The sequence below is a fragment of the Roseivivax sp. CAU 1753 genome (assembly GCF_054482575.1).
The window spans coordinates 1-46,681 of the sequence record NZ_JBTLRF010000015.1 but is presented as its reverse complement, the minus strand read 5'-3'; the positions used below and the strand labels follow the sequence as shown (position 1 = coordinate 46,681).

The 46,681-nt window shown below is 58.6% G+C and carries 46 protein-coding genes; 28 read left to right on the top strand and 18 right to left on the bottom strand.

Annotation, left to right across the window (positions count from 1 at the left end; all coding sequences use genetic code 11):
* From ACXYMN_RS18865 to ACXYMN_RS18850, 4 genes are all read left to right on the top strand, one after another.
* A partial coding sequence (locus ACXYMN_RS18865) for a 4Fe-4S dicluster domain-containing protein (protein WP_459015535.1) occupies positions 1–142 on the top strand: 142 nt, incomplete at its 5' end.
* Positions 143–168: 26 nt separating this feature from the next.
* Positions 169–357, top strand: a complete 189-nt coding sequence (locus ACXYMN_RS18860; RefSeq protein ID WP_459015529.1) for a hypothetical protein — start codon at positions 169–171, stop codon at positions 355–357.
* Between the two features lie 213 nt (positions 358–570).
* Positions 571–1,755, top strand: coding sequence for an acetyl-CoA C-acyltransferase family protein (locus tag ACXYMN_RS18855; protein WP_459015527.1), 1,185 nt, complete (start codon positions 571–573; stop codon positions 1,753–1,755).
* A gap of 85 nt (positions 1,756–1,840) precedes the next feature.
* Positions 1,841–3,607 carry a PHA/PHB synthase family protein gene (locus ACXYMN_RS18850; protein WP_459015525.1) on the top strand — a complete coding sequence of 589 codons (1,767 nt, stop codon included), beginning with the start codon at positions 1,841–1,843 and terminating at the stop codon, positions 3,605–3,607.
* Between the two features lie 162 nt (positions 3,608–3,769).
* Here the strand turns inward: ACXYMN_RS18850 and idi are convergent, their stop codons facing one another.
* Positions 3,770–4,309, bottom strand: a complete 540-nt coding sequence (gene idi, locus ACXYMN_RS18845; protein WP_459015523.1) for an isopentenyl-diphosphate Delta-isomerase — start codon at positions 4,307–4,309, stop codon at positions 3,770–3,772.
* A 290-nt stretch (positions 4,310–4,599) separates the two neighbouring features.
* Between idi and ACXYMN_RS18840 the strand changes: the two genes are divergently transcribed.
* The 12 genes from ACXYMN_RS18840 (at position 4,600) to ACXYMN_RS18785 (ending at position 19,227) form a co-directional block, all read left to right on the top strand.
* Positions 4,600–5,001 carry a c-type cytochrome gene (locus ACXYMN_RS18840; RefSeq protein ID WP_459015521.1) on the top strand — a complete coding sequence of 134 codons (402 nt, stop codon included), beginning with the start codon at positions 4,600–4,602 and terminating at the stop codon, positions 4,999–5,001.
* Positions 5,002–5,117: 116 nt separating this feature from the next.
* The gene (locus tag ACXYMN_RS18835) at positions 5,118–5,951 is read left to right on the top strand and encodes a flagellar motor protein MotB (RefSeq protein ID WP_459015520.1); all 834 of its coding nucleotides are present in this window, start codon (positions 5,118–5,120) and stop codon (positions 5,949–5,951) included.
* 148 nt (positions 5,952–6,099) lie between these two features.
* A complete protein-coding gene (locus tag ACXYMN_RS18830; protein ID WP_459015518.1) occupies positions 6,100–7,401 on the top strand; it encodes a flagellar hook protein FlgE in 1,302 nt (433 codons plus the stop codon).
* A 35-nt stretch (positions 7,402–7,436) separates the two neighbouring features.
* Positions 7,437–8,846: a FlgK family flagellar hook-associated protein gene (locus tag ACXYMN_RS18825; RefSeq protein ID WP_459015516.1), complete on the top strand. Its 1,410-nt coding sequence runs from the start codon at positions 7,437–7,439 to the stop codon at positions 8,844–8,846.
* A gap of 9 nt (positions 8,847–8,855) precedes the next feature.
* The gene (locus ACXYMN_RS18820) at positions 8,856–9,860 is read left to right on the top strand and encodes a flagellin (protein ID WP_459015514.1); all 1,005 of its coding nucleotides are present in this window, start codon (positions 8,856–8,858) and stop codon (positions 9,858–9,860) included.
* The gene (locus ACXYMN_RS18815) at positions 9,857–10,972 is read left to right on the top strand and encodes a flagellar basal body P-ring protein FlgI (RefSeq protein ID WP_459015513.1); all 1,116 of its coding nucleotides are present in this window, start codon (positions 9,857–9,859) and stop codon (positions 10,970–10,972) included. Before ACXYMN_RS18820 ends, ACXYMN_RS18815 begins: the two co-directional genes overlap by 4 nt.
* Positions 10,973–11,015: 43 nt before the next feature.
* On the top strand, positions 11,016–11,885 hold the full coding sequence (gene motA, locus ACXYMN_RS18810) for a flagellar motor stator protein MotA (protein ID WP_459015511.1): 870 nt from the start codon (positions 11,016–11,018) through the stop codon (positions 11,883–11,885).
* Entirely contained in the window at positions 11,882–14,026 is a 2,145-nt protein-coding gene (locus tag ACXYMN_RS18805) for a hypothetical protein (protein WP_459015510.1), read from the top strand. The genes motA and ACXYMN_RS18805 overlap by 4 nt, the downstream gene beginning before the upstream one ends.
* A gap of 905 nt (positions 14,027–14,931) precedes the next feature.
* Entirely contained in the window at positions 14,932–16,950 is a 2,019-nt protein-coding gene (flhA, locus tag ACXYMN_RS18800; protein ID WP_459015533.1) for a flagellar biosynthesis protein FlhA, read from the top strand.
* A complete protein-coding gene (locus tag ACXYMN_RS18795; RefSeq protein ID WP_459015508.1) occupies positions 16,947–17,723 on the top strand; it encodes a flagellar biosynthetic protein FliR in 777 nt (258 codons plus the stop codon). The genes flhA and ACXYMN_RS18795 overlap by 4 nt, the downstream gene beginning before the upstream one ends.
* Complete coding sequence (locus ACXYMN_RS18790; protein ID WP_459015507.1) at positions 17,723–18,808, top strand: EscU/YscU/HrcU family type III secretion system export apparatus switch protein; 1,086 nt, start codon at positions 17,723–17,725, stop codon at positions 18,806–18,808. Before ACXYMN_RS18795 ends, ACXYMN_RS18790 begins: the two co-directional genes overlap by 1 nt.
* An 8-nt stretch (positions 18,809–18,816) precedes the next feature.
* Positions 18,817–19,227, top strand: coding sequence for a hypothetical protein (locus tag ACXYMN_RS18785; protein ID WP_459015505.1), 411 nt, complete (start codon positions 18,817–18,819; stop codon positions 19,225–19,227).
* A 34-nt stretch (positions 19,228–19,261) separates the two neighbouring features.
* On the opposite strand, the gene ACXYMN_RS18780 is transcribed toward ACXYMN_RS18785, so the two are convergent.
* The 9 genes from ACXYMN_RS18780 to ACXYMN_RS18740 are packed head-to-tail and all read right to left on the bottom strand — an operon-like array spanning position 19,262 to position 23,828.
* Entirely contained in the window at positions 19,262–19,792 is a 531-nt protein-coding gene (locus ACXYMN_RS18780) for a flagellar basal body-associated protein FliL (RefSeq protein ID WP_459015503.1), read from the bottom strand.
* 8 nt (positions 19,793–19,800) lie between these two features.
* Entirely contained in the window at positions 19,801–20,532 is a 732-nt protein-coding gene (flgH, locus tag ACXYMN_RS18775; protein WP_459015501.1) for a flagellar basal body L-ring protein FlgH, read from the bottom strand.
* Complete coding sequence (gene flgA / locus ACXYMN_RS18770; protein ID WP_459015500.1) at positions 20,529–20,948, bottom strand: flagellar basal body P-ring formation chaperone FlgA; 420 nt, start codon at positions 20,946–20,948, stop codon at positions 20,529–20,531. The genes flgH and flgA overlap by 4 nt, the downstream gene beginning before the upstream one ends.
* Positions 20,948–21,733, bottom strand: coding sequence for a flagellar basal-body rod protein FlgG (gene flgG / locus ACXYMN_RS18765; RefSeq protein ID WP_459015498.1), 786 nt, complete (start codon positions 21,731–21,733; stop codon positions 20,948–20,950). The genes flgA and flgG overlap by 1 nt, the downstream gene beginning before the upstream one ends.
* Before the next feature lie 18 nt (positions 21,734–21,751).
* Positions 21,752–22,459, bottom strand: coding sequence for a flagellar hook-basal body complex protein (locus tag ACXYMN_RS18760; RefSeq protein WP_459015497.1), 708 nt, complete (start codon positions 22,457–22,459; stop codon positions 21,752–21,754).
* 3 nt (positions 22,460–22,462) lie between these two features.
* Complete coding sequence (locus ACXYMN_RS18755) at positions 22,463–22,732, bottom strand: flagellar biosynthetic protein FliQ (RefSeq protein ID WP_459015496.1); 270 nt, start codon at positions 22,730–22,732, stop codon at positions 22,463–22,465.
* Between the two features lie 3 nt (positions 22,733–22,735).
* On the bottom strand, positions 22,736–23,023 hold the full coding sequence (fliE, locus tag ACXYMN_RS18750) for a flagellar hook-basal body complex protein FliE (protein ID WP_459015494.1): 288 nt from the start codon (positions 23,021–23,023) through the stop codon (positions 22,736–22,738).
* A 29-nt stretch (positions 23,024–23,052) separates the two neighbouring features.
* Positions 23,053–23,445 (bottom strand): flagellar basal body rod protein FlgC, encoded by a 393-nt coding sequence (gene flgC / locus ACXYMN_RS18745; protein WP_459015493.1) that lies wholly within the window; start codon positions 23,443–23,445, stop codon positions 23,053–23,055.
* Positions 23,446–23,456: 11 nt separating this feature from the next.
* A complete protein-coding gene (locus tag ACXYMN_RS18740) occupies positions 23,457–23,828 on the bottom strand; it encodes a FlgB family protein (RefSeq protein ID WP_459015491.1) in 372 nt (123 codons plus the stop codon).
* 98 nt (positions 23,829–23,926) lie between these two features.
* Here ACXYMN_RS18740 and ACXYMN_RS18735 point away from each other — a divergent pair, with 98 nt between their 5' ends.
* Complete coding sequence (locus tag ACXYMN_RS18735) at positions 23,927–25,273, top strand: FliI/YscN family ATPase (protein WP_459015490.1); 1,347 nt, start codon at positions 23,927–23,929, stop codon at positions 25,271–25,273.
* Positions 25,274–25,607: 334 nt separating this feature from the next.
* Here the strand turns inward: ACXYMN_RS18735 and ACXYMN_RS18730 are convergent, their stop codons facing one another.
* The 6 genes from ACXYMN_RS18730 to ACXYMN_RS18705 form a co-directional block, all read right to left on the bottom strand.
* Positions 25,608–26,399, bottom strand: coding sequence for a DUF1217 domain-containing protein (locus tag ACXYMN_RS18730; RefSeq protein ID WP_459015488.1), 792 nt, complete (start codon positions 26,397–26,399; stop codon positions 25,608–25,610).
* A complete protein-coding gene (gene flbT, locus ACXYMN_RS18725) occupies positions 26,396–26,800 on the bottom strand; it encodes a flagellar biosynthesis repressor FlbT (protein ID WP_459015486.1) in 405 nt (134 codons plus the stop codon). The genes ACXYMN_RS18730 and flbT overlap by 4 nt, the downstream gene beginning before the upstream one ends.
* The gene (locus ACXYMN_RS18720) at positions 26,797–27,027 is read right to left on the bottom strand and encodes a flagellar biosynthesis regulator FlaF (RefSeq protein ID WP_459015484.1); all 231 of its coding nucleotides are present in this window, start codon (positions 27,025–27,027) and stop codon (positions 26,797–26,799) included. Before ACXYMN_RS18720 ends, flbT begins: the two co-directional genes overlap by 4 nt.
* 222 nt (positions 27,028–27,249) lie before the next feature.
* The gene (locus tag ACXYMN_RS18715) at positions 27,250–28,563 is read right to left on the bottom strand and encodes a flagellin N-terminal helical domain-containing protein (protein ID WP_459015532.1); all 1,314 of its coding nucleotides are present in this window, start codon (positions 28,561–28,563) and stop codon (positions 27,250–27,252) included.
* A gap of 195 nt (positions 28,564–28,758) precedes the next feature.
* A complete protein-coding gene (locus ACXYMN_RS18710; RefSeq protein ID WP_459015482.1) occupies positions 28,759–29,103 on the bottom strand; it encodes a flagellar biosynthesis protein FlgN in 345 nt (114 codons plus the stop codon).
* Positions 29,084–29,269, bottom strand: a complete 186-nt coding sequence (locus ACXYMN_RS18705) for a rod-binding protein (RefSeq protein WP_459015531.1) — start codon at positions 29,267–29,269, stop codon at positions 29,084–29,086. Before ACXYMN_RS18705 ends, ACXYMN_RS18710 begins: the two co-directional genes overlap by 20 nt.
* 185 nt (positions 29,270–29,454) lie before the next feature.
* Here ACXYMN_RS18705 and ACXYMN_RS18700 point away from each other — a divergent pair, with 185 nt between their 5' ends.
* Positions 29,455–32,235, top strand: coding sequence for a flagellar hook-length control protein FliK (locus ACXYMN_RS18700; protein ID WP_459015480.1), 2,781 nt, complete (start codon positions 29,455–29,457; stop codon positions 32,233–32,235).
* Positions 32,236–32,243: 8 nt separating this feature from the next.
* The gene (locus ACXYMN_RS18695) at positions 32,244–32,927 is read left to right on the top strand and encodes a flagellar hook capping FlgD N-terminal domain-containing protein (protein ID WP_459015479.1); all 684 of its coding nucleotides are present in this window, start codon (positions 32,244–32,246) and stop codon (positions 32,925–32,927) included.
* Between the two features lie 40 nt (positions 32,928–32,967).
* Here the strand turns inward: ACXYMN_RS18695 and ubiB are convergent, their stop codons facing one another.
* On the bottom strand, positions 32,968–34,500 hold the full coding sequence (gene ubiB, locus ACXYMN_RS18690; protein ID WP_459015477.1) for a 2-polyprenylphenol 6-hydroxylase: 1,533 nt from the start codon (positions 34,498–34,500) through the stop codon (positions 32,968–32,970).
* A 4-nt stretch (positions 34,501–34,504) separates the two neighbouring features.
* Positions 34,505–35,257 (bottom strand): bifunctional demethylmenaquinone methyltransferase/2-methoxy-6-polyprenyl-1,4-benzoquinol methylase UbiE, encoded by a 753-nt coding sequence (ubiE, locus tag ACXYMN_RS18685; protein ID WP_459015475.1) that lies wholly within the window; start codon positions 35,255–35,257, stop codon positions 34,505–34,507.
* A 153-nt stretch (positions 35,258–35,410) separates the two neighbouring features.
* Between ubiE and mutM the strand changes: the two genes are divergently transcribed.
* From mutM to ACXYMN_RS18640, 9 genes are all read left to right on the top strand, one after another.
* The gene (mutM, locus tag ACXYMN_RS18680; protein WP_459015473.1) at positions 35,411–36,262 is read left to right on the top strand and encodes a bifunctional DNA-formamidopyrimidine glycosylase/DNA-(apurinic or apyrimidinic site) lyase; all 852 of its coding nucleotides are present in this window, start codon (positions 35,411–35,413) and stop codon (positions 36,260–36,262) included.
* Between the two features lie 64 nt (positions 36,263–36,326).
* Positions 36,327–37,103, top strand: coding sequence for an enoyl-CoA hydratase (locus ACXYMN_RS18675; RefSeq protein WP_459015471.1), 777 nt, complete (start codon positions 36,327–36,329; stop codon positions 37,101–37,103).
* A gap of 171 nt (positions 37,104–37,274) precedes the next feature.
* Positions 37,275–37,538 carry a 30S ribosomal protein S20 gene (gene rpsT / locus ACXYMN_RS18670; protein WP_459015470.1) on the top strand — a complete coding sequence of 88 codons (264 nt, stop codon included), beginning with the start codon at positions 37,275–37,277 and terminating at the stop codon, positions 37,536–37,538.
* A gap of 511 nt (positions 37,539–38,049) precedes the next feature.
* Positions 38,050–39,420: a chromosomal replication initiator protein DnaA gene (gene dnaA / locus ACXYMN_RS18665; RefSeq protein ID WP_459015468.1), complete on the top strand. Its 1,371-nt coding sequence runs from the start codon at positions 38,050–38,052 to the stop codon at positions 39,418–39,420.
* Between the two features lie 143 nt (positions 39,421–39,563).
* Positions 39,564–40,682: a DNA polymerase III subunit beta gene (gene dnaN, locus ACXYMN_RS18660; protein ID WP_459015466.1), complete on the top strand. Its 1,119-nt coding sequence runs from the start codon at positions 39,564–39,566 to the stop codon at positions 40,680–40,682.
* Positions 40,683–40,800: 118 nt separating this feature from the next.
* Complete coding sequence (gene recF, locus ACXYMN_RS18655; RefSeq protein ID WP_459015464.1) at positions 40,801–41,910, top strand: DNA replication/repair protein RecF; 1,110 nt, start codon at positions 40,801–40,803, stop codon at positions 41,908–41,910.
* Positions 41,907–42,527: a LysE family translocator gene (locus ACXYMN_RS18650; RefSeq protein WP_459015463.1), complete on the top strand. Its 621-nt coding sequence runs from the start codon at positions 41,907–41,909 to the stop codon at positions 42,525–42,527. The genes recF and ACXYMN_RS18650 overlap by 4 nt, the downstream gene beginning before the upstream one ends.
* A gap of 80 nt (positions 42,528–42,607) precedes the next feature.
* Positions 42,608–45,025 carry a DNA topoisomerase (ATP-hydrolyzing) subunit B gene (gene gyrB / locus ACXYMN_RS18645; protein WP_459015461.1) on the top strand — a complete coding sequence of 806 codons (2,418 nt, stop codon included), beginning with the start codon at positions 42,608–42,610 and terminating at the stop codon, positions 45,023–45,025.
* A 214-nt stretch (positions 45,026–45,239) separates the two neighbouring features.
* The gene (locus tag ACXYMN_RS18640; RefSeq protein WP_459015459.1) at positions 45,240–46,478 is read left to right on the top strand and encodes an abortive infection family protein; all 1,239 of its coding nucleotides are present in this window, start codon (positions 45,240–45,242) and stop codon (positions 46,476–46,478) included.
* Positions 46,479–46,681 lie beyond the last annotated feature (203 nt).

The window sequence follows — 46,681 nt, the reverse complement described above, 5'->3', positions numbered from 1 at the left end:
CCAGGACGGCACCGGGCCGCGCTTCGTGATCAACTTCCAGAACTGCGTCCACTGCAAGACATGCGACATCAAGGACCCCGCCCAGAACATCGTCTGGACCACCCCACAAGGCGGCGACGGACCAAATTACCCCAATATGTGATCGCGATCACCGGCGAGGAGAAAGCCATGACCGAATTGAACGGCTGCGATATCGAGGATCTCGAGATCGGAATTGCGGCGGCATTCCCATACCCCGTCACCGAGGCCTACATCGGACGTTTTGACCGCGCGTCGGGCGATAACACCGCCGTTCACATCAACGAGGCCGTTGCCCGGACCACATCCAGCGCGCGGCGGGCCGCGGCCCCCGGGTAGGCCGTCAGACGACCGGGACAGGGGGGTGTCCGAGACCGGGCGCGATGGCCGATGGGGTCTGCCGGAACCGAAAGCGCATGCGACGTTGACGGCGGTGGATATCTGCACATCATGGACCCCATCCGGGACTCGCGCGTGCTGAACGACATTGCAGGATCAACGGTCGGGCAGGGTGTTCCTGCCTGATGGACAGTAACAAAAAAGGAAATTCCCATGACAAATGACGTCGTAATTCTCGACGGTGTGCGCACAGCCATCGGTACCTTTGGCGGATCGCTGGCGGGTCACGCGCCGAGCGCACTGGCTGCGGCCGTCTCGAAAGAAGCGATCGCACGCAGCGGCGTGGATCCCAGCCAGATCGGCCATGTTGTCTTTGGCCATGTGATCAACACCGAAGGTCGCGACATGTATCTGGCGCGGGCCGCCGCCGTCGACGCCGGAGTGCCGAACGAGGCACCCGCGCTGACGGTCAACCGGCTTTGCGGATCGGGCGCGCAGGCCATCGTGTCCTCTGCACAGCACATCATGCTGGGCGATGTCGATTTTGCCCTGGCCGGTGGCGCGGAATGCATGTCGCGGTCGCCGTTTTCCAGCAATGCGCCCCGATTCGGCCAGAAGATGGGTGACCTGTCCATGACCGACATGATGATCGCCGCCCTGAGCGATCCCTTCGGTGGTGGTCACATGGGTGTCACCGCCGAGAACGTGGCGGACGAACACCAGATCTCGCGCGACGACCAGGACGCATTCGCCGCAGAAAGCCAGCGCCGCGCTGCCCAGGCCATCAGCGAGGGCCGCTTCAAAAGCCAGATCCTGCCTATCGACGTGAAGGTGCGCCGCGAGACGGTGGCCTTCGACACGGATGAGCACGGCAAGGCCTCGACGACGTTGGAAAGCCTGGGCAAGCTGCGCCCGGCGTTCCGCAAGGACGGCTCTGTCACGGCAGGCAACGCATCCGGCCTGAACGATGGTGCGGCGGCTCTTGTGCTCGCGTCGGCGGGTGCGGCGGAGAAGGCCGGACTGAAGCCGCGCGCGCGGCTTCTGGGGTACGCGCATGCCGGTGTACGCCCGGAAGTCATGGGCATCGGTCCGGTTCCCGCGGTCACCAAGCTGCTGGAGAAGCTGGGCATGCAAGCCGGTGACTTCGACGTCATCGAATCGAATGAAGCCTTCGCCGCTCAGGCCTGCGCGGTGAACAAGGAACTGGGCTTCGACACCGACAAGGTCAACCCGAACGGCGGTGCCATCGCCCTGGGCCACCCGATCGGCGCGACCGGTGCGATCATCACCATAAAGGCAATGCACGAGCTGGATCGCATCGATGGCAAATATGGCCTGATCACCATGTGCATCGGGGGCGGTCAGGGCATCGCGCTGGCCATCGAACGCCTGAACTGAACACGTCCCGGGGGTCTCGCCCGATGGCGGGGCCCCCTATCGCGGCCCGGATTGCGGGCCAGCAGTCACGACAGGAGCGACCGACATGCCGACGACACCGCAGACATCCGAACAGTTCATGGATCGAATGACCGAATACTGGAGTGTCATGCAGCGCGCGCAGGAGCTGTTCCAGAGGGCGGCGCAGGCATCGGCGACCAAGCTGGCGGGGGGCGATTTCTCGATCGTCGACTCCTCTTCGGTGATGGCGGCCTATGCCAAGGTCGCGATGGCTATGGCGGCGCGTCCGGCGGATCTGGTGGCGATCCAGCAATCGGCGTTCACCAAGATGGCCGACTTCTGGATGTCCGGCTGGAAAGGCTCGGACAGCGCCGTGAAGGACCGTCGTTTCCGCGACAGCGCCTGGAATGACGACCCGATCGCGCGGGTGTGCCGGGATGTACATCTGGCGATGGAAGATGTCGTGTCTGAAATCCTCGGCGGCTTCCCCAAGGGCTCGAAAGAGCAATTGCGGGTCGAATTCTATACCCGCCAGATCCTCAGCGCGCTGGCACCGAGCAATTTCCTCGCTCTTAATCCGCAGGCCCGCAAGAAGCTGTTGGAAACCGATGGCCAGAGCCTGCTGGACGGGTTCAAGAACCTGCTGGACGACCTTGAACGCGGCGACGGTCGGCTGGACATCGCCACCAATGACCCGACCGCTTTCGTGGTTGGCCGCGATCTGGGCACCACCCCGGGCAAGGTCGTTTTCCAGAACGACATGATGCAGCTCATTCAGTTCGATCCCTTGACCGAGACCCAGCACAAGCGACCCATCCTGTTCGTGCCGGCCTGGATCAACAAATACTATATTTTCGACATGCGCGAAAAGAACAGCCTTGTCCGCTACATGCTCGAGCGCGGCCATACGGTGTTCGTGATCAGCTGGGTCAATCCGGGGCCGGAACACGCCGAAAAGAGCTTTGAGCACTACATGAACGAGGGCCCGCTTGCGGCGCTGGATGCGATTGGCGAGGCCACGGGCGAGAAGAAGATCAACATCCTTGGCTTTTGCATCGGCGGAATCCTCGTCACGGCGACGCTGGCCTATCTGGCGGCCAAGGGCGATACCCGGGTCGCGTCTGCCACGACTCTCGCGACAATGGTGGACTTCACCGATGTCGGCGAGATCGGCGTCTTCATCGACGAAGACCGCCTGAAGGTCCTGCGCGAACATATGGCCGAGACCGGACATCTTGCAGGGCATCACATGCAGGACATGTTCTCGATGATCCGCGAGAACGATCTGGTCTGGTCGTTTCATGTGATGAACTACCTGATGGGGTCGAAACCCCCGGCGTTCGATCTGCTGTTCTGGAATTCGGATTCGACCCGTCTGCCGGCGGCAATGCTGCTGTGGTATCTCGAGCAGATCTATCTGCGTAACGCCCTGCGCCAACCGGGCGGTCTGACGCTGAACGGTACCGGGATCGATCTTTCGAAGATCAAGACGCCGTTTTTCGTGTTGGCGACGAAAGAGGACCATATCGCGCCCTGGACGTCGGTCTATCCGACCACGCAATTGCTGGGCGGCGATGTCAAGTTCGTGCTCGGCGGCTCGGGTCATATCGCGGGCGTCATAAACCCGCCCGGCGAGCGCGAGAAATACGGCTATTGGACCGGCGACGATTGCCCCGAAGACCCGCAGGAATGGTTAGCGAACGCGACCCATACCAACGGTTCGTGGTGGCCTGCCTGGGCCGAATGGCTCGAGGCGAAGGACCGGGCGAAACAAGTCCCCGCCCGTGTGCCCGGCGAGGGTAAACTGAAGGTCATCGAGGACGCTCCGGGTTCCTACGTGCTGACCCATTGACAGCGGGCAAGCCTGCACCCCGGCCATGTGCAGGACGGTGATGACAGCCGTCCTGCAGTCGTTCCACCGGGTACACCTGGAGTTATGCGACGGCGCACGGAATGTCGTCAGGCTGGCCTTGGAAGCGCGCCGCGATCATTTCCAATCCGTCGTGACCGGCTGCTATTTCGTCGTCAGCAAACCGTCGTTCGGGAATATGCGCGCAGCGTGCTCTGCCAAATAGATGCGCAGCCAGGGTGTGAAATCCTGGGGGGCCACCCGGATCAGCGCGCGCAGCGCCGACAGGGGCATCCATTCGATCGCCATGACTTCCTCCGGGTCGGGGTCGATAGTCAGGTCCTCGGGCGCTTCGGCGGTGAAAAGGTCCACCACCTCATGCTCGACCATGCCGCCGCCGACATCGGCGCGATATTCGATGCGGTCGCGATGACTAAGGGTCAGGCCGGTGATTCCCAGCTCTTCGGCCAGACGCCGGGTGGCGCAAACCTCGGGTGCCTCGTCCCAGTGGGGATGCGTGCAACAGGTATTCGCCCAGAGCCCGGGCGTGTGATACTTGCCCAGCGCCCGACGTTGCAGCAGGACTGAGTCCTGTCGCATCACGAAAACCGAAATGGCCTTGTGTCGCAGGCCGCGTTCATGGACCTCAAGTTTCTCAAGTGGCTTCAGGACACCGTTGTCCCATGCGGGTATGAGGGTCGTCATGCATGCGTCTCCGGCATGAGGCGCGCGCGGCGGCGCAGGTTTTGCAGGCCAATCCGGCGCAGGCACGGCGGCGCCGGGTGGTCCGTGTCTTGGTGAGCTATGGCGTCAAGGTCAAGCGTCGAAACCGGGGACCGCGGTTCATCGCCATACACACAATAGCATCGCGGCAAAGTGAGTCTGCGTCCGGACATGGCATGCGATTGCCCATGCAGCCGCATGCCACTGTGATATATTGCGCTGCGGATCCGGCTGGACAGTCCAGACATTACCCCCGGGACCAAAAGGATCAGATGCCCTGGTTTCGCCCCTTGCTCGTTGTTCTGACATGTCTTTCCGGCCCGGTCGCCGCGCAGGACGGAGAGCGGCTGTTCCGGCGCTGCGCCGCGTGTCACTCCGTCGTGACGCCCGAGGGCCAGACACTGGTCTTTGGCGGTCGTGTGGGACCCAACCTTTATGGTGTCGCGGGGCGACCTGCGGGCACTCAGCCGGGGTTCAACTACTCCGCCTCCATGCGCTCCGCGCGCGACCTGGGGCTGGTCTGGTCGGAGGCCGAGTTTGTCGCCTACCTGCACAATCCGACGGAATACCTGAAGACATACCTTGGCGACCCCACAGCGCGGGCCCGCATGGCGTTCCGGCTCGATTCAGGTGGTGACGCGGTCTATCGTTATCTTCAGAGCCTTGAGCGCTAAAGATATAAATCCATTGAAAAATCACGACGAATGACGCGTATCTCACCGAGCCGCGTTCAGCTTCTGGTAAGCCTCGAAGGCTAAACCTGTTCCTGGGTGGAAAAGGAGTGGGTGAGATGTCGAATGGCAGCTCGGGCAGCAACGCTGCGCCGATTATTATCAAGCGTAAGAAAGTCATCAAGGGTGGCGGCCATCATGGCGGTGCGTGGAAGGTGGCTTATGCGGATTTTGTGACCGCAATGATGGCCTTCTTCATGCTCATGTGGCTGCTCAATGCGACCACCGAAAAACAGCGCAAGGGCCTGGCCGATTACTTCGCGCCGACGGTGTCGATCAGCAAGATTTCCGGCGGTGGTTCTGGCGCCATGCAAGGCAGCTCTGTCTATTCCGAGGACACGCTGCCGCAGAACGGCACCGGTGCCACGAGCTTTCAGCCGGTGGTGCAGACCGCCAGCGGCGAAAACTCGTCGGATGAGGGCGTGCGCTCCGAGATGGACGCGCAGTTCTCGGATGTCGAACGGGTCTTTCTGGACCGCGTGGTGGAAAGCACCGACGGCAACGCGCTCATGCCGCACATCTCGACGCGAATCACCGATGAAGGCCTGGTGTTCGTCTTGTCCGATTTGCCCGATGCACCGCTGTTCGAGGATGAGGCGACGATCGCGCCGGCCCTGGATGACCTGCTCTGGCTCATCTCCGAGATGAGCGCGCTGGTGACCAACGAACTGGCGATCGGCTCTCATGTCAGGCGCTTCCCCCTGGTGCTTGCCAAGGATCCGGCCTGGGAGATGAGCAAGGCCCGCAGCAACGCCGTGCAGGAGCGTTTGGGCCAGAACGGAGTGCACGATCGCAAGATTCGCCGCGTTACGGCCCATGGCGACCGTCAGGCCGACCGGACCGCAGAGACCCATGCCCGCAACAACCGGATCGAGATTGTGTTTCTGCGCTGATCCTCTCGGTCGGGCCAGAGCCATGGGATTTCGGCAGAAAGATGGCGGAATTGAAGAAAAAGTATGTGAAGGATTTTAGCCGTTAGCCAGACCTTAAAGGTCCGCGCGGTAGGAAGGCCTCGACGCGACAGAGCAGAAAGGCCCGTCCATGACGATCTCATCATCCTTGAATGCCGGTGTGTCCGGGCTGGCTGCGAACGCCAGCCAGCTCGGAACCATCTCGGACAACATCGCCAACTCTGAAACCTACGGCTATAAACAGGCCGAGACGGATTTTCATTCCGTCGTGATGTCGAACGCCGGCGGTACCTACACTGCGGGTGGGGTGAACACCTCGACCAGTTACCAGATCGACCAGAACGGCTCGCTTGTCACGACATCAAATCCGACGGATCTGGCGGTGCGCGGGCGCGGCTTCCTGCCGGTTGCCAGTGCCTCGGAAGTTCAGGCCGGCAACGGCGATCCGCAGATGATGCTGACCACGACGGGATCCTTCACCACCGACGAGAATGGCTACCTCGTCACCAGCACGGGTCTGATGCTCATGGGTTGGCCAGCAGAGCCGGATGGCTCGATCAGCACCTATCCGCGTGACACGTCCGAAGGTCTCGAACCTGTCCAGATCAACGTGAACCAGTTCTCGGGCGAACCAACGACGCAGGTCACCCTGGGCCTGAACCTTCCCGCGACCGAAACGCTGGCCGGGTCCTCGGGCGATCCGTTGGTGCTGTCTGTGGAATATTACGACAACCTCGGCGTCTCCGAGACGCTCGAGATTACCTACACCCCGACCATTCCGGCAACGGGAACGTCGAATACCTGGACCATGACGATCGAAGACAGTGCGACCCCGGGCACGGTCATCGGCGAATATGAACTCGCCTTCGACGATTCGCGCGCGAGTGGCGGCACGCTTCTCTCGGTGAACACGACCTCGGGCGGCACCTATGATCCTGTTACGGGCTCGCTGATCGTCACTGTCGCAGGCGGGCCGATCGAGATCACCATTGGAGAGCTTGGGGCCAGCAACGGCATCACTCAATTGTCGGACAGCTTCGCACCGCTCAACATCTCCAAGGATGGCTCTCCGGTGGGCAACATGACCTCGGTGGAAATAGACGAGAACGGGATGGTTCACGCGTTCTTCGATACCGGGATCACGCGCACGATCTACCAGGTGCCGCTGGTCGATGTGCCAAATCCGAATGGCCTCGTACCGATGGACAATCAGGTCTACGCGCCCTCGTTCGAAAGCGGCAGTTTCTTTCTCTGGGATGCGGCTGATGGACCGACCGGAGACATCGTGGCCTACGCCCGCGAGGAATCCACGACCGACGTGGCGTCCGAACTGACCCAGCTGATCCAGACCCAACGGGCCTATTCGTCGAATGCCAAGGTCATCCAGACAGTGGACGAGATGCTGCAGGAAACCACGAACATCAAACGCTAAGGCCACGCGCCAAGGCCCCAAGCCGGAGTTGATCCATGTCGATGAGCGCAGCCATCAACAATGCCCTTCTGGGCCTTGCGCGGAACACGCATGCGACCAATGTGGTCGCATCGAATATTTCCCACGCGTCCGAGCCGGGATACGCCAGGCGCGAAATCGTCGGCGACCAGATCCAACGCAATGTCGACCCGGTCCTGCTTTCCGACCGGCGACTGTCCGATGCCGAAACAGCCTTTGCGCAAACGACCGAGAGCTATGCGCAGGGCCTCAGCGCACTATCGGGTGCCGCGGACGAAGCGGGATCCCTGCAGAACCTGATGTCGGTATTCGACACCGCGCTCCTGTCGGCGGCAGCGGATCCGGCATCGGAACAACGGCTCAACTCGGTGGCCGCAGCGGGCATGGACCTCGCAATCGGCATGCGAAGCGCGTCTGCATCTGTTCAATCTGCAAGAAGCGATGCAGACAGCTCGATCGCGACACAGGTCGAACGGCTCAACGCACTCCTACAGGAAACGTCAGCGTTGAACAACGCGATCGCCAAGGTGAAACATGGTGGAATAGAGTCCGCCTCCCTGCTGGATCAACGCCAAAGCGTGGTCGATGAAATCGCGACGATCGTACCGGTTCATACCGCGCGTCGAGACCGCAATGGTATCGCGCTCTATACCACCAACGGCGCTGTATTGGTTGATGATTCCCCGGCCAATATCGGGTTTACACCCACTCCGGTCATAGCGTCACACATGACCGGGGCGAACGGCCTTCTGGGTGGCTTGTCGATCAATGGTCGACCTGTTTCATCCTCTCAGACCGGACCTCTTGCCGGTGGCAGCCTGTCCGCCGAGTTTCAGGCGCGCGACGACACTTTGCCTTCAGCGCAGGCAAGCCTCGATGCGATTGCATATGACCTGATCGAGCGCTTCGGCGCTGGTGGGCCGGATTCGACTCTCAATCCGGGCGACATCGGCCTTTTCTCGGAGCTGGGGACCGTTCCTGGTGCGCCTCCGGTTTCTGGTCTGTCAGAACGAATCACGTGGAACCCTGCTGTCGCATCAGGAAGCTCCGACGTCTGGCGCCTTCGCGATGGTCTCGGTGCCGCAATGCCGGGTGAGGTGGGCGATGGCACGCTGCTCAACGGACTGTCGAGCCAGTTGACCGCATTGCTCGTGCCATCTGACCCTACGCTTGATGGCAACGCGCGCTCTGCAATGGGCCAGATATCGTCATTCGCATCGACGTTGGACGCGAACAGGATCCGATCTGAAGACAGCTTATCTCGCGTTACATCGCGCAATACCGCACTGAAAGAGATCGAATTCACACGCGGCGTCGACACGGATGTCGAACTGCAACGTCTGTTGAAAATTGAGCAAAGCTACGCGGCGAACGCGCAGATACTGCGCAGCGTTGACGAGATGATGAACCAGCTATTAAGCATTTGAGGATACGTCATGAAATCCATCGGAGATCTTGCGCAATCGCTTGTGCAACAGACACGTCAAGGCTTCCTGAAATCCCAGATTGATCGCTTCGGCAAGCAACTCACCACAGGAGTCGCGGCTGACTCGGCAAGAAAACTCTCGGGTGATACATCACGACTGAACGCCTTGGTGATGGACCTGGCGCGGCTCGATACCGCACGCGAGTTGACGGGACAGGCCGAAATTCGGATCACCGCACAGCAAGCGACCTTGTCGGCGCTGGATTCGATCTGGGCACCTCGGGCGGCTGATATGCTGCGCGCGGACCTTCTTGTTCTACCCGACGAACGAGCAACGATGTCCGACCGCGCACGCGATGCGCTTGATGCCACCTTGTCAGCGCTTAATACCCGAAGCGCCGGACGAAGTCTGTTCGGTGGAACTGCAACCGACCGTCCGGCAATGGCCGACAGCACGACATTCATGGCGTCAATCGAAGCCGCGTTGGTCGGTGCGACCGACTCCACTGAAGTCGCCGCGCGGCTCGACGCGTGGTTTGACGACCCGGGTGGCGGCTATGAAACCGATGGCTATCAAGGCAGCGCAACGACGTTGGCACCCATGAGGTTGGGGAACGATACTGAAATATCACTCGACTTGCGTGCAGACGACAGTCGCCTGCGTTCGGGCCTGAAGGCGCTGGCAACTGCGATCGTCGCGACAAGCCCCGACCTTGCCTTGTCCCCGACTGATCAGACCTCCTTGTTGACGGATGCAGGTCTGCAGATGATTGGTGCACAAGCCGGCCTGACGTCACTGCAGGCGGATCTTGGTGCCACTGAAGCGCAGATTGATGCGAGTTCCACCCGGATTTCAGCCGAGATTGCGGCCGCGAACGCAATGCGGCTTTCATTGGTCGGCACCGATGCCTTTGATGACGCCTCAAAGCTTGAAGCAGCGCAATTCCAATTGGAAAGCCTATACACCGTCACGCTTACGGCGCGTCGAATGTCGTTTCTGGAGGTGATGCGATGATTCTTGCCTGCGCGCGAATCTTGGCAGGACTACTAGCAGTGTTTCTCGCAGTTGGCACGTTGAACGCCCAGCAAGTCCGCATCAAGGATCTGGTCGAGTTCGAAGGCGTTCGCGGGAACGACCTTGTTGGCTACGGGCTGGTCGTCGGCTTGAACGGAACCGGAGATGGATTGCGAAACGCGCCATTTACCGAAGATATCATGGCCAACATCCTTGAACGGCTGGGTGTCAACGTAACGGGCGAACAGTTTCGACCCAAGAACGTGGCTGCCGTCATGATAACGGCAGTTCTCCCGCCTTTTGCGCGAACAGGTAACCAGATCGATGTGACAGTCTCCGCAATTGGCGACGCAAAAAGCCTCTTGGGCGGCACTCTTATCATGACACCAATGAATGCTGCGGATGGGGAGATATATGCCGTCGCGCAGGGGACGATAATCGCTGGCGGGGTGACCGCAGAAGGCGAAGGAGCTGTCGTGACAAAGGGTGTTCCGACGTCCGGCGCAATCCCGGCAGGCGCGCGAGTTGAGCGTGAAGTTGCGTTTGATTTTGCGTCGCTGCAAGACATCACTCTTGCACTTCGTGAGGCCGATTTTACGACTGCCGCCCGGATCGAAGCCGCGGTGAATTCGTCACTGGGCCAGGATGCGGCACTAATGTTGGACTCAGGCACCGTCAAGGTTGACCTCAGTCGGATCAGAAGTCGGTCCACGGCGCATACAGTACAGAGAATTGAAAATATCCCTGTGGCACCCGAAAGACGTGCACGAGTTGTCGTGGATCAGCGGTCTGGAACAATAGTTATGGGTCACGACGTACGCATTTCGCGTGTCGCGGTCAGCCAAGGAAATCTGACACTGCGCATTCAGGAAGCCCCTGTTGTTGCTCAGCCAAATCCCTTTGCCGAGGGCGACACAATCATTGTTCCACGGTCTGAAGCGGCCATCGAAGAGGATCTCGGGCCTGGCTTGGCAGAGGTACTCGCGGGCACCAGTCTGTCAGAGGTAATCGCGGGTCTCAACGCTTTGGGTGTGCCGCCTCGAGACATGATTGACATCCTTAAGACCATCAAAGCGGCCGGCGCGCTGCATGCAGAACTTGTGGTGATGTAGGCGTCCAAAGACGCAACCACTCGCCTAGATTGGAGCAACCAAAATGTTCGGCTTCATTGGAATCTTCGTTATTTTCGCCATGGTTTTTGGCGGCTACATTCTTGCCGGCGGAAAAATGGGGATAATCCTACACTCTCTGCCGTTTGAGATGATGATGATCGGAGGAGCTGCCGTGGGCGCGTTCCTCATCGCAAATGACTTGTCTGCGATAAAGCACACTGGGAAAGACATCGCAAAAGTATTTAAGGGTCCAAAGTGGGATCAGTCGGACTATCGCGACTTGCTCTGCTTGCTGTTTGAGTTGATTCGATTGGCACGACAAAGCCCCGTCGCTGTCGAGCCTCATGTTGAAAACCCAGAGGAATCAGCGATTTTTGGGCGTTACCCCAAGATTCAGAAAGATCGTGAAGCCGTTGAACTCATTTGCGATACGCTGAGAACAGTTTCAATGAATTATGACGATCCGCACCAGGTCGAGGAAGTACTCGACAAACGTATGGAAGCAACATTGCAACAGGCTATGCATTCAAGCCATGCACTTCAAACGGTTGCAGATGGTCTGCCAGCACTAGGAATTGTTGCCGCTGTGCTGGGTGTCATAAAAACCATGGGTTCGATTGATCAACCGCCCGAAGTGCTGGGAAAACTAATTGGGGGGGCGTTGGTGGGCACGTTCCTTGGCGTCTTTTTAGCTTATGGCCTTGTCGGCCCCTTCGCTGGAAAAGTCAGCGCGGTTGTTGAAGAGGATAGGCACTTTTATCAGCTCATTCGCGAAGTTCTAATTGCCAATCTGCACAATCATCCTGCGAACATCTGCATCGAAGTGGGACGTCAAAACGCGCCTGATCACATGCGGCCAAGCTTCTCTGAAGTTGAGGAAGCATTGCGGTCGGCAAAGGATCAAGCCGCATGAAAATTTTAGTTGCTCTCGTCGCGTTGCTCTGTCCCGTTTCGGCAGCGGCACAATCGCTAGAGGTTTATACAGGGGAGCATGAAGCGTTTACGCGCGTCGTTATTGAGCAACCTAAACCGGGAAGCTGGTTGCTTGAAAAGGCGCAAGAAAACCAACTGCGGATTGTGCGTTCAGCCGACGCAAACCTTGAGAAACTAGATCTATCAGAATTTTTTGCGAGAATAGACCGCAGCAAGATTAAATCCGTAAGTATAGTAGATGATAGAGATCTCGCTCTAACCCTGAAATGCGATTGTGAATTGGTATCCACGAACCTACCCGCGGGGTATTTTGTTCTGGACATTCTTAATGGCCCAAAAGATCCACCAGAAAAGTACACTGGTCCTGCTGTACCGCTTTTTGCGGGATCATCGGTCACTTCAACTACTTCCAAAAGACCAAGTCTGGAAGATCATCATACTTTTAAATTGACAACTTGGGCGAATAGGTCGCTTGCGCAGTCACTATCCCAGGAAGTGGAAAATGAGATTAATCCAAATATGCTGGCGATCGAAAATCACTCTGTTTTGACCGCCGCCGGAAGTCTGTTGTCTCAATTTGAAGACGCAATGGTTTATGGTGCGATAACGCCCAACCATTTGGATGGTGATGACGCCATAGCTACTATCAAGGAAAAGGTACAAACTGATGCTAAGGTTCTTTTTCAGAATGTTGAGAAACTCCCAGGAGACTGTGAGTGGATTGCAAAACTCACAGATTTCTCTAGCGCCAATGGAAACTATGGTTCACTTAGCCAAAGCAGACAGAGGTTAGTGGCGCTGGACGGAAATGTTTCTAACGCTTCCGTCGCGACTATTGCAAAATCTTATATTTCATTGGGTTGGGGGCAAGAAGCGAAGGCGTTATTAAGACAATTTTCGATACCCGAGAACCAAATTCTCTTCGCTCTCGCGGATAGCGTGGAGTCAGGGATCGACAATGCAAATTTTTTTAGCAAGCGGCTGGGATGCGGTGAGCAAGCTCATCTATGGGCGCTCATGTCGAAAAACTTTGAGGCAGACTTTATAGATCAAAATGCCGCCCGACGTGCCTTTCAGACGTTACCCACTCCAATGCAAGAACAAATCGCCCCGTTCCTCTTTGCAGTTGCCCGAGAAAATGACCTTGCCAAGTTTCTAACTGGAATAGAAGCTGATCTAGCACTCGATGGGAGGGTCCCCGGAGATACCGCTGTTATGCCAAGATTAGATATGAAAATTCCATCTAATCGCTCAATACTCAAAGAACTATCGGGGTCCAGAAGTGAAGATGTCGCATTGGATGCAATTCTGACGCTTGCAGAAACATCTGAATCTCGCGAAGAAGCGGCGTCCCTTGCGCCACTTGTCGCTGCGCTTGGAACCGAAAGAACTGGCACAGAGGACGCGGTTCGAGCGCGCGTTTCTGAATTGTCGGCTATGTTGACAGCTGGGGAGTACCGCGAAGTATTTGAGAGCAGCCTTCAAGATGGGCTTTTGACCATCGATCAAGCCAGTGCATTGATCAAGAAATCGATGATAGACAGCTTGGCGGACGCAAATGAAGCAGCTTTTTTACGATTTTTCTTCGTTTTCCGGGATGCGGTCGAAGATGGGCACGTACTTCCTGAAAAGGAATTACTCGACATCGCAGATCGTGCTCTCGATCTGGGCCTGGACCGCCCGGTTAGCTCACTGGTCGAGGCCGTCTCGGACCCAAGACTACTCCGACGCCGAAAACTACTGGAAGCGCAAGTTGCATTGGCGACGGGCCAGTTCACGGAGGCAGAATTGATTGCGATCTCTTTGGATGGCCCAGACGCCTTAGCAATCCGCCGATCGGCACGCGCCGCTATGGAAGATTATGAATTTCTCTCCACGAGCTACGATGCGTTGGGGTCTTCAGATGAAGAAATGATGATTGCTGTATTGGCAGAGGATTGGGGGCTTCTCGCGCAGAAAAATGGTCCGTGGGCAGAGGCTTCCAAACTGATACAGAATGCACCTGGCGAGCTTGATGAATCCAATCTTGACAGCTTCGAAGACCTTTTGGGTAAAAGCGCTTCAGCACGGACAAGTCTTGACGACCTGCTCACCGAAACCTCGCTGTCGCCACAGGAATAGTCTTTCTAGAAGAAAAACGTGAATTCGTTAACCTTGCGCTCACAGAAGTCTGCAAAAAGTGGGGAGCGCGCTGTTTTGCATCACCCGCAGCGTTTCGGAGAATCCGACGTGCATACTTCCCTGTCAGAAGCCAACAAGTTAGGCGATCGAAGTTCAAAAATTCTTCTGCAGTACTTGTTGGCGTGGATTTCGGCCAGTTTGGCTCTCTTTCCATCAACCCTTCGCGCTTCGGAAGCCATAGCGGGGCATTGTGACGGTGCTGCCGGGCGCGCGGCGGTGGACTTCGAAATTCCACGCGACGTTATGTTGTCCTTTACGCGCACCGAGACCGGACGCAGCATGGATAAAGTGCTTCGTCCTTGGCCATGGACCGTCAACAGGGCAGGTGACGGGCGGTGGTTTCAGACTCGAGGTCAAGCACTGGCGTTCGCGCTAGAAAGCCTTGAAACTGGTGCACGGAATTTCGACGTGGGGTGCTTTCAGATCAATTATAGATGGCACCATAAAGCGTTTACTTCACTTGATCAGATGTTCGACCCGGATGAAAATGCCCGCTATGCGGCCCGGTTTCCAGGGGGTTTGCATCAGAAATTCGGTGACTTGACGAAAGCAGTCGGAGCGTTTCATAGCCGGACTCCAGAGTACGCAAAACGCTATCTGTCCCGTTTTGCTACTATTCGCGCTGACCTAGAGCCGCTACCTGTCTCGGCGCCCAAGGCACCGGCCCCAGCGTCCGTCTCGGCGGCACGCTTTAGGTCGAACTCAGGACCAAACGGGGCTTCATTGGTGCCTTGGCCAAATCGATCACACGCAGGCTTTCTGCCCGCACGAACCGGGCGCATCCTGCCGTGACGGGCCGCGGACACTGGTTCTTCCAGCCAACCGTGATCTTGGCTGTGGCGCTTATGGCTGTCATCGTAATGATGATATTGCCGATGCCGGCGATCATTCTCGACATCGGCCTTGCAGCATCTTTCGCGCTCGCAATTCTGATCTTCACCGTGACCCTGTTCGTTGAGCGTCCACTGGACTTTTCGTCTTTCCCAACTGTCCTGCTCGCTGCGCTCATGCTGCGATTGTCGCTCAACGTGTCATCGACCAAGCTCATCATTGGCAATGGACACGAAGGACCGCATGCCGCCGGCCATGTAATCGAAGGCTTTGCATCCTTCGTGATGTCGGGAAGCCTGTTTCTCGGACTTGTCGTATTCGGCGTTCTGCTGATCGTGAATTTCACGGTTATAACGAAAGGTGCGGCTCGTATGGCCGAAGTGGGCGCGCGCTTCGCGCTCGACGGCATGCCTGGCAAGCAGATGGCAATCGACAGTGACATGTCGGCAGGCGCTATCGATCATGCTGAAGCCAAGGCACGCCGTGAACGCGAGTTGCAGGAGACGACATTTTTCGGATCGCTTGACGGCGCCTCGAAGTTTGTCAAGGGCGACGCGATCGCGGGTTTGCTCATTACCCTACTCAACCTGATCATGGGCTTGGCCATGGGGGTGTTCGTGCATGGGATGGCCCCGGGCGACGCCTTTTCAACCTATGCGATCTTGACGGTTGGCGATGGACTGGTTTCGCAAATCCCCGCGGTCATCATTTCCATTGCCTCGGCATTGCTTTTGGCCCGGGGTGGCGCAATCGGTGCGACAGATGTGGCGCTTCTCGGTCAGCTTGGCCGCCACCCAGCCGCGCTGGCCACGGTTGCCTTGCTCATGTGCCTCTTCGCGTTTGTGCCGGGTCTGCCTTTCATGCCCTTCATCCTGGGGGGGGCAGGGTTGGGCGCCGCTGCGCTATTTGTCTCACGGCGGAATGCACTTGCTCAGGACGTGCCGACCGAAGCGACTGAAGTTACACCATCGAAGTCCATCGGCGATGTGCTTGATCTTGAGGACATTCATCTCGAATTTGCCCCGGACCTGGTCAACATGGTGTTGGATCCAGCCACGGGCCTCGATGTCCGGATCGAGAATATGCGGACGCATATTGCACAGAATTTCGGCATTATCATGCCCGAGATCCGACTGACGGATGCCGCTGCCCTGAATCCCGGCACCTATACGATCCGGCTGCATGGCGTTGAGGTGGCGCGCGGCGTGCTTCACCCGGATCTCCTGCTCGCCTTGATGCCGGACAACCAGGCGGGCCTCCCTTCTGGCGAAGACGTCAAAGAGCCGGTTTATGGCGCGCCTGCACGGTGGATTCGGTCGCACGATCAAGAGGATGCCGCGCTTTCAGGCGCGACAATCGTCAACCCTGCCGAAGTTCTGGCAACCCACCTCCTCGAGACGATCAAGCGAAATTTCGGTCGCCTGATGACGCTCAAGTCTCTGCGACGGATCCTGGACGAGCTGGTCAAGCTTTCCAATGATGGGCGCGCCAACGCCAACAAGCGCCTGCTTGATGAGATGATCCCCGAAAAGGTCCAGATCGATACCTTGCTTGCGGTCATGAAATTGCTTCTCGAAGAGCAGGTGTCGGTGCGCAACCTTCCCCTGATACTCGAAGCCGTTGCCGAGATGCGCTCGACCAAGTTGCCGCCCGAAGCGATCTGCGAACATGTCCGGCAAAAACTCGGTTTTCAGATCATCTCGGGCATCAAGCGGGATGATGGATCCATCCCCCTCATCCAGCTTGCTCCGGACTGGGAGGAGGTGTTTCGCACATATCAAATCGACAGTGACGGGGTGGGTCTTGACGTAGCGCTTCCGCCGGACGCGTTCGAGACGCTGACCAATCGCGTCGCATCGGAATTCGGTGCAGCTCATGAACGCGGCGTGTTTCCCGCGCTGGTTACCTCTGCGCGCCGACGAAGGTTTTTGCGAACGATCCTGTCTGCCAAGGGCGTTCAGAGTCCGGTCCTGTCATTTGAAGAAATCGGTATCGAGGCGCGCCCCTCGCTGGTCGGAACGGTTGCGGCGTGACTGGAATCGAGGCGCTCATGGGGTTGTCCACAGCTACATTGTGGGCAGGGGGGGTGGTTTTTCTGCGCGCGGGTGCTGTCATGTCGGTCTTGCCCGGGCTGGGTGAACAAACTGTGCCGATGCGCATTCGGTTGGCTTTGGCGCTGGCGCTTTGTGTAATCGCCACGCCTGCGATCATGACGGACCAGGCATTGCCGCAACCGTCATTGGGTTCGATCAGTCTTCTGGTTTTCACCGAGGCCATTGCCGGTCTCGCCTTGGGCCTTGCGCTGCGTTTCATGGTCATGGCCTTGCAGATTGCAGGCTCCATAGCGGCGCAAGCGACGTCCCTCTCTCAACTTCTGGGCGGTGCCGCGGGCGAGCCGATGCCGACCATCGGACATATTCTGACAATGGCCGGTCTCGCGCTTCTGATGCTCACGGGCATGCACGTGAAAGCCGTGTCGTTGCTGATACTCTCGTATAACCTTATGCCGGTCGGTGCGTTCCCGGATCCTGCATCGCTGGGTCAATGGGGTCGAAGCGCGGTGTCGCACGCATTCGTGCTGGCCTTCACTCTTGCCGCACCCTTCGTGTTGATCTCCGTACTCTACAATCTGATGCTTGGGGTCATCAATCGTGCCATGCCGCAACTGATGGTGGCCCTTGTCGGCGCGCCGCTCATCACGTTCGGTGCGATCTCCATGCTCGCCATATCGGCCCCTTACCTGCTTCAGGTCTGGATCAACGCGGTAGATGCCGTCCTGGCCAATCCGTTCGGTCGGTATCGCTGATGTCGGACGATGCCGAATCCGGTGACAAACCGCACGACCCCTCTGAACGAAAGCTGGAGCAGGCCAGGAAAAAGGGGGAAATCGCGCGATCGCCCGATCTACTGACCGCGACGGTTTATGGCGGAGTCCTCGGCTGCGCAGTTCTTTTTGGCAAGGACCTGACGCAGCGAAGTGCCGAGTCGCTGCTGCCGTTCATCGAACACCCTGACCGCTTGGTTCCGCTCATATTCGGCGGTCAGTCCACGGCGTCGGCAGGTGGGATCATCGCACGGGGTGTACTGCCCGCTTTGCCATTGTTTCTGATCCCGGCGATTCTGGTCCTTGCGGTTCTGTTTGCACAGAAAGGATTGATCTTTACCCCATCCAAGCTTGCGCCCAAGCTCAATCGCATCTCGCTTATCGCCAATGCGAAGAACAAGTACGGTCGACGTGGCCTCTTCGAATTTGTAAAAAGTTTCGCCAAACTGGCCATTTACGCGGGCTGCCTTGCACTTGTGATTTGGTCGGAGCGGTTGTCTATCCTGCAAAGCCTCACGGTTTCTCCTGGCGAAATCGCCGAACGACTGGGTGCCCTGATGGTGCGGTTTCTGAGCTTCGTTCTACTCGTCGCGATGGCGATCGGCACCATCGATGCGTTTTGGCAAACCGCTGAACACCACAGGAAAAACCGCATGAGCCACAAGGATATGCGGGACGAATTCAAGGAGGTGGAGGGCGATCCCACCTTCAAGCAGTTGCGGCGCCAGCGCGCGCAGGAGATCGCGATGAACCAGATGATGACAGATGTCCCCAAGGCGGACGTCATCGTCGTGAACCCGACCCATTATGCGGTTGCGCTCAAATGGTCGCGAAAACCCGGGGCAGCGCCGATTTGTGTGGCGAAAGGCGTCGACGAGGTCGCGGCGCGAATCAGGGCGGTCGCCGAAAAGGCGTCGGTTCCGATCAAATCGGATCCCCCGACGGCACGCGCCCTGCATGCCACCGTCGAGATCGGCGCGGAAATCGCACCCGACCTGTATCGTGCGGTTGCTGCGGCCATTCGCTTTTCCGAAGAAATGCGCGCCAAGGCGCGGGCGCGCGGATGAAGCGTGGGGTGGGCGATCTCGTTGCCTTGGCGCAACTGCAGAAAATCGATGCGCTGGCCCGTCTGCGCGATGCAAAGATCGCCGAGGACTCGGCGCGCGACGAAGCCGTGCGGATCACCGGTTTGCAGCGGGCGGCTATCGAATACGAGGGACAGGACGCCGGACGCCGGGTCAGCGCCATGGATCCGGCATGGGCCACGTGGCTTGGGCAACGCCGCGCGACGCTGAACCAGGACATTGCGCGTGCTCGCGTTCTACAGGCGCAGCTGGCCGAGCGGGCCGCATATCACCTTGCCAGACATGCCGCCCTGGAAGGATTGAAGGATCGCGAAGACGAAATGCATCGACGTTTGCAAACCAGGAAAGCGAACGCGCAACTTCAGGCGCAACTCCTCTGGAGCCGCGATCCTTCGGACTGACCGGATCGCCCGTCCGGTCGACCGCCACTGCTTTTCAGGCTGCCTGCCGCGCAATCTCGGTGATCAAAATCCGGCGCACTTGGTTGTCACTGTATCGCTGTGCAACCGTCAGAAGATTGCGTCGAAGCAGGTCGAGTGACGCGGTATTCGTATAACCGACCCCGAAATGCCCGGTATTGGCATGATCAAACAACACCTGCAGGAACGCGGCACGAAGCCGAGGTTCCTGGCTGAAGACAAGATCTGACCCGCCTGGCGCAACTTCAAGATTAATGGACAAGATGACCGTTGCGGTGACGCGTTCGTTTTCGACGACGGGCACGAAGAACTGGTTGCTGATCTTGACGTATTCTGCGGGAAGCTTCTCGGCGTCGCGCATCTTTTCCTCGACGGCATGGTCCGCTTCGAGATCGGTGCCTTCGGCCACGTTCTCGTCGTGATCCTCAGGCACGGGGCAATCCGCGACAGTTTCGGGTGTCTTGCCCGTTTCCAGGAACTTGGCTGCACCAATTCCGGTCCCGGTTCCGAACACAGCCAACAATAACGGCAGTAGCAGCGATTTCATTGGAGACCTCAGAATGGAGTGACGATATCAAGGATTTGCTGACCGTAACGGGGTTGCTGAACGTCGGTGATCTGTCCGCGCCCTCCGTAGGAGATGCGTGCAGAGGCGATTTTGTCGTAAGTGATTTCATTCAGGCGGCTGATATCCGCAGGGCGCACATACCCCGTCACCAGAAGTTCGCGAATCTCGAAATTTACCCGGACTTCCTGCGAGCCTGAGATTTGCAGAATTCCATTCGGCAGGACCTGCAAGACCGTCGCCGCCACGCGCAAGGTCAGTTTTTCGTTTCTGCGGACCGACCCGTCACCGCCCGACGCGCTGCTGGAGTCGATTGAAATGGCCGGATCGATTGTGGCCCCAAGCGGCAGATCCTCAGCGATTTGTTGCGGCAAGCCAAAGAGTTGCGGGATGCCAAGGCTTTCTGACCCACTGCGGGCCCGAGAGGTCGAGTTTGAAATTTCGGCTTTTTCGTCGATTTCGATCACAACGGTGAGTATGTCGCCTTTGCCTTCCGCCCGTCGGTCGCCCAGAAGGGAATGACGCCCGTTATTCCAAAGCGATGCGGCATCTGGCTGGGGCCCGGAGCGATACTGTTCCTGCACCATCGAGTACATCATCGCCCGATGCTCGTCTCCGGCACCGGGGTTGGTGAATTCCGGCGGTCGCCCCACGTGCTTCACGCTCTCGCACGATATGAGTGTTGCGAAAAACAACAGTGACACTGCAACACGACATCTCATCGCGACACCGAAACACTGCCGTCATCACGAATCTTTCCGTAAAGCGTCGCCTTGGAGGCCAGGTTCATCACCCGAATGCGGTCTCCGGCGCCACCCCGTCCGAGCGATCGTCCCTCGGTGACGATTTCCAGGCCGTTGAGGTTGAAGACTATCAGGACATGCGCATTGCGTTCGATGATTGCGGGCGCAGACAAATGCCTGTCAAGGATGGGCTGGCCGGGATATAGCGCGACGCGCGCCTCGCGACCGAGTGCGCCATCAAGTTCGCCGACAGCGCCATCAACCGTCCCGTTTTTGAGAACAATCGAATTGGATGAAATGATTTCCATCGCGGCGATAGGACGTGTTGCGACGACCACGTCAGCCATGGCCGAATGCGCCAGCAGCCATGAGAGCAGGATGGTTGCGACACGCATTACCGAACCTGCGTGGTTGCGCCCAGCATCTGATCCGCAGCGGACAAGACCTTGGCATTCAGCTCATAGCCGCGCTGAGCTTCGATCAAATCGGTTATCTCGCGCACAGGATCCACTGAACTGTCCTCGAGATACCCTTGCCTCAGCGTTCCCAGACCTTCGGTTCCGGGTTCGCCGATGATCGGGGGACCGGACGCACCGGTCTCGACAAACAGATTTCCGCCAATGGCTTCGAGGCCTTTCACGTTGGAAAAACCTGACAACGAAAGCTCGCCAAGGACCTGTGGCTCGCCCCCCAGATCGAAATATCCCCAGACCTCGCCGTTCGCGTTGATCGAGATCGAACGGGTTTCGGGCGGGATGACGATATCATTCGCGATCGCCAGGCCGTCCGAAGTGACGACCAGCCCATCGGCGTCGCGCTTCAGCGCACCATCGCGGGTATAGGCGGATTGCCCAGAGGGAAGGATGACTTCAAGGTAACCATCGCCATCGATGGCGACGTCCAAATCGCCCCCCGTGCCCGACAAGGAGCCCTGGGCAGGTTCGAACGTCACCGCCGACGGTCGCACGCCGAGCCCGAGCTGGATACCGGTCGGAAGAACCGTACCGTTGGACGCGTTGACCGTGCCGGGCCGTGCCACCTGATCGTAATGCAGGTCGGCAAATTCGGCGCGACGCGCATTGTAACCGGTCGTGGACATGTTCGAGAGGTTCTGAGAGATCACCTCGACCCGCATCTGTTGTGCGGACATGCCTGTTGCAGCGATTTTCAAAGCACGCATATGGTGTTCCTTTCGAAGTTAACGGGACATCGCCTTGATTGCATCTCGAAGGCGATCGTTTTCGCTTTCCAGAAAGCTCTGACCCAGTTCGTATGCACGGCTGACTTCAATCATCCGGGCCAGTTCGTGAACGGGTTCGACATTAGATGCTTCGAGAAAGCCTTGCCGTATTCTCGGGTCCGCGACGGGTTCGATTTCGCCATTGGGGTCGAAAAGCTGACTACCCATACGGATCATCCTGTTGGCATCGACCGGGCGGACGAGGCCCAGTTCCGCCACGGCCCGCCCATCCGCCGTCATGGTGCCATCCGGAGAAACCTTTATTTCCGCACCGGGTGGGATGGCGATCTGCGACGCGCCACTATCCAGGACCGCATTGCCATCCATGGTCGCCAGCGTGCCATCGGGTGTCGCGGCAAAAACCCCCGACCGCGTCAGCCGCACGCCATCTGCCGTCGCCACTTGAAAGAATCCGTCACCCTCGATGGCGAAATCCAACTGGCCCCCGGTCTGACCGAGAGTGCCTTGCGTGAGTTTGGAATGGCCGATCCGGGCGGTGGCCATGGACAGACTGCTATCGTCGATGGGCTTTACGAACTCGGAAAAGATGGCCTGTTCGGCTCGAAACCCGGTGGTATTCGCGTTTGCGATGTTGTTGGCCACAACCCGCATTTCCCGGGCCAGCCCAGACATGCGGGTGATGGTGGCGTATCCTGATGCAGACATGGTCTAACCGCCTATGATAATAGGTAAAATCTGGCCCTGAAAGAAAGCGACGAGCGTATTTGTCATGAAGCTCATCGACATCCAGAACACCACGATGATGGCACCGAGTTTCGGCACGAAGGTCAGCGTCATTTCCTGGATCGATGTCAGGGCCTGAAACAACCCCACCACGACACCGGCAAGAAGAGCGACGCCGAGAATCGGCACCGAGATGATCGTGGCGACCCAAAGCCCCTGGCGCAGCGTGTCGAAGAATATGCCTTCGTCGAGCATCGTTCAGACCGGCATCCGCAGGATTTCCTGATACGCTTCGACAACCTTGTCGCGAACGCTGACCACGGTCTCGACCGCAAGCTCGGATTGCGCGAGCGCTGTGACCAAAGCGTGCGGGTCCGCGTCGCCGATCATTGCGGATTGCGCGGTTTTTTCGGCTTCGGCGAGCGTCGTCGCAAAATCCGCAACGCCATCCCTGATCAACTGCGCGGGTGCGCTTTCGGCATCGGGCTCTGTTGCGGGTCGGTTTGCCGCGTAACTCTGGGCGGCAAAGAGGGATCGGACGTCCATTCTGGTCTCCTGTCCTGCGGTTTTTGGGGTTAACGACGCAAGAGCTCGAACAATCCGCGGCGCATCTCGCGCGTCTGTTCGAACATCTTGAGATTGGCCTCGTAGCTGCGCTGCGCCTCACGTGCGTCGGCGATTTCGATCAGGAGATCGACGTTCGAGCTTTCGTAAAATCCGTCCGCACCGGCGAGCGGGTGGTCAGGTTCGAAAACACGCGTCAGCTGCGTGGGATCGAGATGGGTCCGCCCCAATGCGACGCTGTCAAGATTGCCGCCCGATACCGATTCCTGCGTGAAACTGGCGGTCTTGCGCCGATATCCTGGGGTGTCCGCATTGGCGATATTTTCGGACAGGTGCCGTAGACGACCGGCTTGCGCCCGCAGCGCGCTTGCGGTGACTTTCGTGGCATCGGAAAAGTCGCTCATGCCGTCCTCCGTCAACCGCGCCCGATCGAGGCGCGCAAAATGGACAAACCGGAGCGATAGATTGCCAGAGCGCGATCATGCGTGCCTTTGGCATCCGCGGCGGCCACCATCTCGGATTCGATCGAGACCGTGTTGCCATTCGGATCGACGGCCTGGTCGCTTACGACATAATCCGCCGGTGCACCGGCCAGGCGCCCTGAAATGTGCCCGCTTCGCGTGGCCCTCAGGTCGAAACCGCGCGCGCCGGCGATTGCGGCGTCGAAATCCGGCATCGCGATGGCGCGGTAATTGGGCGTGTCGGCATTGGCGAGGTTCTGCGCCGTCGCGGCCTGTGCACGCCCTGCATGCCGCGCCAAGGCATCCGCTGTGCGGAACAGGGTCAATGACTGGTACATGTTTGCGGTCTCCTCATCATCTTCAACCAAGGCTTAACCGCGATTCGTTTAGAAAGGGTTTGCAGAAGAAAAACGGAGCGACCGCGATGCAACCTTTGGCCCTGAATGACCTCAAGGATAGAATCGGACGGCTTGGCAGTTGCGCGCCCATGGGGCGGGTGCTGCGTGTGGACGGGACACTGGTTCATGTCACCGGACTCGGACGGTCGGTGTCGATCGGCGATCGCCTGCGGCTGTCGGGGCGGGCTGGCCAATCTGAAGGTTCGGTGCTGCGGATCGATGCGCACAGTGTGGCGATGATGCCGGAAGCCGGGTGCGACGGGATCATGCGTGGAGACCGGGTGTTGCGGTTGGGTCCTGCCTTGCTCACCCCCGGACCGGCCTGGGTCGGCCGGATTCTCGATTCCTTCGGTCGTCCGCTTGATGGCAAACCCGCACCAGCAGCAGGACCTTCGAGACCGTATCGCGCGGACCCGCCCCCGGCCGCGCAACGGCGGGGGTTCGGCCCGCGTCTTGCAACGGGTCAGGCCGTGTTCGACACTGTTCTTCCCCTCGTCACAGGTCAGCGAATCGGTCTTTTCGCAGGCTCCGGTGTCGGCAAATCGCGACTGCTGGCGCGTCTGGCGCAGCGTCTGGATACCGATGTCGTCGTGCTGGCATTGATCGGCGAACGGGGTCGGGAATTGCGCGATTTCGTGGAAGACGTGCTTGGCCCCGAGGGCATGGCACGCTCGGTCGTGATCGCGGCGACTTCGGACCGTTCCGCGCTTGAACGGCGGCGGTGCGCCTTTGCTGCCATGACTGTGGCAGAGCAGTTTCGCGATGATGGCAAACGGGTCTTGTTGCTTGCAGATTCAATCACGCGTTTTGCCGACGCACATCGCGAAATTGCGTTGGCTGGGGGGGAACTGCCGTCCTTGCGTGGCTATCCGGCATCGACGGCACAGCAGATCATGTCGCTTTGCGAACGTGCGGGCCCTGGCGCCGAGGGGCAGGGCGATATCACGGCGGTTTTCACGGTATTGGTGGCCGGGTCGGACATGGAAGAACCCATCGCGGATATCCTTCGAGGCACCCTTGACGGCCATGTGGTCCTTTCGCGTGAGATTGCCGAGCGGGGGCGCTTCCCTGCCGTCGACTTGCTTCGATCGGTATCAAGGTCCCTGCCAGGTGCCGCCAGTGCCCCGGAGAACGCGTTGATTTCCGAAGCGCGCCGACTCATCGGCGCGTATACCGAAGCCGAAACGATGATCCGTGCCGGTCTCTACAAAGAGGGTAGCGATCCGGTTCTCGACAAGGCGGTGAGGGCTTGGGCCGATCTCGATCAATTTGTTGGATCGGATGGTGGCACGCGCGTCGCCGACAGTTTTGATCGATTGAACCTGATTTTGCGACGCAGCCAGGCACAGCGCGCTGTTACCCCGGCAGCGTAAGGTGCCATTCTTCGGCGGAGTGGGTCGAGATGGTTGTCATCTATCTGAAAATTCTGGCACCCCACCGACATGCCTTCCCCCGGCGTTGAAAATTCCATCGATCCATTCTTGCCACTGCCACTGCAACCGGTTGGCGGTGCTGAAGTTGCGTTAGGATTTGATCAACTGCTCGCTTTTGCGCTAATATTTTATTAGATAGACTCTGCGCAAACGAAATTAATTTTACTTCAAAACTTGCGTTATACAACAACCTATTTCACATTGGACACAATAAAATCTTAAGAAATTAAAAATGAGAAAGAAATATTGCCGCCTGCCAGTCAGAGAGTGGCGGTTAAAAACCCTGAAGCAAGAGAAGCGCAGTTTGCGCGCCACTGACCGACAGGCCAGTATTGAGTTGATCGCGTAAGAGGTACGACTGAATGATCTTGTCCTGTATCTCTGGTTTCACCAAGTCAGAGACCAGATCCGTTCCAAACCGATCACGTGCCTTGTCTTTTAGCGCTTCAAGTTGAAAATCGATATCGAGTTGACCGAAGCTTTGCGGCAGACCCAGCGCTGTTTCGAATACTTGCCGCAAGGGTGGTGTGCCCATGATCTCGAACCAGGCAGTATCATTTGCGCTTCCTTTGGCCACCAACTCAGGCAGGCTGCGTTCGAAAAACAGACCCAGTCGCAACGACTCATCCTGAGTGCCGACCGCAAGTTCAAACGACTGGGACTTATATCGTTCCACAATATCGCCGGCCAGAGATGGGTTCGAAGTTTTGGGTGGCAAAGGCTCACCGAATCCGAAGGCAGCGGAAAATGCCCGGTAACGATCATCAGCCAATCGATTGGCCAAGGCATCGGATTCCGACGTGCCACCTTCCAGGATTCGTTTAACAAAGTAAACGTTGTCGACATCATCTTGCAGACCAAAGGCCTGCAGAGCAACCAGGCGCATCGAGCGATCTGAGACGAGGTCTTGCGCTGAAGTAACGTCCCCGATTTTTTCCTGGAAATGGGATGTTGCGCGTGCCACTTCGGCAGATTTGTTGAAGGCCTGTTCCTGTGCTTCGCGAGTGGCCTTTAAAAATGCCCATCCAGACAAGCCGGATCCAATGACAACTGGTAGAAAGGTCATGTCTGTACCGTCGCCAATAGTCGATCTTCACGAGGTATCAAGGCGCGCAAACCCTTCAAGCATTGATAGTATCTATTATGGATCAAAGCATCAGAAGCCACAGCGAGTAAACGCCGACTATCTGGGTCGATCAAAATATGGCTCAATTCCTCAATCCGGCCCAATATGTCCATGCGCATCGTATCCGGATCAATATCGCCGGTTAAGGCCAGCTGCACTTGGTAGGCAGCGCGTCTGACCGGCGTTTTCGCTTCTTCAGGGTGGATCGCGTCTTTCAAACGCAGAATGTTAACGTTCGGGCTCATGATCGCGAAACGGGTACGCTTGTCACCGTTTTCGACGACTGCGCCGTTAATCAGGATGCGTTCCTTCGGAGCAAGCTTTAGCACGAGACCACTCATGTCGACCGACCCGTATGCCCGAGACCGCGCAATATGGCGGTATTGACTTCCAGCAGAGGCAAGACCGAAGCGCGTCCGCGCAGTACTTTGCGACTGTGCGTTTCGGTAAATTCTGCAAGGAAAAATATGCGTGCACGCAATTCATCTGGCAGAGCATTTCCACCGGCACTGACGTCGGCAGCCAAAGCTGTCCACAGCCGTCGATTGTCCGACAGCGCCTGAACCAAGCGCGGATAATCCGATACTGCGGTTTTCGCCTAATCGCGGAGTCGCCGAGTCACGTTTGCGATCACTGTATACTCGTTGCTGCGTGTTGTCCGAATCGGTGTTGATGAAGCTGAGTAGGCGCGAAGCGCCATGGATTGCGCATTCACAACGCAGCCCTCCTGAATGGAGTTTTATTCCTTAAGACTGGGGACGGTGGGGCCGGTAGGCCCCACCGCCTATGATTATCGGAAGAGCGACAACAAAGTTTGTGGTGCCTGGTTGGCGATCGAAAGCGCTTGAACACCAAGCTGTTGTTGAACCTGAAGCGCCTGCAACCTCGCTGACGCCTCCTCCATGTCCGCGTCGACAAGCGTTCCGATCCCGGATTTCAACGAGTCACTCAGGCTTTGGATGAAGTTTGCCTGAGTTTCGATACGACCCTGAACGGAACCGAACGCTGCGGCCGAGTCGATCGATGTCTGGATCAGTCCCTCAATGGAGCTCAACGCGCTGGCAACACCCGAGTCCGACGTGACGTCGATATCGGCCACATCTGCGAGGCCACCACCGATGGTATTCCCTGTCGCAGCGTAACCGCTAACCTGAATACCGAAATTGTCGCCGGTCTCAGTCGAGCCGGTGAAGGTGATAGTGGAACCAGACACGGTCGCCCGGACGCTATCGAGGCCAGCAACTCCCGGATTGTCTGCTTCGAACGCCTCCGCATATTTATTGAATGAAGAAGCTAGCTGCTGCGCGACATCGGCAGTCGTATCACCGTCACGCGCGACATAGCGAATACCGTCTGCAGCGGTACCGGTGACGTTCCAGTCAGATGCAAATGCACCCGCACCTCCCGTCAGCGCTGCGGAGTATCCGAAGCCAGCCTCAACAGACGCGATTGTAATATCAGTCGTCGGGGCAGTTGCCGCACCAGTCAACGTGGTTGCGGCCAGGGCAGTACCGGTCATACGACTGTTCGTGGCTGTCCCGGTCTCGGCCGTTGTAATCGCCGTCCCGGACACTGCAGAGGTACCGGTACCGAGGTCTTGTTTCGACACGCCGATATTACTCGCAGAAACGCCAGAACCCGACCGATCCAGAGAAGAAAGAACATTGACTGCCCCACTTCCGGCTTCCTTTTCGGTATTCGACAGCAGACTCAAACCATTGAACTGGGCCGCGTTGGTTACTGAAGTGATCTGATCACGAAGTGCCGAGATATCAGTCTGAATTTTTGCCCGATCAACATTTTCTTCCTGAGCGGCAACGATCTTGCCTTTCATCTGGGTCAATAGATCCGTCACAGTTTCGGACGCCTGACGGGCGACTGCGACCGTCGACTCACCCAAGTTCAGACTGTCCGAAATGCCTTTGAAGCCTTGGACATCTGATTCCATAACCTTGGAAATGGCCCACACGGCGGCGTTGTCCTTGGCGTTCGCCACGGACTTACCGGTTGAAATCTGAGACTGGGTGTCCGCAAGGTTGCGATTGATCGATTTCAGAGTTTGCAGCGCCACCATGGCGCCATTGTTTGTCAGAATGCTGGACATTGTCAGCTGTTCCCTTTTTAAAGACACTTTTGCATCGGTGTTGCCCAAATTGGGCTTCGATAGTCATTCTGACATGTACGAGGCCGATGAAGACCACGTGCCGTTCTGAACGAACGCAAATTGAGCATCCCACTGTACCTACTAACGAAACCCTAATTTGGGCGAGTTCGAACAATAGACTTTAGCTTAAAATTTCTATGCCCGCTTCTCCAGCCCCTTGGGGTGCGAGGTGGACAAGTCACTAGCTTGACCATCCTGGTTGTAAAATCGCAGATCTGAACGACCTCGCGTCGATGCACCAATTTTTTCTGCCACAGCGCGCAACCCTGCAAGCGCTTCATCATATAGTCTTAAATTTCGGCGCAATTTGCCAATTACAGGCGTGCCTGACTCGTTGGAAGGGTCAACTTTTTCCCATGCATTCAACAGCTCTTCCTTTTCGTGCAAAAGCTCTTCAATTTTGGCAAAATTTCCAGTTAGTAAAGCTTCACGCTCTGTGTCCAGAAGTGAGTCCAGCTGTTCAATAACCTGTTTTTTCATCCGTTTTTCCTAAAATTGACTGAACAATGGAAGCACTTAAACCAAATCCGCCGCGAGCTGCTATCTCCCGTGCGTATTCGTCATTCAACATGGACGTGAACTGGTCCTCGCCAGCCCCTCCACCAAAACTTGACCGCGATTCGGAGAATCCAGCTGCGTTCAACATTTCGGATATGAACTGAGCTTCGAGGGCGACTGCGGCAGCCTTTATCTCTGGCCTAGTTTGAGCATGCATAGCTGCCGATATAGATGTAAGCAAAGGTGCACTCCAGCTGAAGACATTTTTACTGATTGTGCGGTGCGGTCGTAAATATTTGGTAACGAAAATGCGGTTTAAGGACATCAAGTTTCTTGGAGAATCCAATGCCGGCGCCGACAATTCCCTCGCGGACAACCCCCGTCTACAGTCTTGAAGTCGCGGCCAGCGATGGCGAACAAATAGACAGAAATGGCAAGGGTTTAAGCGGTACAGGTGACCATCCACTTTTTTCAGATGAGTACGTAGTACTAAAGGACGTCACGCAGGACTCCCAAGAGGGAGACCATCTGATTCCCAAGACTCCTGAGATACAATCGAAACTAGGAAATGAGCTGCATGGTGCAGTTGACATAACTGAGGAATCAGTGGTTGCTACAAGAAGAAAATATGGAGACCAGAATACCCACAATATTCTGGTTCAAGCGTTTTCCAAGCACGAAAAGCCACCAAGTAGCGACCATTCGAGCGCACCGAATGTATATCCCCATAATCCAGTACATCAACCAGTTAATTTAGATGCTGGGTGCAATTCTCTTAGACATAATAGTGTCGACATGCCCTCGAATTCTCGGAAGATCGTCGACGTAGCAGACACTAAACCTAAGAAAGAAAATTTGCCAATTGACACGTCGACTGGCAAGCCACAAAGCATCACCGCGCTTGAAGAGGATAAGGGAACCGTTCAAAATGGCTCGGCAACTTTTTGCCAGAATATAATTTCACACGAAACCGGCACAGAACACCAAAAAATAACTGGGCGATTGGGGCAAGTGAAGATATCTGCGTTGAATGTAAATCAATGGATGCTTGCGGAACAAACTATAGGAATAGTGGGAAAGCCAGACGTTAATGAATCCGGGCATGAACGGATCCAATATATCGGAAAAAATATTAGCACAGCCGCAGCGATCTTGCGGCCTTTTAAACAAATTGAAACGCTCCATGTCGATGAAAAAAATATAGTAGAAAATCGCGGTAACCTCCCGTCAAATTCAAAGACGCAATTTGAAATAAATGAAAGCGTGGGGGCCTTTATTTCGACATATACTTCGAATAATTCACCCATTGATGTTATTCCAATATCAGAAGAAGAGCGCCTGTTGCCTCCCGCAATATCAACCGTGGTCGAATTTTCTGAGATTGATACATCCAACCATAAACTTCACATTGCTTTAGAACAGGTCCTAGTGGCGCGCAGCCCAGCAACTGAAGTTGTCAATTCGCCCTCGCTTCGGTCCATCGTTTCAGACAAAAGAGCTGAAACGGTTCGTGGCTGTGATCCCATTAAGGTCGAAGACGCTCAGTCATTTGAAGTTTCCCATAGGTTGCCACATGTAGATCGATCTCAACACCCTGAAGTTGCAAATCCGTCGGTTGAGATTGCGGCTCAAAGGTCCAATCCGGCTTTTGCACTGGTCTCTTCCAACGTGCAAAATAGGTTTTCGCCAGCGAATTTTGTGGAGTTTTCGGTGGTCAATTCAAGGGAAGAGCCTAAATTAATTACAGGTGCGTATGATTCGAAAAACCAAGACGCACAGATAAGGGAAGCCGGTGACGATTTTTTTCGGCGCAAATCTGCTGGAGAAAGCGAGCAACCAACGATAAAGATTGCTTCGTCAAAATATAGAGCGGTGGGCGAGCTTGGCGACGTCAGAGATGAAAGAGCTTCTGAAATAGATCGCAAAGAGTATGATCATCCTGTCAAAAAGAATGGTCTGCCAGTTGCCTCTACGTACAGATATATCGAGGACACCGATTTTTCGACTGCGTCGAGAAATTTCGGAAAAATGAGGGAGCTGGCCGGGATTGAAGTTCAGAAAACTATACTGCGCGATAGCAATCCAAAGGTGAACTCCCATCAGAATGATGAAGTCCCTATACCGAATGCGAGCGATAGCATAGAGGAGCTACCGCACGAACAATTCGCTGTGACGTCCAAAGTGGAGAAACATCGGACCTCCAATGCTACTCCCAGTCCGATCGCGCTGCTCACACACCTACCTCAGATGCAAACTCCATCCCGGTACACTCTACAACATCAAGGGACATCAAAAAACCAAATGCAACCCTTGCAACCGAGGCATCTACCAGAGCAGACGCACCAGGTCCCTCAATCACAAACAGTAGCCCGCCAGCCACATGTGCACCAATCGCCATCGAAGCAACAAACCGGAGTGCAGGGAATTCATCAGCACGATGCGCCAATAATTCCGGAATATCAGTCGGCTGATGCCGACGTATATGCGCCTGTGCAGAATCAAGCTAATCGCCTTTCGCACGATGTCTTCCAGACAAACCAAGTCAAACACGTGGAACAAGAGCGGGCCAATTTTTCCTCTGTACCTCTGAAAGCAATTTCTGCTGCGATGGACGCACAGCCATTTCGGGAAGACGCAGCGGACGTGCCGCTGTCCATTCGACATGATTCGATTGCGGTAACGCAACTGCACCGCAGTGGCACTGCGCTGCATCATCCGGCCCAAGTTCCGGTTATTCAGCAGGTCGTCGATGCGATTCGAACTGAGCAGGCAGGCGTGATTGATCTGCGGCTCCACCCAGAGGAATTGGGGAGGCTGCGTATCCAAATCACCCCGGGAGAGGCCGGGATGGTGGTGCAAATCCTTGGGGACCGCATGGAAACAATCGACCTACTGAAACGACACGGCCCGGCGCTGGAGCGTGCCTTTGCCGATGAAGGTGTGGAACTGCAAAGCTTCGCCTTCGGATCGGGCAGCAATGACCCACCGCCGGACCGGATGATGCATCAGGATCCAAATGACAGTCTGATTTCCGCAACCGCAACGTCGCCGCCGAGCCGGGAGGACCACGCGTCGCGCGGGGCGTCGACGACCGGCCTAGACCTTAGAATGTGAGCAAAGCCATGCAAATTGATACAAGCATTTCCCCAGCCTTCAGTGCAGGCGCTAGTGCGGAACCGCAGCAGACCGGGACCACCCTGTCTTCCGACTTCGAGACATTTCTTCAGATGCTGGTGACGCAGGCAGAGAATCAGGATCCGCTGAACCCAATCGAATCATCCGACTACGCAGCACAACTCGCAACCTTCGCCGCGGTCGAGCAGCAGGTGCTGACCAACGAGTTGTTGCAGCAGGTTCAGTCCCAACTTTCGGGGTCGGCCATGGCGGAGTTGTCTGGTTGGGTCGGCTCAGACGTTCTGGTGGCGGCACCTGTGATGTTCGACGGCGTACCGATTGAACTTTCGCCGCAACTGGCGACCGGGGCGACCTCTGCCCAACTCATTGTCAAGAACAGCGCTGGCACCGTCGTGAGCCGTGAGGCGCTATCGATACCTCCGGGCCAGGTGCAGTGGGCAGGTACAGACGGTTCGGGAAATCCGCTGCCGCCGGGTGTTTACAGCTTCGAGGTCGAAAGTTCCCAGGATGGCCGCGTGATCGAGAATAGTCCGGCACTTGCTTATGGCACAGTCAGCGAGGCGCGTGCCGATGCAGAGGGCATCACACTGATCCTGGAAAGCGGAGCGTCAATTGCAATGGAAGAAGTCGAAGCCATACGGCTGGATTCCGGAGGGACCTCTTCTGGGTGACGGGGCTGATGCATGCCGCCGTCAAGCCAGGTACGGCGGGTCAGAACAAGGTGCCAGCGACTGCGGCACCTGTCGCCCCCAGCACCAGTCCAACAATTCCCCAGAAGGCCCTGTCCGGCCAGACCGCACGTTTCGGAGGTGGATTATTCTGCGAGTGTTGAACCAGCAAACCCTCGACGAGGCTGGGCAAACGCGGTCCGAACCGTGCGAGTACCTTGGCGGTCTCCTGCAGATCGCGGGCAATTGCCCGAGGCCCGATGGAGTTCTTGATGTAGTCCTCCACCACGGGCTGCGCCGCATGCCAGATATTCATGCGCGGATTAAGCGACCGTGCCACACCCTCGACCACGACCATGGTGCGCTGCAGCAGAATCAACTCGGTCCGGGTCTCCATTCCGAACCGCTCGGTCACCTCGAACAGATAGGCGAGCAGCCGTGCCATGGAAATTCGGGTGGCATCCATGCCGAAAATCGGTTCGCCGACGGCTCGCAAAGCGCGGGCGAACTCGTCCACATCACGGTCGGCAGGCACGTATCCTGCTTCGAAATGCACCTCTGCCACGCGTTTGTAATCGCGCCGGATGAAACCGAAGAGGATCTCGGCGTAGACCCGGCGCGTGTAGGCGTCGATATGGCCCATGATCCCGAAGTCGTAAGCCAGAATCGCGCCGTCGTCGGCTACTTTCAGATTGCCCTGGTGCATGTCGCCATGGAAAAACCCGTCGCGCAGGGCGTGGCCCAGAAACACCTGCAACACCCGCTGCGACAGCTCCACCCGGTCGATCCCGGCCGCATCGAGCGCGGCATTGTCGCCCATTGCGGCTCCCTCGACCCAATCGAGTGTCATGACCCGCCGGCCCGACAGGAACCACTTGACGCGCGGGACGCGAAAGCCCTCGTCGCTTTCGGTATTCGCGGCGAATTCAGAGGCGGAGGCGGCCTCGAGCCGCAAATCCAGCTCGCCCATCACCACGCCCTCGAAATGGGCAACCACGTCGACGGGCCGCAATCGGCGCGATGCGGGCGAAACGATTTCGATGAACCTCGCCGCAAAGTAGAACGCGTCGATATCGCGTCGGAACGCCCGTTCGATGCCCGGCCGCAACACCTTGACGGCCACCACCTCCCCGGTATCGGCGATCGCGGCCTTGTGGACCTGTGCGATCGAGGCTGCCGCGACAGGTTCGCTGAATGCCGAGAATATCTTCGACAGCGTGATACCCAGATCGTCCTCGATGGCGCGCCGGGCCTCATCCTTCGAAAATGGCGGCAACTTGTCCTGCAGCACGCGCAATTGCACCGCGAGCTCGTCGCCCACCACGTCCGGTCTGGTCGACAGGATCTGGCCGAACTTGATGTAGGCAGGACCCAGCGCCGTCAGCGCGCGCGTGACGGGCGGCATCTGCGGGTCGCCGTCGTACCCAAGAAAGGCAAAGGGTCGACCGATGATTCGCGCGGCGATGCGTACCGGACGCGGCGCATCGACGGCATCCAGAACGACACTCATCGCGCCGGACCGTTCGAAAGTCGCACCCGTACGGATCAATCGCCAAAGATTAAGGGGTCCCCGCATGACGTCAGATCTTCCAGCCGGAGTGCAGGCAGGCAACGCCCATCGTCAGGTTGCGGTATTTGGCACTTTCGAAACCTGCATCCCGTACCATGTCGAGAAACGTGTCCTGATCCGGAAACTTTCGGATTGATTCGACGAGATATTGATAGCTGTCGCGATCTCCGGCGATCATCTGGCCCAGCGCCGGGATCGCGTTGAAGGAGTACAGATCGTAGAGCTTCTGCAGCCCGGGTTGGGGTATTTGCGAAAACTCCAGCACCATGACCCGACCCCCGGGTTTCAGAACGCGGTAAGCCTCGGACAGCGCTTCGTCCGGACGCGTCACGTTCCGGATGCCGAAACTGATCGTGTAGACGTCAAAGGTCTGGTCGGGAAAGGGCAGGGCCATCGCATCGCCGACGACCCAGTCAAGGTTGGCCTCCATTGCGGCGGCCTCTGCCCGTTTGCGGCCCTCGATCAGCATCGGCTCCGTCAGGTCGAGTACAGTCGCGTGCCCATGTCCCGCGCGCTTGAGGAAGCGAAACGAAATATCGCCCGTGCCGCCCGCCACATCCAGCAGCTTCTGACCGGGGCGCGGTGCCAGCCAGTCCATCATGGCGTCTTTCCAGAGCCGATGGATGCCAAGGCTCATCGCGTCGTTCATCACGTCGTATTTTGACGCCACCGATTGGAAGACGCCGCGCACGCGACCGGCTTTCTGGGTTTCGGGGATGTCCTCGAAACCGAAATGCGTGGTCTTTGATGTCTCGTCGTCCATAAGGGCAACCCCGGTATTCTGGAAGCGTTGACAGAGCCATACAGAGATGGCGCGCGGGTCACAAACAGTCAAATGAACGCGGTTGGGGTTGCGGTCTTTCCGCAATGACACGCAGGCATTATCTTCACTCCGCCAGACAGGAGCCGCCCGACCATGCCCGAACTTCCCGAGGTTGAAACCGTTCGGCGCGGACTTGTGCCAACGATGCAGGGCGCGGTGATCCTGCGCGCGGATGTGAACAGGCCCGATTTGCGCTGGCCTTTTCCCGACCGGATGGCCGAGCGGCTGACGGGCGCCCGTGTCGAGGCGCTGCTGCGGCGGTCGAAGTACATTCTTGCGGATCTGTCGACCGGAGAGACGCTGCTCATGCATCTGGGCATGTCCGGACGGGTCCTGATCTCGGGCGATCCTCTGGGCAGCTTCGTGCAGGATCATCCCGCCGCCGAGAAACACGACCACGTGGTCTTTCACCTCGACAATGGCGCGCGGATCACCTTCAACGATCCGCGCCGCTTCGGCGCCATGGACCTGATTGCGACCGCGCAGGCCGATGCCCATCCGCTGATCGCGGCGCTGGGGCCGGAACCGTTGGGCAACGCGTTTCATGAAGACCACCTGATTGCCGCGTTCCGGGGCCGGAATACGCCGGTGAAGTCTGCGCTTCTCGATCAGAAGATCGTGGCCGGGCTTGGCAATATCTATGTCTGCGAAGCGTTGTTCCGGGCTGGCATTCACCCGGCGCGCAAGGCGGGTCGAATCGGTGCGGTGCGCGTGGCCGGACTGGTGCCGATCATCCGGCAGACGCTGCTCGATGCGATTGCGGCGGGCGGATCGTCATTGCGCGATTATCGTCAGGCCGACGGAGAGCTTGGCTACTTCCAGCACAGTTTCGACGTCTATGGCCGCGAGGGCGCGCCCTGTCGTCGCGATGGATGCACCGGCCGGATCAGGCGCATCGTGCAATCCGGGCGGTCGTCATTCTACTGCGCGCAATGCCAAAGATAGCTTGATCCGCCGCGGCGTCGTGAGTACCACGTTGGCCTGACAGAAGCGAACGGAGCGCCGTTTCATGGCCTACGAGACGATCATCGTCGAGATCGAAGACCACGTCTGCACCATCAAACTCAATCGGCCCGATGCCCTCAACGCGCTGAACAGCCAGCTGTTGACAGAGCTTGCGGCAGCCTTGCGCGATGTGGACGCCAACGAGAAGGTGCGCGCCATCGTTCTCACCGGGTCCCAGAAGGCGTTTGCCGCGGGGGCCGACATCAAGGAAATGTCCGAGAAGAGTTTCGTCGACGTTTTCATGGGCGACCTCTTCGGCCCGGAGCACGAGGTCATCACCAAGGTCCGCAAGCCGATCATTGCCGCGGTCGCGGGCTACGCCCTGGGCGGCGGCTGCGAATTGGCCATGATGTGCGATTTCATCATCGCCGCGGACAACGCCAAGTTCGGGCAGCCTGAAATCAATCTCGGGGTCATTGCCGGGATCGGCGGAACCCAGCGCCTGACGCGGTTCGTCGGCAAGTCCAAGGCGATGGACATGCATCTGACCGGTCGGTTCATGGATGCCGAAGAGGCAGAGCGATCGGGGCTCGTCAGCCGGGTCGTGCCGGTGAAAAATCTGATGGAGGAAGCCCAGGGCGCCGCCGAGAAGATCGCCGAGAAGTCGATCATGTCGGTGTTGGCCGCGAAAGAGGCGGTGAACCGGTCGTACGAGACCACGCTTGCCGAAGGCATCCTGTTTGAACGGCGCCTGTTCCACGGGCTGTTTTCAACCGACGACCAAAAGGAAGGCATGGCCGCCTTCCAGGAAAAACGCACCGCGCAGTTCCGCGACAAGTAAGGTCGGCACCGGGCGGCGATCCCGGCTTGCCAGACCGGCATTTTTGGCCTATCAGCCGCTCCGATATGCGCGTGATGCCCGCTTTGGCAAGAATCGATCCGGTCGAGGGACCCGGGTGTGGCGTCTGTTTTGCGCAAGACATTTGGAACTCGAACGAGAAAGTCGATCATCATGGCCAATACGCCCCAGTCCAAGAAGCGCGCGCGTCAGAACGAACGCCGCAATGCCATCAACAAGGCACGCCGTTCGCGGATCCGTACGCAGCTGCGCAAGGTCGAAGAGGCAATCGCCTCGGGTGACAAGGATTCGGCCCAGAACGCGCTGAAGGCGGCACAACCTGAGGTAATGCGCGGCGTCACCAAAGGCATCTTCCACAAGAACACTGCATCGCGCAAAATCTCGCGCTTGTCGGCGCGGGTCAAAGCTCTGTCGTAAAAACAACGGCTTAGCCGAATATATATAACCGATTGAAAAGGCGCTATTTTTTAGCGCCTTTTTCTATTTCTACCGGGCGTTGTGGCTTTTTCACGCGGTCGAGAGATTCTTTTCCGGTGAATCGTGAGTCAAGCGCGAAGAACAGTTGCCCGGGTGCGAGCGACTTGGCTAATTTCACCGAGCGAGTCACAATCGCTTGGGGGGACAGGTGGACGGTGAGACGCGCGGGACGTTGGTTTGGTCCTGCCGTATTCAACCGATCCCGGGTCGAAATGCCATCGGCCCGATACGAGGCGCATGCCGTGCGCCTCGCGCTCTGTCCGCAGTACTGCTGTTGGCGTGTTCATCGCCCGTTCAGGTTTGGGGCCTGAAGGTGTGACACCGAACTGCCATTGACCACCGCTTGATTCCTGCCGGGATCGAGGTGGTCGTGCTGTGCCCGAACGACGTCGACTGCGGCACAGATTCGGCTGTGTGAGATGCAACGATCTAACTTGGGGAAAGATCGGGAATGACACTGGAACAATGGGGCGCGGTGCAAGACGATCTGGCGAAAACGCTGGGCACAAACAACTACACGACCTGGATCAAACCTTTGAAATTCGACGGCTATGATGGCGGGGTCGCCGTCTTGCAGGCACCCACGCACTTCGTCGGAAACTATGTCTCTCAGAACTTCGGTGATGCCATTCTGGCGCGGATCGCCGATGTTCAGCCGGATGTGCGCCGCATCCAGTTTCGCGTCGCGGCAGAGCGTCCGGCGCATGCCACGGCGACCACGCGTGCCACCAAGTCGGCCGCGCAAGCGCCTGCAACCGCCGCATCGTCCGGCTCTGACCTGCTTCCGGGGGCGCCTCTCGACCAGCGGCTGACCTTCGACAGCTTTGTCGTCGGCAAGCCCAACGAACTGGCCCATGCGGCCGCGCGCCGCGTCGCCGAGGGTGGGCCGGTCACCTTCAATCCGCTGTTCCTGCATGGCGGCGTCGGGCTCGGCAAGACCCACCTGATGCACGCGATCGCCCTGGAATTACGCCAGCGGAACCCCGAGTTGAACGTGCTTTACCTGTCGGCGGAACAGTTCATGTACCGTTTCGTCCAGGCCCTGCGCGACCGCCGCATGATGGATTTCAAATCGATCTTCCGGTCCGTCGACGTGCTGATGGTCGACGACGTCCAGTTCATCGCGGGCAAGGATTCCACCCAGGAAGAATTCTTTCACACCTTCAATGCGCTGGTGGACCAGAACAAGCAGATCGTCATCTCGGCGGACCGCGCCCCCGACGAGATCAAGGAGATGGAGAACCGAATCCGGTCGCGACTGCAATCGGGTCTCGTGGTCGATCTGCACCCGACGGATTACGAGTTGCGGCTCGGCATCCTGCAATCCAAGTGCGAGACGCATCAGGTCAACTATCCTGACGTGGTCATCGAAGACGGCGTGCTGGCGTTTCTCGCGCATCGCATCTCGACCAATGTGCGGGTGCTCGAAGGGGCGCTGAACCGGCTTTTCGCCTTTGCCTCGCTGGTGGGCAAGCCCGTCACGCTGGAGCTGGCGCAGGACTGCCTGTCGGACGTGATCCGCGCGTCAGAGCGCAAGATCTCGGTCGAGGAAATCCAGCGCAAGGTGGCCGAGCATTACCACATCCGCCTGTCGGACCTGATCGGGCCCAAGCGCGTGCGCAATTTCGCCCGGCCCCGCCAGATCGCCATGTATCTGTGCAAGCAGATGACGGCGCGATCCCTGCCCGATATCGGGCGGCGTTTCGGCGGGCGCGATCACACCACGGTCATGCACGGCGTCAAACGCATCGAGGAGCTGGTGCGGTCGGACGCGCAGATCGCCGAAGACGTGGAATTGCTGCGTCGCGCGCTCGAAGAATGAGTTTCCGCCATCACAGATGACAGAACCGGCAGGCCAGAAGGCCCGCTGGCCTTGACGCACCCGCGCAGACGTCGGACAAAACGGGAAAACCCTGTCGCGCGCGGCTTCACCGCGCCGATCGGGTGTCTCTGGAGGGATAAGTGATGAAAGTCAGCATGGAGCGGGCGGTACTGCTCAAGGCGGTAAGCCAGGCGCAATCCGTGGTCGAACGCCGCAACACCATTCCGATCCTCGCCAATGTGCTGATCGAGGCCGAGGGCGACACCGCGCAGTTTCGCGCAACCGATCTGGACATCGAGGTGGTCGACAAGGGCGCGGCGCAGGTCGAACGGGCAGGATCGACGACCGTGTCGGCGGTGACGCTGCACGAGATCGTGCGCAAACTGCCCGACGGCGCGCTGGTCACCCTGACCGACGACAGTGCCGCCGGCCGCCTGACGGTGGAGGCCGGCCGGTCGAACTTTTCGCTCGCGACGCTGCCCAAGGAAGACTTCCCGGTCATGGCGTCGTCTGAGTACGCTGCGAATTTCAGCATCAAGGCCAAGGTGCTGCGTCGGCTGTTCGACAAGTCGAAATTCGCTATCTCGACGGAAGAGACGCGCTACTACCTCAACGGTGTCTACCTGCATGTTTCCGAGACGGCGGACGGTCGCGTCCTGCGCTGCGTGGCGACAGACGGCCACCGGCTGGCGCGCATCGACGCCGAATTGCCCACCGGCGCCGAGGTCATGCCGGGCGTCATCGTGCCCCGCAAGACCGTGGGCGAATTGCGCAAGCTGCTCGATGACGACGACATGGACATCGCGGTGTCGGTCTCGGAAACCAAGGTGCGGTTCGCGACCCCCGACATCACCCTGACCTCGAAGGTGATCGACGGCACCTTTCCCGACTACACCCGCGTCATTCCGCAGAACAACACCAAGCGGCTCGAGGTCGATGCCGCCGAGTTCGCAAAGGCCGTCGACCGGGTCGCGACCGTGTCGTCCGAGCGGTCCCGCGCGGTGAAGCTGCAACTGGACGAGGATCGCCTGATCCTGTCGGTGAACGCTCCCGACAGCGGTGCCGCCGAGGAAGAACTGGCGGTGGCCTATGGCGACGAGCGGCTGGAGATCGGGTTCAACGCCAAGTACCTGCTCGAGATCGCCAGCCAGGTTGATCGCGAGAATGCCGTCTTCATGTTCAATTCCTCGGGCGATCCGACGCTGATGCGCGAAGGCAGCGACGAAAGCGCGGTCTATGTCGTGATGCCGATGCGCGTCTGACCCCGCGACGCGCGGATTGCGCGGTCGGATTTGCGTATTTGGAAAATGGAAAGGCAGGGGGTGGTGCGTCATGCCCGGCGCTTGCCTTCTGGCCGCGGCGTCGTACTAATTCGGCGTGATGGCGCATTTCCTTGAAACCCTCATACTGTCGCATTTCCGGTCGCACAGGCGGGCGGAATTGGCAGTGGATGCGCGGCCGGTGGCGATTTTCGGGCCCAACGGCGCGGGCAAGACCAACCTGCTCGAGGCGGTGTCGCTGTTTTCGCCGGGCCGTGGCATGCGAAGGGCGACGGCACAGGAGATGACGCGCCGACCGGAGGCGCTGGGCTGGAAGGTATCGGGCATTCTGTCGGGCCCCGCCGGGCGCAGCGACGTGGCGTTTTTGTCCGAGGCCGGGCAGCCGCGCCAGGTGCGGATCGACGACAAGCCCCGCCCGCAGACGCAGTTGGGGCGGATCGCGCGGGTGCTCTGGCTGGTGCCGTCGATGGACCGCCTGTGGATCGAGGGCGCGGAGGGGCGCAGACGATTTCTTGACCGGATGACGCTGTCGTTCTTTCCCGATCATGCGGAGGCCAGCCTCGACTATGAAAAAGCCATGCGCGACCGCAATCGCCTGCTGAAGGATCAGGTGCGCGATGCCCATTGGTACCGCGCGCTCGAGGCACAGATGGCCCGTACCGGGGCGGTGATCCATGCCAACCGGCAAGCGGCCCTGCGGCGTCTGGCGGCGGCTCAGGACGGGGCAGAGACGGCCTTTCCGGCGGCGACGCTTGTTCTGGGTCATGCCGAGGGCGAGATGCCCGAAACCGAGGCCGCGCTGGCGGCGGCCCTGGCGGAGAGCAGACCAAGGGATCTCATGGCGGGGCGCACGTTGATCGGACCGCACAGGGCGGACCTGGCCGGCACCTATGCGGCCAAGAATGTGCCCGCGTCGGAGTGTTCGACCGGCGAGCAGAAGGCCTTGCTGATCTCGTTGATCCTTGCCAATGCGCGCGCCATCGCCGCGGACTTCGGCGCGCCACCCCTGTTGCTGCTCGATGAGGTTTCGGCGCATCTGGACGCGCAGCGCCGCGCGGCGCTTTACGCCGAGATCACCGCATTGGGTGCGCAGGCGTGGATGACCGGGACCGGGGCGGAGCTGTTCGCGGAACTGGGCGATGCGGCGCAATATGTCGAGGTGACAGAGGTGGATGGCGAAAGCCGCGTCGTGCAAGGGATGCAGTCGTGACATTGGGGCTGGCGGAAATTGCGCTCTATTCAGGGGCGCTGCTGATCCTGTTCCTGACGCCCGGTCCGGTCTGGGTGGCGCTGGTCGCACGGGCGCTGTCGGGCGGCTTTGGCGCCGCCTGGCCGCTGGCGCTGGGGGTTGTCGTGGGCGACGTCCTCTGGCCATTCCTGGCGATCCTCGGCGTCAGCTGGATCGTGTCGGTCTATGGCGGTTTCATCGACGCGCTTCGGTGGGTCGCATCCGCCACCTTCGTGATCATGGGAGTGCTGATCCTGAAGCATGCGGATGCCGATATTCGCGGGAACAGCCGCCTGACGCGCCCCGGCATGTGGGCCGGATTTGTCGCCGGTCTGGCGGTGATCATCGGCAATCCGAAGGCCATTCTGTTTTACATGGGAATGCTGCCCGGCTTTTTCGACATCGCCTCGGTGACCTGGGCCGACATGGCGGTGATCTCGCTCGTGTCGGCGGTTGTGCCATTGCTGGGAAACCTGGCTCTGGCGTTGTCGATCGACCGGGTGAAGCGGCTTCTGGCCAGCGCGCGCGCGGTGCGGCGGACCAATATCGTCGCGGGCTGTCTGCTGGTCGGTGTGGGGGTCGTTATTGCCTTTGCCTGAAACGCAAAATATGGGGCAATGACGTGACATTCCCCACCAGAATTCGTATAAATCGCGGGAAAAGAACAAGGAAAGACCCCATGGCAGAGAGCACGGATGTGCCCGAGGAATACGGCGCAGGATCCATCAAGGTTCTCAAGGGCTTGGAGGCCGTGCGCAAGCGGCCCGGAATGTATATCGGCGACACGGACGACGGTTCGGGCCTGCACCACATGGTCTATGAGGTGGTCGATAACGGCATTGACGAGGCGCTGGCCGGTCATGCCACGCGGGTGAACGTGAAACTGCACGCCGACAACAGCGTTTCAGTGGCTGATAACGGTCGTGGAATCCCGGTCGATATTCACGAGGAAGAGGGCGTGTCCGCCGCCGAGGTCATCATGACCCAGCTGCATGCGGGCGGCAAATTCGACCAGAATTCCTACAAGGTCTCGGGCGGCCTGCACGGCGTGGGTGTGTCGGTGGTCAACGCCTTGTCGGACTGGCTCGAGCTGCGCATCTGGCGCAACGGGCGCGAACATTACGCACGGTTCGAGCGCGGCGATACCGTCGAACATCTGCGCGAGACCGGCGATGCCAACGGTCAGCAAGGCACCGAGGTGCGCTTTCTTGGGTCGACCACGACGTTCTCGAACCTCGATTACGACTTTCATACGCTTGAGAAACGCCTGCGCGAACTGGCTTTCCTGAACTCCGGCGTGCGCATCGTACTAGAAGACGAACGCCCGGCAGAGCCGCTTCGGTCCGAGCTGTACTACGACGGCGGCGTGAAGGAATTCGTCAAGTATCTCGACCGCTCGAAACATCCGATGATCCCGGAACCGATCTACATGACCGGAGAGCGGGACGGCATCGTGGTGGAAGTCGCGATGTGGTGGAACGACAGCTACCACGAAAATGTGCTGCCCTTTACCAACAATATCCCGCAGCGCGACGGTGGCACGCATATGGCGGGGTTCCGTGGGGCGCTGACCCGGACGCTGACGAAATACGCGCAGGAATCCGGCATCGCCAAGCGCGAGAAGATCAGCTTTACCGGCGACGATGCCCGCGAAGGCCTGACCTGCGTGCTGTCGGTCAAGGTGCCCGATCCGAAGTTCTCGTCGCAGACCAAGGACAAGCTGGTGTCGTCCGAGGTGCGTCCGGCGGTCGAGGGCATCGTGAACGAAAAGCTTTCGGAATGGTTCGAGGAAAACCCCAACGAGGCCAAGATGATCGTCGGCAAGATCGTCGAGGCGGCAATGGCGCGCGAGGCCGCCCGCAAGGCGCGTGAGCTGACCCGGCGCAAATCCGCGATGGACGTGAATTACCTGGCCGGCAAGCTCAAGGATTGCTCTGAAAAGGACCCGTCTAAGACCGAGCTGTTCATCGTCGAGGGGGACAGCGCCGGAGGATCCGCGCAGACCGGGCGCGACCGCGGCACGCAGGCGATCCTGCCGCTCAAGGGCAAGATCCTCAACGTGGAGCGGGCGCGTTTCGACCGGATGCTCGGGTCGCAGGAGATCGGCAATCTGGTCATGGCGCTGGGTACCGGCATCGGGCGGGACGAGTTCGACATCTCGAAGCTGCGCTATCACAAGATCGTCCTGATGACCGACGCGGACGTGGACGGCGCGCATATCCGGACGCTGCTGTTGACGTTTTTCTATCGCCAGATGCCCGAATTGATCGAGGGCGGATACCTCTATATCGCGCAGCCGCCGCTGTTCAAAGTGTCGCGCGGCAAGTCCGAGGTCTACCTCAAGGACCAGCCCGCGCTTGAGGATTACCTGATCCAGCAGGGCACCGAAGGCGCGATCCTGCGGCAGGGCAACGGCGAGGAAATCATCGGCACCGATCTTGTGCGGGTGGTCGAGGAGGCGCGGCAGCTCAAGCGCGTTCTTGACGCGTTTCCAACGCATTACCCGCGCCGTATCCTTGAACAGGCGGCGATCTCGGGGGCCTTCGTACCGGGTGCAGTGGACGCCGATCTGCAAGGCGTCGCGAACCGGGTCTCGGAGCGTCTGGACCTCATCGCGGTCGAGTACGAGAAGGGCTGGCAGGGCCGGATCACGCAGGATCGCGGCATTCGTCTGGCGCGGATCCTGCGCGGTGTCGAAGAGGTGCGCACGCTGGACGGCACCATGCTGCGCTCGGGCGAGGCACGCCGCACCGGCACCTTCACCGAGGCGCTGCAGGCGGTCTATGGCAGCCCTGCAACGCTGCATCGCAAGGACCGGCACCAGTTGATCCACGGCCCGCTGGATCTGCTCGAGGCGATCTTCGAGGAAGGCGAGAAGGGCAACCAGCTGCAGCGTTACAAGGGACTGGGCGAGATGAACCCGAGCCAGCTTTGGGAAACCACGCTGGATCCCGACGCGCGCACGCTGCTGCGGGTGGACGTCGACGATACCGCGGAGGCGGATGATCTGTTCACCAAGCTGATGGGCGACGTGGTGGAGCCACGCCGCGAATTCATCCAGCAGAACGCCCTCAACGTGGAGAATCTGGACTTCTGAGGTCTTGTAGGATCGCGTGCAATCGTGCGCGATCCCCATAAGCTTGCGCGAATTGCCCATAAGTTTGCGCGGGCAAGTCCGAACCACATACCACACTATTCGGCGATGGTCGCTCATTGAGATTTCGCCTTGGGCGACAGCAAAAATGGGAATTGCCGGAGCGTGCGTTGGTAGCTGGCAACCCGCTTCTTTATAACGCTTTGAGCTGAAGCCTATGAGATACCTGAGCATCAGACGTGAGATCGAAGGCAGCCTGCCCACCGTGGCGGAGCTCCTTCGCCAGAAGGGCGAACACGATGCTCTTCGCGTCATGAGCCAAGCGGACATTGAGATCGTCGAGGTTGGTTACGACAATTGGAATGGCGGCACCGAACTCTGGGCTGTCTTCCTTCGTGTCCCTGTCAGCGTTTTCGTGCCGATCGAGGCCCGCCGTGAAGAGATCGCCGGGATCGTCTCAAAGCATCTCGAACTCGTTACTGGCAAGGATAATGGATACTGGGTGAACGCGGAGATCTCGCCGATGCGTGCCCCACCTCCAGGGAAGCAGATGCCAGACGGGAGGATCAGCGAACGGACCCGCGCCGCCGTCCTTGATGAAATGCGTGCCAAGGAAACCGTCTGGCACGGTGCTTTAGATGAAATTGCCTTTCTCGGCCGGATCTTTGATCTAACCTCCCTGCCTTCTCATGACAGCCGTTTCCAGAACGCCGAGCAGGACATCTGGCAGCACTGCATCAACAACTTCGACTGGCCACAGGATTGGGTCTACAGCGACCCGCGCTTCCGTCTCTATGCTGCCGAGCAGGACATCTTTCTGAAGTTCATCTGCGAAGTTCTTCATCCCATCGTCCGGAAAGACGACACAGAGCAAGACGCGCTCGCCAAGGCGTTCAACGGCCACCTCCGGGCTGACGGATGGGAACTCGTCGAGGACGCCATCATAGATGGCAGACCGGCGTATGTGCCGCAACGCAAGGTTCACGCCTTGGGTGGATCGGTCCAGCGCATCAAGGCTGTGGCGGCCACCCTGAACTCGGACACGCTCTACGAGGACCTTCGACGCCTCGAGCGCATCGGCGACAGCGAGCCTGGCGAGGCGATCGCCCTGGCCAAGGAAATCGTCGAGAGCTGCTGTAAACTGATCCTGGATGATCGGAAGGTGGAATATCCTGAAAAGGCGGAAATCCCCGAGTTGCTGAAGCTCCTTCGCAAGGAGATCAAGATCATGCCGGATGGGATTGACGAAAGCGCAAAAGGAGCAAACGAAATCAGAGGTATCCTGACCAGCTTGGGTAATATCGCGCATTCTCTCGCTCCATTGCGGAACGCATATGGCAAGGGCCACGGCCGCGGCCGCGACTTCAAGGGGCTTCAACCACGCCATGCCCGTCTTGCGATTGGAGCCGCCAGCACATTCGTCGATTTCGTTTTGGATCGTCACCTGACCCAATAGTAGACCAGAGTAGCCACATCAATGTCTGCCCAGACGCACCGTGCAACTACGCCTCACCCATCCGATCAATTTGCCGAAAGGGGCGGGAGGACTAAGCCGCTCCGCGGCATTGGCGTTCTTGGCTGATGGTGTGAACCGCCTGTAACGATGCGCATTTTGCGATCTTCCTGACCTGCCTGACGATTGGGGCCTTCTCAATCGAT

Bases quoted from the DNA above. Each gene is read 5' to 3' on its own strand.
- ACXYMN_RS18860 (WP_459015529.1), top strand. From the start codon at position 169: ATGACCGAATTGAACGGCTGCGATATCGAGGATCTCGAGATCGGAATT.
- ACXYMN_RS18855 (WP_459015527.1), top strand. From the start codon at position 571: ATGACAAATGACGTCGTAATTCTCGACGGTGTGCGCACAGCCATCGGT.
- ACXYMN_RS18850 (WP_459015525.1), top strand. From the start codon at position 1,841: ATGCCGACGACACCGCAGACATCCGAACAGTTCATGGATCGAATGACC.
- idi (WP_459015523.1), bottom strand. From the start codon at position 4,309: ATGACGACCCTCATACCCGCATGGGACAACGGTGTCCTGAAGCCACTT.
- ACXYMN_RS18840 (WP_459015521.1), top strand. From the start codon at position 4,600: ATGCCCTGGTTTCGCCCCTTGCTCGTTGTTCTGACATGTCTTTCCGGC.
- ACXYMN_RS18835 (WP_459015520.1), top strand. From the start codon at position 5,118: ATGTCGAATGGCAGCTCGGGCAGCAACGCTGCGCCGATTATTATCAAG.
- ACXYMN_RS18830 (WP_459015518.1), top strand. From the start codon at position 6,100: ATGACGATCTCATCATCCTTGAATGCCGGTGTGTCCGGGCTGGCTGCG.
- ACXYMN_RS18825 (WP_459015516.1), top strand. From the start codon at position 7,437: ATGTCGATGAGCGCAGCCATCAACAATGCCCTTCTGGGCCTTGCGCGG.
- ACXYMN_RS18820 (WP_459015514.1), top strand. From the start codon at position 8,856: ATGAAATCCATCGGAGATCTTGCGCAATCGCTTGTGCAACAGACACGT.
- ACXYMN_RS18815 (WP_459015513.1), top strand. From the start codon at position 9,857: ATGATTCTTGCCTGCGCGCGAATCTTGGCAGGACTACTAGCAGTGTTT.
- motA (WP_459015511.1), top strand. From the start codon at position 11,016: ATGTTCGGCTTCATTGGAATCTTCGTTATTTTCGCCATGGTTTTTGGC.
- ACXYMN_RS18805 (WP_459015510.1), top strand. From the start codon at position 11,882: ATGAAAATTTTAGTTGCTCTCGTCGCGTTGCTCTGTCCCGTTTCGGCA.
- flhA (WP_459015533.1), top strand. From the start codon at position 14,932: ATGGCTGTCATCGTAATGATGATATTGCCGATGCCGGCGATCATTCTC.
- ACXYMN_RS18790 (WP_459015507.1), top strand. From the start codon at position 17,723: ATGTCGGACGATGCCGAATCCGGTGACAAACCGCACGACCCCTCTGAA.
- ACXYMN_RS18780 (WP_459015503.1), bottom strand. From the start codon at position 19,792: ATGAAATCGCTGCTACTGCCGTTATTGTTGGCTGTGTTCGGAACCGGG.
- flgH (WP_459015501.1), bottom strand. From the start codon at position 20,532: ATGAGATGTCGTGTTGCAGTGTCACTGTTGTTTTTCGCAACACTCATA.
- flgA (WP_459015500.1), bottom strand. From the start codon at position 20,948: ATGCGTGTCGCAACCATCCTGCTCTCATGGCTGCTGGCGCATTCGGCC.
- flgG (WP_459015498.1), bottom strand. From the start codon at position 21,733: ATGCGTGCTTTGAAAATCGCTGCAACAGGCATGTCCGCACAACAGATG.
- ACXYMN_RS18760 (WP_459015497.1), bottom strand. From the start codon at position 22,459: ATGTCTGCATCAGGATACGCCACCATCACCCGCATGTCTGGGCTGGCC.
- ACXYMN_RS18755 (WP_459015496.1), bottom strand. From the start codon at position 22,732: ATGCTCGACGAAGGCATATTCTTCGACACGCTGCGCCAGGGGCTTTGG.
- fliE (WP_459015494.1), bottom strand. From the start codon at position 23,023: ATGGACGTCCGATCCCTCTTTGCCGCCCAGAGTTACGCGGCAAACCGA.
- flgC (WP_459015493.1), bottom strand. From the start codon at position 23,445: ATGAGCGACTTTTCCGATGCCACGAAAGTCACCGCAAGCGCGCTGCGG.
- ACXYMN_RS18735 (WP_459015490.1), top strand. From the start codon at position 23,927: ATGCAACCTTTGGCCCTGAATGACCTCAAGGATAGAATCGGACGGCTT.
- ACXYMN_RS18730 (WP_459015488.1), bottom strand. From the start codon at position 26,399: ATGACCTTTCTACCAGTTGTCATTGGATCCGGCTTGTCTGGATGGGCA.
- flbT (WP_459015486.1), bottom strand. From the start codon at position 26,800: ATGAGTGGTCTCGTGCTAAAGCTTGCTCCGAAGGAACGCATCCTGATT.
- ACXYMN_RS18715 (WP_459015532.1), bottom strand. From the start codon at position 28,563: ATGTCCAGCATTCTGACAAACAATGGCGCCATGGTGGCGCTGCAAACT.
- ACXYMN_RS18710 (WP_459015482.1), bottom strand. From the start codon at position 29,103: ATGAAAAAACAGGTTATTGAACAGCTGGACTCACTTCTGGACACAGAG.
- ACXYMN_RS18705 (WP_459015531.1), bottom strand. From the start codon at position 29,269: ATGTTGAACGCAGCTGGATTCTCCGAATCGCGGTCAAGTTTTGGTGGA.
- ACXYMN_RS18695 (WP_459015479.1), top strand. From the start codon at position 32,244: ATGCAAATTGATACAAGCATTTCCCCAGCCTTCAGTGCAGGCGCTAGT.
- ubiB (WP_459015477.1), bottom strand. From the start codon at position 34,500: ATGCGGGGACCCCTTAATCTTTGGCGATTGATCCGTACGGGTGCGACT.
- ubiE (WP_459015475.1), bottom strand. From the start codon at position 35,257: ATGGACGACGAGACATCAAAGACCACGCATTTCGGTTTCGAGGACATC.
- mutM (WP_459015473.1), top strand. From the start codon at position 35,411: ATGCCCGAACTTCCCGAGGTTGAAACCGTTCGGCGCGGACTTGTGCCA.
- ACXYMN_RS18675 (WP_459015471.1), top strand. From the start codon at position 36,327: ATGGCCTACGAGACGATCATCGTCGAGATCGAAGACCACGTCTGCACC.
- rpsT (WP_459015470.1), top strand. From the start codon at position 37,275: ATGGCCAATACGCCCCAGTCCAAGAAGCGCGCGCGTCAGAACGAACGC.
- dnaA (WP_459015468.1), top strand. From the start codon at position 38,050: ATGACACTGGAACAATGGGGCGCGGTGCAAGACGATCTGGCGAAAACG.
- dnaN (WP_459015466.1), top strand. From the start codon at position 39,564: ATGAAAGTCAGCATGGAGCGGGCGGTACTGCTCAAGGCGGTAAGCCAG.
- recF (WP_459015464.1), top strand. From the start codon at position 40,801: ATGGCGCATTTCCTTGAAACCCTCATACTGTCGCATTTCCGGTCGCAC.
- gyrB (WP_459015461.1), top strand. From the start codon at position 42,608: ATGGCAGAGAGCACGGATGTGCCCGAGGAATACGGCGCAGGATCCATC.
- ACXYMN_RS18640 (WP_459015459.1), top strand. From the start codon at position 45,240: ATGAGATACCTGAGCATCAGACGTGAGATCGAAGGCAGCCTGCCCACC.